This window comes from Algibacter sp., from assembly GCF_029245835.1.
GTDB lineage: Bacteria > Bacteroidota > Bacteroidia > Flavobacteriales > Flavobacteriaceae > Algibacter_B.
The window spans coordinates 1-57,671 of the sequence record NZ_JAQWOO010000001.1; the positions used below are offsets into that span (position 1 = coordinate 1).

The 57,671-nt window shown below is 32.2% G+C and carries 46 protein-coding genes, 1 tRNA gene and 2 pseudogenes; 19 read left to right on the forward strand and 30 right to left on the reverse strand.

What is annotated here, in order from left to right:
* Positions 1–224 precede the first annotated feature (224 nt).
* Positions 225–1,709: an ATP-binding protein gene (locus P8K68_RS00005; RefSeq protein WP_300246954.1), complete on the forward strand. Its 1,485-nt coding sequence runs from the start codon at positions 225–227 to the stop codon at positions 1,707–1,709.
* 47 nt (positions 1,710–1,756) lie between these two features.
* Positions 1,757–2,539 carry an enoyl-CoA hydratase-related protein gene (locus tag P8K68_RS00010; RefSeq protein WP_300246956.1) on the forward strand — a complete coding sequence of 261 codons (783 nt, stop codon included), beginning with the start codon at positions 1,757–1,759 and terminating at the stop codon, positions 2,537–2,539.
* A 128-nt stretch (positions 2,540–2,667) separates the two neighbouring features.
* Here P8K68_RS00010 and P8K68_RS00015 read toward each other — a convergent pair whose 3' ends face one another.
* Positions 2,668–3,279: a hypothetical protein gene (locus tag P8K68_RS00015; protein WP_300246958.1), complete on the reverse strand. Its 612-nt coding sequence runs from the start codon at positions 3,277–3,279 to the stop codon at positions 2,668–2,670.
* A gap of 293 nt (positions 3,280–3,572) precedes the next feature.
* Complete coding sequence (locus tag P8K68_RS00020) at positions 3,573–4,166, reverse strand: hypothetical protein (RefSeq protein WP_300246959.1); 594 nt, start codon at positions 4,164–4,166, stop codon at positions 3,573–3,575.
* 204 nt (positions 4,167–4,370) lie between these two features.
* On the opposite strand from P8K68_RS00020, the gene P8K68_RS00025 reads away from it, so the two are divergent.
* Positions 4,371–5,246 carry an AraC family transcriptional regulator gene (locus P8K68_RS00025; protein WP_300246961.1) on the forward strand — a complete coding sequence of 292 codons (876 nt, stop codon included), beginning with the start codon at positions 4,371–4,373 and terminating at the stop codon, positions 5,244–5,246.
* A 12-nt stretch (positions 5,247–5,258) separates the two neighbouring features.
* A complete protein-coding gene (locus tag P8K68_RS00030) occupies positions 5,259–5,432 on the forward strand; it encodes a hypothetical protein (protein ID WP_300246962.1) in 174 nt (57 codons plus the stop codon).
* A gap of 2 nt (positions 5,433–5,434) precedes the next feature.
* Here the strand turns inward: P8K68_RS00030 and P8K68_RS00035 are convergent, their stop codons facing one another.
* The 5 genes from P8K68_RS00035 to P8K68_RS00055 form a co-directional block, all read right to left on the reverse strand.
* Positions 5,435–6,094, reverse strand: a complete 660-nt coding sequence (locus tag P8K68_RS00035) for an HD domain-containing protein (RefSeq protein WP_300246964.1) — start codon at positions 6,092–6,094, stop codon at positions 5,435–5,437.
* Between the two features lie 48 nt (positions 6,095–6,142).
* A complete protein-coding gene (locus tag P8K68_RS00040) occupies positions 6,143–7,141 on the reverse strand; it encodes an acyl-ACP desaturase (protein ID WP_300246966.1) in 999 nt (332 codons plus the stop codon).
* 12 nt (positions 7,142–7,153) lie between these two features.
* A complete protein-coding gene (locus tag P8K68_RS00045) occupies positions 7,154–7,891 on the reverse strand; it encodes a lysophospholipid acyltransferase family protein (RefSeq protein WP_300246967.1) in 738 nt (245 codons plus the stop codon).
* Between the two features lie 24 nt (positions 7,892–7,915).
* The gene (locus tag P8K68_RS00050) at positions 7,916–8,314 is read right to left on the reverse strand and encodes a hypothetical protein (protein WP_300246969.1); all 399 of its coding nucleotides are present in this window, start codon (positions 8,312–8,314) and stop codon (positions 7,916–7,918) included.
* A gap of 184 nt (positions 8,315–8,498) precedes the next feature.
* Positions 8,499–8,909, reverse strand: coding sequence for a BrxA/BrxB family bacilliredoxin (locus P8K68_RS00055; RefSeq protein ID WP_300246971.1), 411 nt, complete (start codon positions 8,907–8,909; stop codon positions 8,499–8,501).
* Between the two features lie 241 nt (positions 8,910–9,150).
* Between P8K68_RS00055 and P8K68_RS00060 the strand changes: the two genes are divergently transcribed.
* Both P8K68_RS00060 and P8K68_RS00065 read left to right on the forward strand, forming a co-directional pair.
* Complete coding sequence (locus P8K68_RS00060) at positions 9,151–9,927, forward strand: TerB family tellurite resistance protein (protein ID WP_300246973.1); 777 nt, start codon at positions 9,151–9,153, stop codon at positions 9,925–9,927.
* A 33-nt stretch (positions 9,928–9,960) separates the two neighbouring features.
* Positions 9,961–10,413 carry a DUF1569 domain-containing protein gene (locus P8K68_RS00065; RefSeq protein ID WP_300246974.1) on the forward strand — a complete coding sequence of 151 codons (453 nt, stop codon included), beginning with the start codon at positions 9,961–9,963 and terminating at the stop codon, positions 10,411–10,413.
* Positions 10,414–10,463: 50 nt separating this feature from the next.
* On the opposite strand, the gene P8K68_RS00070 is transcribed toward P8K68_RS00065, so the two are convergent.
* Positions 10,464–10,706 carry a hypothetical protein gene (locus P8K68_RS00070; RefSeq protein WP_300246976.1) on the reverse strand — a complete coding sequence of 81 codons (243 nt, stop codon included), beginning with the start codon at positions 10,704–10,706 and terminating at the stop codon, positions 10,464–10,466.
* A 181-nt stretch (positions 10,707–10,887) separates the two neighbouring features.
* Positions 10,888–11,904 carry an LD-carboxypeptidase gene (locus P8K68_RS00075; RefSeq protein ID WP_300247048.1) on the reverse strand — a complete coding sequence of 339 codons (1,017 nt, stop codon included), beginning with the start codon at positions 11,902–11,904 and terminating at the stop codon, positions 10,888–10,890.
* A 359-nt stretch (positions 11,905–12,263) separates the two neighbouring features.
* Here P8K68_RS00075 and metG point away from each other — a divergent pair, with 359 nt between their 5' ends.
* The 4 genes from metG (at position 12,264) to P8K68_RS00095 (ending at position 18,397) form a co-directional block, all read left to right on the forward strand.
* The gene (metG, locus tag P8K68_RS00080) at positions 12,264–14,399 is read left to right on the forward strand and encodes a methionine--tRNA ligase (protein ID WP_300246978.1); all 2,136 of its coding nucleotides are present in this window, start codon (positions 12,264–12,266) and stop codon (positions 14,397–14,399) included.
* 41 nt (positions 14,400–14,440) lie between these two features.
* On the forward strand, positions 14,441–14,959 hold the full coding sequence (locus P8K68_RS00085; protein ID WP_300246979.1) for a ferritin: 519 nt from the start codon (positions 14,441–14,443) through the stop codon (positions 14,957–14,959).
* 352 nt (positions 14,960–15,311) lie between these two features.
* Complete coding sequence (locus P8K68_RS00090; protein WP_300246981.1) at positions 15,312–17,429, forward strand: Tex family protein; 2,118 nt, start codon at positions 15,312–15,314, stop codon at positions 17,427–17,429.
* A 65-nt stretch (positions 17,430–17,494) separates the two neighbouring features.
* On the forward strand, positions 17,495–18,397 hold the full coding sequence (locus P8K68_RS00095; RefSeq protein ID WP_300246983.1) for a histone deacetylase: 903 nt from the start codon (positions 17,495–17,497) through the stop codon (positions 18,395–18,397).
* A 120-nt stretch (positions 18,398–18,517) separates the two neighbouring features.
* Here P8K68_RS00095 and P8K68_RS00100 read toward each other — a convergent pair whose 3' ends face one another.
* Positions 18,518–19,876: an outer membrane protein transport protein gene (locus P8K68_RS00100; protein WP_300246985.1), complete on the reverse strand. Its 1,359-nt coding sequence runs from the start codon at positions 19,874–19,876 to the stop codon at positions 18,518–18,520.
* A 333-nt stretch (positions 19,877–20,209) separates the two neighbouring features.
* Positions 20,210–20,641, reverse strand: coding sequence for a TerB family tellurite resistance protein (locus P8K68_RS00105; RefSeq protein ID WP_300246986.1), 432 nt, complete (start codon positions 20,639–20,641; stop codon positions 20,210–20,212).
* A 290-nt stretch (positions 20,642–20,931) separates the two neighbouring features.
* Here P8K68_RS00105 and mfd point away from each other — a divergent pair, with 290 nt between their 5' ends.
* Positions 20,932–24,309 (forward strand): transcription-repair coupling factor, encoded by a 3,378-nt coding sequence (gene mfd, locus P8K68_RS00110; protein ID WP_300246988.1) that lies wholly within the window; start codon positions 20,932–20,934, stop codon positions 24,307–24,309.
* Between the two features lie 35 nt (positions 24,310–24,344).
* Complete coding sequence (locus P8K68_RS00115) at positions 24,345–25,679, forward strand: TlpA disulfide reductase family protein (RefSeq protein WP_300246990.1); 1,335 nt, start codon at positions 24,345–24,347, stop codon at positions 25,677–25,679.
* Between the two features lie 3 nt (positions 25,680–25,682).
* Here the strand turns inward: P8K68_RS00115 and P8K68_RS00120 are convergent, their stop codons facing one another.
* From P8K68_RS00120 to P8K68_RS00175, 12 genes are all read right to left on the reverse strand, one after another.
* Positions 25,683–26,042 (reverse strand): YraN family protein, encoded by a 360-nt coding sequence (locus tag P8K68_RS00120; RefSeq protein WP_300246991.1) that lies wholly within the window; start codon positions 26,040–26,042, stop codon positions 25,683–25,685.
* A 157-nt stretch (positions 26,043–26,199) separates the two neighbouring features.
* Entirely contained in the window at positions 26,200–27,360 is a 1,161-nt protein-coding gene (locus P8K68_RS00125) for a metal ABC transporter permease (RefSeq protein WP_300246993.1), read from the reverse strand.
* Positions 27,353–28,480, reverse strand: coding sequence for a metal ABC transporter permease (locus tag P8K68_RS00130; RefSeq protein ID WP_300247050.1), 1,128 nt, complete (start codon positions 28,478–28,480; stop codon positions 27,353–27,355). Before P8K68_RS00130 ends, P8K68_RS00125 begins: the two co-directional genes overlap by 8 nt.
* Positions 28,481–28,482: 2 nt before the next feature.
* Positions 28,483–30,105, reverse strand: a complete 1,623-nt coding sequence (locus P8K68_RS00135; RefSeq protein WP_300246995.1) for a DUF3843 family protein — start codon at positions 30,103–30,105, stop codon at positions 28,483–28,485.
* 80 nt (positions 30,106–30,185) lie between these two features.
* Positions 30,186–30,923 (reverse strand): metal ABC transporter ATP-binding protein, encoded by a 738-nt coding sequence (locus P8K68_RS00140; RefSeq protein ID WP_300246997.1) that lies wholly within the window; start codon positions 30,921–30,923, stop codon positions 30,186–30,188.
* A 491-nt stretch (positions 30,924–31,414) separates the two neighbouring features.
* Positions 31,415–32,320, reverse strand: a complete 906-nt coding sequence (locus tag P8K68_RS00145; protein WP_300246999.1) for a zinc ABC transporter substrate-binding protein — start codon at positions 32,318–32,320, stop codon at positions 31,415–31,417.
* Between the two features lies 1 nt (position 32,321).
* Positions 32,322–33,113, reverse strand: a complete 792-nt coding sequence (locus tag P8K68_RS00150) for a transporter (RefSeq protein WP_300247001.1) — start codon at positions 33,111–33,113, stop codon at positions 32,322–32,324.
* On the reverse strand, positions 33,100–33,759 hold the full coding sequence (locus P8K68_RS00155) for a metal-dependent transcriptional regulator (protein ID WP_300247003.1): 660 nt from the start codon (positions 33,757–33,759) through the stop codon (positions 33,100–33,102). Before P8K68_RS00155 ends, P8K68_RS00150 begins: the two co-directional genes overlap by 14 nt.
* A gap of 299 nt (positions 33,760–34,058) precedes the next feature.
* Complete coding sequence (locus tag P8K68_RS00160) at positions 34,059–34,196, reverse strand: FeoB-associated Cys-rich membrane protein (protein WP_300247005.1); 138 nt, start codon at positions 34,194–34,196, stop codon at positions 34,059–34,061.
* Positions 34,197–34,283: 87 nt separating this feature from the next.
* Positions 34,284–36,383: a ferrous iron transport protein B gene (gene feoB / locus P8K68_RS00165; protein WP_300247007.1), complete on the reverse strand. Its 2,100-nt coding sequence runs from the start codon at positions 36,381–36,383 to the stop codon at positions 34,284–34,286.
* Complete coding sequence (locus tag P8K68_RS00170; RefSeq protein WP_300247008.1) at positions 36,376–36,612, reverse strand: FeoA family protein; 237 nt, start codon at positions 36,610–36,612, stop codon at positions 36,376–36,378. The genes feoB and P8K68_RS00170 overlap by 8 nt, the downstream gene beginning before the upstream one ends.
* Positions 36,613–36,848: 236 nt before the next feature.
* Positions 36,849–37,514 (reverse strand): SCO family protein, encoded by a 666-nt coding sequence (locus P8K68_RS00175; protein ID WP_300247010.1) that lies wholly within the window; start codon positions 37,512–37,514, stop codon positions 36,849–36,851.
* A gap of 170 nt (positions 37,515–37,684) precedes the next feature.
* Here P8K68_RS00175 and rseP point away from each other — a divergent pair, with 170 nt between their 5' ends.
* The 6 genes from rseP (at position 37,685) to P8K68_RS00205 (ending at position 41,776) form a co-directional block, all read left to right on the forward strand.
* Positions 37,685–39,031 carry an RIP metalloprotease RseP gene (gene rseP, locus P8K68_RS00180; RefSeq protein WP_300247052.1) on the forward strand — a complete coding sequence of 449 codons (1,347 nt, stop codon included), beginning with the start codon at positions 37,685–37,687 and terminating at the stop codon, positions 39,029–39,031.
* Between the two features lie 73 nt (positions 39,032–39,104).
* Positions 39,105–39,178: transfer RNA gene (locus P8K68_RS00185), tRNA-Asn, on the forward strand.
* Between the two features lie 233 nt (positions 39,179–39,411).
* A complete protein-coding gene (locus tag P8K68_RS00190) occupies positions 39,412–40,596 on the forward strand; it encodes a site-specific integrase (protein ID WP_366143715.1) in 1,185 nt (394 codons plus the stop codon).
* Positions 40,593–40,946, forward strand: coding sequence for a hypothetical protein (locus P8K68_RS00195; protein ID WP_300247014.1), 354 nt, complete (start codon positions 40,593–40,595; stop codon positions 40,944–40,946). Before P8K68_RS00190 ends, P8K68_RS00195 begins: the two co-directional genes overlap by 4 nt.
* A 216-nt stretch (positions 40,947–41,162) precedes the next feature.
* Positions 41,163–41,423, forward strand: a complete 261-nt coding sequence (locus P8K68_RS00200; RefSeq protein ID WP_300247016.1) for a hypothetical protein — start codon at positions 41,163–41,165, stop codon at positions 41,421–41,423.
* 224 nt (positions 41,424–41,647) lie between these two features.
* Positions 41,648–41,776, forward strand: a complete 129-nt coding sequence (locus tag P8K68_RS00205; RefSeq protein WP_300247018.1) for a hypothetical protein — start codon at positions 41,648–41,650, stop codon at positions 41,774–41,776.
* A 1,019-nt stretch (positions 41,777–42,795) separates the two neighbouring features.
* Here the strand turns inward: P8K68_RS00205 and P8K68_RS00210 are convergent.
* The 4 genes and pseudogenes from P8K68_RS00210 to P8K68_RS00225 form a co-directional block, all read right to left on the reverse strand.
* Positions 42,796–43,425 (reverse strand): hypothetical protein, encoded by a 630-nt coding sequence (locus tag P8K68_RS00210; protein ID WP_300247020.1) that lies wholly within the window; start codon positions 43,423–43,425, stop codon positions 42,796–42,798.
* Between the two features lie 1,656 nt (positions 43,426–45,081).
* Positions 45,082–45,426, reverse strand: a pseudogene (locus P8K68_RS14865) (helicase-related protein); the annotation flags it as partial.
* 348 nt (positions 45,427–45,774) lie between these two features.
* A pseudogene (locus P8K68_RS14870) lies at positions 45,775–47,178 on the reverse strand (DEAD/DEAH box helicase); the annotation flags it as partial.
* A 414-nt stretch (positions 47,179–47,592) separates the two neighbouring features.
* Positions 47,593–48,069, reverse strand: a complete 477-nt coding sequence (locus tag P8K68_RS00225; protein WP_300247022.1) for a hypothetical protein — start codon at positions 48,067–48,069, stop codon at positions 47,593–47,595.
* A 574-nt stretch (positions 48,070–48,643) separates the two neighbouring features.
* Between P8K68_RS00225 and P8K68_RS00230 the strand changes: the two genes are divergently transcribed.
* Complete coding sequence (locus tag P8K68_RS00230) at positions 48,644–49,138, forward strand: Lrp/AsnC family transcriptional regulator (protein WP_300247023.1); 495 nt, start codon at positions 48,644–48,646, stop codon at positions 49,136–49,138.
* A gap of 88 nt (positions 49,139–49,226) precedes the next feature.
* Here the strand turns inward: P8K68_RS00230 and P8K68_RS00235 are convergent, their stop codons facing one another.
* From P8K68_RS00235 to P8K68_RS00245, 3 genes are read right to left on the reverse strand one after another with little or no spacing between them, the layout of a single operon-like run.
* Positions 49,227–49,931, reverse strand: coding sequence for a SprT family zinc-dependent metalloprotease (locus P8K68_RS00235; protein ID WP_300247025.1), 705 nt, complete (start codon positions 49,929–49,931; stop codon positions 49,227–49,229).
* 3 nt (positions 49,932–49,934) lie between these two features.
* Positions 49,935–53,195 (reverse strand): HsdR family type I site-specific deoxyribonuclease, encoded by a 3,261-nt coding sequence (locus P8K68_RS00240; protein WP_300247027.1) that lies wholly within the window; start codon positions 53,193–53,195, stop codon positions 49,935–49,937.
* Positions 53,196–57,566: an RNA-binding domain-containing protein gene (locus tag P8K68_RS00245; RefSeq protein WP_300247029.1), complete on the reverse strand. Its 4,371-nt coding sequence runs from the start codon at positions 57,564–57,566 to the stop codon at positions 53,196–53,198.
* Between the last annotated feature and the right edge of the window lie 105 nt (positions 57,567–57,671).

Consider the following 57,671-nt stretch of genomic DNA (forward strand, 5'->3'; position numbering starts at 1 on the left):
TGCTGGTATTAAACAATGTGAGATGTAAAATTATAGGTCGAATCTTTGCTGTTATTAATAGAGATTCCCCTTTTGTAGATACTTATAAATTTGTAGCCTGATTTTTTATGGAAATTACTTGTTTTCTATCATAGAATACGCTTATCTGCTAATACCAGTTTTTTAAATCATCCTTATGTTGTTTGGTTTGATTATTGCTATATTTATTGAATCTTTATGTACCGATGAAACTAAAAAAATTGTCCTTACGTACCCGTATATTTCTAGCGATGATATTGCTGGTGTTATTAGCATCCATGCTTATTTCGGCAGTAGCCATAATTCAATATAAAGAACAAAGTGAAGATTATCACAAAGGGCGATTAGAGCGTAAGGAAGGTAGTATTCAAACACATCTTAAACGCGTTTTAAATGGCCGACAAAATACTTGGGAGGTTAAAACAGAAAACGTTCCGTTAATTTTCAAAGAAGAAATCTATAATATCGCCGATATTCATAAACTTCAAATAAATTTATACGATTTAGAGGGCGGACTTCTAATTTCTTCAAAAGCAGGTTTGCAAAATAATAATGCAGAAAAATGCCTCGATGCAGTCATTATGAATGCCATAAGCCATAATGTAGAATTTAATAATGACTCTGAGATTGCACAACATAGGTATGTAGATAAACATAAAGAAAACGGAGAAACCTTCCAATCCTCATACACTTATATTACAGATAATAAGTCAAAAGCCATAGCCATATTAAACATTCCGTATTTAGAAAAAGACGACTTTTTAGCCAAAGAGCTTCTAGAATTTTTAAAACGGATAGGTTTCGCTTTTATATTAATATTGCTAACCGCAATCGGGATTGCTTTTTTACTCTCAAAATACATCACAAAATCGTTAAAAACCATTAGCGATAAAATAAATACCACTAGGCTTGAAAAACGTAATAAAAAAATTGATGTAGATGAAACGAGTGAGGAGATTTCAACTCTTGTAAACTCCTATAATAGCATGATTGACGAGCTTGAGGAAAGTGCTGTTCAATTAGCAAAAAGTGAGCGCGAGCAAGCTTGGAGAGAAATGGCAAAACAAGTAGCTCACGAAATTAAAAACCCATTAACACCCATGCGTTTAACGGTCCAGAATTTCCAACGAAAGTTTAATCCAGAAGACGAAAAAATCCATGATAAAGTTGATGAATACAGTAAAACTTTAATTCAGCAAATAGATACGATGAGTTCTATAGCCTCTGCATTTTCAAACTTTGCGAAAATGCCAGCACAACAAAACGAAACGCTAAATGTGGTAAAAATTGTAAAATTAGCGCTGGATATTTTCAATGAAGATTATATATTTTTTACGGCTGAAAAAGAAGAAATTATAGCAAAGTTTGATAGAACACAGCTAATTCGAGTGGTAACAAACTTAGTTAAAAATGCTATTCAAGCCATGCCAGAACACCAAACTCCAAAAATTGTAATTAATGTTGGCGACAACAATGGGAACGTGATTATAACAGTGTCAGACAATGGTTCAGGAGTTTCAGAAGCAAATAAAGATAAAGTGTTTGAGCCAAAATTTACCACAAAAACCAGTGGTATGGGGTTAGGTTTAGCCATGGTTAAAAACATAGTAGAAACCTACAAAGGCCATATTTCCTTTGTGTCAGAAAAGGATAAAGGCACTACATTTAAAGTTATATTTCCAAAAGAGTAAATGTCATTCCTGCACAGGCAGGAATCTTATTAATTGAAACTAGAATTATGAAATACAACAATATCATTTCCGAAAAAAACAAAGGGATTACAATAATAACTATAAACCGTCCCAAAAAACTAAATGCGTTAAACAGAGAAACTATTGAAGAGTTACACCTAGCGTTTGATGCAGCTAATAAAGATAAAAACACCAAAGTTATTATAGTAACGGGTAGTGGAGAAAAAGCCTTTGTAGCTGGTGCAGATATTAGTGAATTTGCTGATTATGATGTTAGCGAGGGCACAAAATTAGCCGCCAAAGGACAAGAACTATTATTCGATTTCATCGAAAACCTATCCACACCAGTTATTGCAGCAGTAAATGGTTTTGCACTTGGAGGCGGGTTAGAATTAGCCATGGCAGCTCATTTTAGAGTGGCTAGCGATAACGCCAAATTAGGCTTGCCAGAGGTATCCTTAGGTGTTATTCCTGGTTATGGTGGCACGCAACGTTTACCGCAATTGGTAGGTAAAGGACGTGCTATGGAAATGATTATGACGGCAGGAATGATTGACGCTAACCAAGCCTTAAATTACGGTTTAGTTAACCATGTAATCATCCAAGACGAATTACTGCCACTTTGCGAAAAAATAGCAACTAAAATAGCTCGTAATTCTATAGTGGCTATAGGTGCTGCTATAAAAGCTATAAATGCTAATTTTAAAGATGGTGTAAATGGTTTTAATGTGGAAGTTCAAGAATTTGGAAACTGTTTTGGAACTGAAGATTTTGAAGAAGGGACTACCGCTTTTTTAGAAAAGCGTAAGGCTGATTTTCCGGGGAGGTAGAACAGTTGAATAAATAAATAATTTTCTAAAACTAGCTAGATAAAAGTATTTTGATACTATGCTGGTATATAAAAAAAGTGAGCTATTACAGCCCACTTTTAACAACTAAACTAAATAAGGTAAGATCATTAGTTTTTAATTGATTTAACAAATTGTCTGCCTTCAGAATGAAATTCTATTTTATAAGAACCTAAATCTAGACCTTCTAGTTTATAGATTCTTCCAATAGACTTCGTGTTTTTAATGGTTTCAGATAACACAAGTTCAGAATAAGAAGAATCAAACCCTGAAAAATACACCTTAATTTTCAGAGGCTCTTTATTTAATGAAAGTTTGTTAACATAAACTAGATTACCTTTAGTTCTAACCAAAGGTTTGTAGATTGTTTTTTCGTTTTCCTTATCAAAAACAACAACGTTAGATATTACCTTAAAAGGTATTGTACTTATTTCTAAATCTTTGTCAAGTTCAAAAACATATCCACCATTTGGTAATGTAGTTAAGTCAAATCCTTTTGTGTATTTTCCTGTTTCTTGTATAAATTCTTTATATAAAATTACGCCGTTAATATCTTTTACAGATAATAGGTTTCCTTGCTTTACATTTTCTAAAGAAAGATAGGTTCTTTTCGCTTCATTTTTAATGTTAAATAATGAAGCATCATTTGCGAAACTTAACAAGGTAAAAGACATAGTTACCATTAAGATTCCTTTTTTTGAGTTTTTAATTAAATTTTTCATAATCTGGGTTTTTATAACGTTCAACACTACAAATATATGGCAGATTATAATTGTGTAAAACATTGATATTGACTAATTTATGTGCTAAATTATCTGTTAATTTTACATCATTTTTAGGTAAAATAAATGTATTATTTAGTAGCTAAATAATAAGGAATAGTAGGAAACAAAAAAATGCTTTATATAAAAGCATTATAAGTTATACTAATTAAAAAATGTGGTAATTATAAAAAATAAAAGTGGGCCACCACAGCCCACTTTTCCAACTAAACTAAACTAAATAAGACATTAAACTAATTATTAATGAATGTTGTATACTCCTTGTTATTAGAGTTTATTACTATTTTATAATTTCCTTTTTCTAATTTGAAAGCTTTTTCAATAACTTTTTCGTTTTCAATTTTTTCTGAATAACGAAGTTTAACTTCATTATCATAAATGGCGAATATTTCAATTAAAGTTTTATCCAACATAGGAGCAAGCTTAGTTACTAAAACTAAGTTTCCTTTTTGTTTTATGTAAGGCTTAAAATATGTGGCCTCATCTTCTTTTTTAAAAATAACGTTGTTTGATTCAACAGAAAAAGGGATTTTGTTAACCTCTAAATATTTTTCTAATTCAAAGAAATAATGACCATCTGGTAATTCAGTTAAATTAAATCCTTTTTTATAAAGCCCATTATCTTCAATGGTTTCTTTGTAAAGTACTAAATCGTAGCTGTCTTTAATATATAGTAAATTACCTTCCTTTACATGTTCTAATACTAATGCTACTTTTTTAGAGTCTCTTTTAGAAAGCATGTTACCATCATTAGCGAACCCTGAAACCGTAGCCAATAGCGCTAAGATTAAAATTCCTTTTTTTGTGTTTATAAATACGTTGTTCATAATCTGGGTTTTTCATAACGTTCAACGGTACAAAGGTATATAGGAAGAAGACCTCTAAAAACATCAATTTTGACTAATTTATATGCTAAATTATCTGTTAATGCAATGTTAAGTTAATGTTAAGGTAATTTAACATATATTTAGGGTAATAGTATATATAATGTGTGCACAATAAGTATTAAATTTGCAATTAAATCCGCTCTCATGATTAATAAAAAACCTACTTTAGAGAAACTTACCCCAAGTTTTGGAAGCTCTATACTAGTTAAACGGCATTCAGAAAAGGCAGATAGACTCAATGCCTACTGGCATTTCCATCCTGAGTTAGAACTTGTGTATGTAAATAAAGGACAGGGAAAAACACATATTGGTAATCACTTATCTTATTTTAACAATAGTCAACTTATCTTAATTGGATCCAACTTGCCTCATAATGGTTTTGCAGATAGATTAACAGCTAATGGTTCTGAAACAACAATCCAGTTTAAATCTAACTTTTTAGGTAATGATTTTGTCAAGATTCCTGAAATGGCTGGTATTAATGCGTTATTTGAAAGAGCAAAAAAAGGGATTCGTTTTCAAGTTGAAACCAAAGCCTATATTGGTCCAAAGATTGATGAACTTTTAGAGAGTGAGGGTTTAGAGCGTATTTTAAAACTTTTAAATATTCTTGATTATCTGGCAAAAACGGAAGATTACGGACTCTTAAATGCTGATGGTTTTGCGTTTGAAGCCGAAGCGCAAGATAGTGCTAAGATTGGAGCCATATTTAAATATGTGAATAAAAATTTCCAACAACACATTGCATTAGATGAAATTGCAGATGTGGTAAGTATGACGATACCTGCGTTTTGTAGATATTTTAAAAAAGCTACTGGAAAAACATTTACTCAAATAGTGAATGAATATCGTGTGGTTCATGCCACAAAATTACTCTCCGAAGAAAGTAATATGAGTATTGCTGATGTATGTTTTGAGTGTGGATTTAATAATTTCTCGCATTTTAATAAAGTGTTTAACGATATTACTGGCAAGAGTGCATCAAGTTACAGGAAAGAAATTAAGTTAATTATTCAGTAAAAAAATAAGTTTATGGTAGATAAAATCAATGAAGCTTTAAATTACTATTCTTATAAGAAAAAAGGAATCATGAATTTTGTTAATGGTAAAGACGATTTAACTGTTGAAGAAATTATAGAAAACGCTGAGGAATTATCCATATTAGAATATAAAATTACAGCTTTACAAGTCGCTCTAGAGAACTAATATTACATCTCTCCTTGCCATTCAGCGTAAAACTGATTTAAAAATCCTAACATGTAGTTGTGACGTTTTAAAGCAAGTTCTTTACCTGTTTTAGTGTTCATTTTATCTTTTAACAGCAATAGCTTTTCATAAAAATGATTGATTGTTGGAGAAGTTGAAGCTTTGTATTCGGCCTTAGACATATTAAGATTAGGTGTAACCTCAGGGTTATAAAGTGCCCTATTTTTAAACCCACCATAATTAAAACAACGTGCAATACCAATAGCACCAATGGCATCAAGCCTATCTGCATCCTGAACGACATCTAACTCTGGTGATTTGAATTTTTGAGCCTCATTACCGCCTTTAAAAGATATATGCTCTATAATATTTATAACATGTTCTATTATTTTTGAATCTACATTCAATTTAAATAGAAATTCTCGTGCTATTTTAGGGCCTATAGTTTCATCACCATTATGAAATTTACTATCTGCAATGTCGTGTAATAAAGCACCTAGCGAGACTATAAACTCATTAACAGGTTCTGATTTTGCAATTAAAAGGCTGTTTTTGTAAACACGTTCTATATGAAACCAATCATGACCACCTTCAGCGTTAGCTAAAGTAACTTTAACAAATTCAATGGTTTTGTTAATGATGTTGTCTGTTGAGGTTTGCATTGGATAAAAATAAAAATCCCTTTTATTAAGAAAGGAATTTTTTAAGTTTTATTTTATGATAGCAGGCTCTACCCATTTAAATTGAAACGAATTTTCTGGAACCTTCATACGCTCAGACAGACGATACATTCTTGAAGGAAGTTTCATGAGATAGTCTCTAGCTTTTTCAGCTTCATCATTAAGTCCAGTAATTTTATCAATTTCCCAACGTTCAATCAGTTTTTGTAAAATATCAACATAATCTGTTGAGGTATAGACGCCAATACGCTGAGCTGTATTAGAGAATTCTTCAAAAGCACTACTAGCTTCACCTCCAGATTCTCTCAAAAAATGTGCTGGCATAGTAATTTTTTGTTTCATCATATAATGAAAAGCCATCATCATTTGGTTAGGGTCTACAGCAAAAATACGCTCTACAAACTCGGAGTAAGCATGGTGGTGTCGCATTTCATCTCCAGCAATAATTTTACACATTTTAGAGAGACGTTTATTGCCTTTATCCTTAGCAATTTTTGCAACACGATTATGAGAAACATAAGTAGCTAACTCTTGAAAGCTAGTGTATACAAAGTTTTTATAAGGATCTCTATCTGTGCCAATATCAAAACCATCCGTAATAAGGTGCTGTGTGGTTTTTTCAATTTCTTTCATGTTTACTCTTCCAGAAAGATATAAGTATTTATTTAGTACATCTCCATGTCTATTTTCTTCACCGGTCCATTGGCGCACCCATTTTCCCCAGCCATTTTCCCCATTTACTTGGTCTACACCTTCAACATCCATTAACCAAGATTCGTAAGTAGGTAAAGCCTCTTCAGTAATCATATCACCAACTAAAACAACCCAAAAATCATAAGGTAAATCTTTAGCAAGCTCTCTAATTTCTCTAACTTCTTCAAAAAAAGCATCATCTGTAGTTTCAGAATTAGGCAAAAAATCGGTAGGCTGCCAGATGCTATCAATTGGAATTAAGTATTTTTTCATTAATGCATCAACATCTTTTTCCAAAAACTGCATCACTTCTAATCTCTTATTCTTTAAAGACATGTATTCACTTTTTTAGTGTTGTATATGGTTTTTAATAGTAGATTCAATACTATTTATAAGCTCCTGCTTATTAACAAAGGTAGCTAATTCTATGGGTTTATGTACAGTAAATTTTAGATGATTGCCTAATCCCATTGGGAATTTCCCGTAGCGTAAGATTTTCCAAGAATTATTTATTGTAATAGGAACGACTAATGCAGAAGGCACTTTTTTAAACAAAATTTCTAAGCCTTTTGTTTGAAATGACTTAGGTGTTCCATCTTTACTTCGTGTCCCTTCAGGAAAAATAACAGCAGCATATTTATTTTTTTCAATATACTCGCCAAATTTTATGAGTGCTGGTAAAGATTGCCGTGGGTTCTTCCGGTCAATTAAAGCGGCGCCTCCATGTCGTAAATTATAGGATACACTTGGAATACCTTTTCCTAATTCTATTTTACTAATAAATTTAGGACTATGCTTGCGCATATACCAGGTAATAGGATAAATATCATGTAAGCTTTGATGATTTGCAACAATGATTAAAGGACGATTTGTACTAATGTTATGCGGATTATTAAAAGTAAAACGCGTGCCTAAAATATTGGCACATCGCATTAAGCATAATTGTAAAGCGTATACACTTCTTTGATGAGCTTGGTACCCAAAAATATTAAAACATAACCATTGTATTGGATGAAATACAATTAATGTTAATCCAAAAAACAAATAATAAATAAACGATATTGGATAGGACAAGAGTTTTATCATGCCCCAAAAATAATAAACTATGTTTTAGTATACGGCAACGCAAGCGTTATTTTCGCAATTTACGCTAACGGGCGGGTTGGCAACGGCACAATCAGAAACAATATCCCATCTAGTATTGAAACTAGCTTCTTTGCTATTATAAGTATCAACCTTTTTTTTAAGTGCTTCGGTATCAATAGAAGTTGAATAGACTAAATAACCCCATGGACCACCACAAGGTTTACTGCCAAAGGCAATAAATTTACACTCAAAAGTATCTCCACAAATAGAAGCACGCGCTAAATTTTCAATTTCAGCCTTTAAAACAGATAATTCCTGTTGTTCATTTTCTTGGGTAATTGGAGGTATATCCTCTTCACATTGTGTAGAAAACAATAATAAGCAAACAGGTATTAAAATAAATTTAGACAATGATGATTTCATCTTTTTACAGTTTTTTAATAAGATGTAATAGATTTAAAAAGGTTGCGTCAAAATAAAAAACCACGAATTAATTCGTGGTTTAAATTTCATATGTCATTCCGAGCGAAGCGTGGGCATCTGTTTTTAAATTTGTTCTTTATTTAAAGAGATTGCCGCAGTTGTTCCTCCTTCGCAATAACAAATACTAACAATGGTCGTTGTAAGCATCAACAAGGTTTTCTGCAATTAATTCTGCAGGACGCCCTTCAATATGGTGACGCTCTAACATGTGAACCAATTCGCCATCTTTAAAAAGTGCCATACAAGGTGAGCTTGGAGGAAACGGAACCATGTGTCCGCGAGCAGCATCAACAGCTTCTCTGTCAACACCTGCAAAAACCGTCACAATATGGTCTGGTTTTTTTACATTCTGTAAACTCATTCTCGCCCCTGGTCTTGCATTTGCTGCTGCACAACCACAAACTGAATTTACTACAACAAGCGTAGTCCCCTCTTTTGCTAAAGCCAAATCAACCGCCTCGGCAGTGTGTAATTCTTCAAAACCAACTTTCGTTAAATCTTCTCGCATTGGTTTTACTAATTCTGCTGGATACATATCTTTAAATTTTAATTTTTCATATTAATAATTATGCAAAGTTAATCAAAACCTTCGTAATAATTATTTTGGCGTTCCCTTAAAACGCTTATGGCGTTATAAGGTCAGGCTATCCGTTATATCTTTTGCTAAAAAGCAAAAGGATGCCACTGCTATCCTTAACGCAGTACAATTGTAACAAAATCGTATAAAATTCAACTAACAATAGTATATTTGGGCGTATTAAAAACAAAAAAATTACATGAGTTTTTCAAAATGGATAGGTGGTGCTTTAGGTTGGTCGTTTGGTGGCCCTATAGGTGCAATAATTGGTTTAGCAATAGGTAGTGTTATAGACGCCATGGCAGATGGTAACAATAACCCGCTTTTAGGAGAAAGACAATCTACAGGTCAACGAAGAACAACCTATAGAACACAGCCCAGACAGAGACCACAAACCCAATCTGGAGATTTTGAATTAAGCTTGTTAATTTTAGCGTCTATAGTTATAAAAGCGGATGGCAAGCAAAACCAAAAAGAACTCGATTTTGTACGTCAGCAGTTTTTAAATATGTACGGCAAAGAACGTGCAAACCATGCTTTTAAATTATTTAAAAATATAAATAAACAAAATGTTTCGGTAAGACCAGTGTGTTTGCAAATACGTCAAATGATGGACCATCCATCGCGTTTGCAACTTATGCATTTTTTGTTTGGAATAGCTAAAGCAGATGGTACGGTAACTAACGATGAAGAACGCCAAATCTATACCATTTCAGGCTATTTAGGCATTAGCTCTAGAGATTACGAAAGTATTAAAGCGATGTTTTATAACAGTAGCGATAATGCTTATAAAGTTTTAGAAATAGATAAAAGTGCTACCGACGATGAGGTGAAAAAAGCATACCGAAAAATGGCTAAAAAATACCATCCAGATAAAGTAATTCATCTAGGAAAAGAGCATCAACAAGGCGCCGAAGAAAAGTTTAGACAAGTTCAAGCGGCTTATGAGCAGTTGCAGAAGGAGCGTGGATTTTAATACAAAAGGAGTTTAATTTGAAAAAGTTAGATAATGAAAAACATATTTGAAACAAAAGAAACCGAAGCAGTCATCGATAGAATTAATAAACTATCACCTACAACTAGACCACTATGGGGAAAAATGAGTGCAGACCAGATGTTAGCACATTGTAGCGTGACTTACGAAATGGCTTTTGAAGACAAACATCCAAAACCAAATGGGTTAACAAAATTTATGCTAAAACTATTTGTAAAAAAGACAGTTGTTAGGGATAAGCCTTATAGAAAGAATAGCAGAACTGCACCACAATTCTTAATAACAAACGCTAGAAATTTTGTAGAAGAAAAAGCGAGATTAATAGACTATTTAATAAAAACACAAAAATTAGGTGAAAATCATTTTGATGGTATGGAATCGCATTCTTTTGGCAATTTAACAAAAGAAGAATGGAATATTATGTTTTACAAACATTTAGACCATCATTTAAGTCAGTTTGGCGTATAAAAAAACCAACTAAAAGGATTAGTTGGTTTTTAAATTTTAAGCTAAAATAATTATTTAGTCTTGTAAATTCTTGAGTTTTTGTCTTTGTCAAAAATCATTACCAATTCATCATTAGCATTAAGGTAAACAGATTTTAATTCCCAGCCTTCTTTCTCCGAAGCCTCTAGTAGACATTTCCTTACATCAGGATTGTATAAATTTAAATTTGAATTGACAATAACGTCATCAGCTTTCATATCAATAGATAATAAAAGCATCATTGTAACAAACAATAATTGTAATTTTTTCATCATGTTGGGGTTTTTAAAAATGATTAATATTTACACAAGATTATAGCATATATTGATAATTCTTAAAAATATTAGCTGATTGCCCATTATCTGCTGTTCAATGACCAAAAGACACTATGAAAAGCCTTTTTTTTTTCGATAAAAAACATGAGTATTTTGTGGTTATTTTAGAGTATTGATTTTTTTACTTAAAAATAACTTTAGATTCATTGGAATTTACAGTTAAATTAACCATTCTACCTAAAATTAAAGCCCGATTATCCTTTTCATGACCCGTAGGCATATTAAATGCTATTGGAAAATCATAAACTGATAAAGCATCAAGAATAAGTTGCTCGATGGAGGTGCCCCAAAGTGTTGTGTTTTTTCTAAGTTTTGTCATATCTCCTATAATAACACCTTTGCAATTATCAAAATAACCAGCACGCTTTAAGCTTTGAAGCATCCGGTCAATATGGTATTTGTATTCACCAATTTCCTCAATAAATAAGATTTTTCCAGAAGTATTAATGCTAGTTTTAGAGCCTAACATGGTGTGAAGGATAGTTAAATTACCGCCAACTAACTGCCCTGAAGCGCTTCCTGTTTTGTTGTATTTAGAACCTTCTAACGTGTAGTTTAAAGGCTTGCCAAAAATGGTATTTTTAAATGTAGAAAGACTTTCTTTAATTTCAGATTCATCTTTTGGTAAACTTACACACATAATGGCATGTAAACTTTCAACACCTTCATTATGTATTTGATTATGAAGCGCCGTAATATCAGAATAGCCAATTACCCATTTTGGATTTTCTTTAAATTTTGAAAAGTCTAATTTGTCTAAAAGTCTAACGATGCCGTAACCACCACGCGCACACCAAATAGCACTAATTTTTGGATTGTCCAACGCTTTTTGGAGATCTTCACAACGTTCATCATCAGTTCCTGCAAAGTGGTCTGCTTTACTAAATACATGCTCCCCAACTACTGAATGTAAGCCCCAACGTTTTAGAAGCGCTTGAGCTTGTTGTACTTCGTCTGTTCTGTTTTTTAAAATTCCTGATGGTGCAACAATAGCAACCGTATCGCCTGCTTTTAAGTATGGTGGCTGTTTCAAAGTATTGTTTTGTTTTTCAATAGCCATACTTTGTGTGGATGCCTTTTCTATTTTAAAGAAAAACGCAACACAAAATAAGCTTAAAATTAGTAGGTTTTTTGACATCATGTAAATGTACATTTTTTTAGTGAAACTCGATTTTGAAAATCCTGAAAGGCACATTCAAAATTTCAAGTTTAACTAATCCCGATTAAGATCGGGATCTTATAAATTGTATTTAGAATTCAAAAAAAAATATGAAAAGCAAATTAAAATAACTTGAAGTAAAGCATTGCACTATGGACTATTCTTTTTGTTTAGTACTTTTTTCTAAATAGGCTTCAAAATGTGTACTTTTACGGCTTCAAAAATGAAGTGTCATTCCGAGCGAAGCGCGGGAATCTGTTGAATTACAACTCCAATTCATGAGATTGCCACTGTCGTACCTCCTTAGCAATGACAATCAAATTTAATTTTTTAGATTAATGAACAAACCAAAAAGATATACAATTACCACAGCGCTTCCTTATACTAACGGCCCAATTCACATTGGGCATTTAGCTGGGGTTTACGTTCCAGCAGATATTTATGCACGCTATTTACGTTTAACAGGAAATGATGTTGCGTTTATTGGTGGTAGTGACGAACACGGTGTGCCAATTACCATTAAGGCAAAAAACGAAGGTGTTTCTCCTCAAGATATAGTTGATAAATACCATGCGATTATTAAAAAATCGTTTGTAGATTTCGGAATTACTTTTGATAATTATTCGCGGACATCAGCACCAATTCATCATGAAACAGCTTCGGAATTCTTTAAGACTTTAAATGACAAAGGAGCGTTTATTGAAGAAACTTCAGAGCAGTTGTATGATGCTGAAGCCAACCAGTTTTTAGCAGATCGGTTTGTAGTAGGAACATGTCCAAAATGTGGAAATGAAGAGGCTTATGGCGACCAATGTGAAAAATGCGGAACTAGTTTAAATGCAACTGATTTAATTAATCCAAAATCGGCAATTACAGGAAATGTACCGACTTTAAAACAAACAAAACATTGGTTTTTACCGTTAGATAAACATGAAGCCTTTTTAAAAGAATGGATTTTAGAAGGTCATAAAAAAGACTGGAAACCTAATGTTTATGGGCAAGTAAAATCTTGGATAGATGATGGTTTACGTCCGCGTGCAGTAACCAGAGATTTAGATTGGGGTATCCCAGTACCCGCAGAAGGTGGCGAAGGCAAAGTGCTATATGTATGGTTCGATGCGCCTATTGGGTATATTTCATCTACTAAAGAATGGGCAGCACGCGAAGGAAAAGACTGGGAACTATATTGGAAAGATAAAGATACCAAACTAGTACACTTTATAGGAAAAGACAACATTGTATTTCATTGTATTATTTTTCCAGCAATGTTAAAAGCGGAAGGCAGCTATATTCTACCAGATAACGTGCCAGCAAACGAGTTTTTAAATTTAGAGGGCAATAAACTGTCTACCTCTAAAAATTGGGCGGTTTGGTTACCAGAATATTTAGAAGATTTTCCAGGACAACAAGATGTATTGCGCTATGCCTTAAATGCTAATGCGCCAGAAACTAAGGATAACGATTTTACTTGGAAAGATTTTCAGGCTAGAAATAATAACGAGTTAGTAGCTATTTTTGGGAACTTTATAAACCGCGTAGTCGTGTTAACTAACAAGTATTATGAGGGTATTGTTCCAGCTCCAAGTGATTTTACCCAAGTAGATGCCGAAACTTTGGCAGCCATAAAAGCTTATCCAGATGTTATTGCGAGTTCTATTGAGCGTTACCGTTTTAGAGAAGCAGGACAGGAATTGATGAATTTAGCCCGATTAGGAAATAAATATTTGGCAGATGAAGAGCCTTGGAAAACCATTAAAGTTGATGAATCGCGGACTAAAACCATCATGTATGTGGCGCTTCAAATAGCTTCCGCATTAGCAACTCTATGTGAACCATTTTTACCGTTTACTTCTGAAAAACTGAAAAACATATTAAAGTTACGTCATAACGAGGAGCAAAACGACGAAGTTATCTCAAACAAAAAAGAGATTGCCACGACTCATAAAAATGAGTCTCGCAATGACGCTGTAAGTTGGAACGACGTTTCAACTAAAAAAGAATTACTCCCTGCAAACCATAAAATAGGAAAAGCTGAATTATTATTTTCTAAAATTGAAGATGACACCATCCAAAAACAGTTGGATAAATTAGAAGCTAGTAAAAAAGCCAACGAAATAGCAAATACTGCTGTAGAGGCTCAAAAGGAAACTATTACGTTTGAAGATTTTACCAAATTGGACATTCGAGTTGGGACTATTCTTGAAGCTGAAAAAATGCCAAAAACTAAAAAACTTTTAAAACTAAAAGTAGATACAGGAATTGATACAAGAACAATAGTTTCAGGTATTGCTGAAAGTTTTTCTGCGGAAGAAGTTATTGGAAAACGGGTTACTGTTTTAGTAAATCTCGCCCCAAGAGCGTTAAGAGGTGTTGAAAGTCAAGGTATGATTTTGATGACGGAGACGGCTGATGGTAAGTTGGTGTTTGTTAATCCTGATGATGCTGAGGTTGGTAATGGCTTACAGGTGAGTTAAAAAACAAACGTTTTTAGTAACTTTACAAAAAACCCAATATTATGTTATCAAAAACCATACAAGACGCATTAAATAATCAAATACGAATTGAAGCAGAGTCTTCTCAAATCTATTTAGCCATGGCATGTTGGGCTGAGGTTAAAGGTTTAGAAGGCGTTTCTAATTTTATGTATGCACAATCGGATGAAGAACGCGAGCATATGTTGAAGTTAGTAAAATTTGTAAACGAACGCGGAGGTCATGCAAAAATTTCACAATTAAAAGCACCAAACGTTACATTTAAATCGATTAAAGAAATGTTCGAAAAGTTATTTGAACATGAGGTATATGTATCGCAAAGTATCAACGAATTGGTGCATATTAGTCTTCAAGAAAAAGACTATGCCACCCATAACTTTTTACAATGGTATGTAGCAGAGCAAATAGAGGAAGAAGCTGTTGCAAGAACCATCTTAGATAAAATAAATATGATTGGCGATGATAAAGGTGGTTTGTATTTATTTGATAGGGATATTGAAAATTTAACAGTAACTACTGCAGCCGCAAATACACCCGAATAATTTTAACATTTAAGCTTATTTAGATTTAATAAAAATAACTTATTTTTGCTTGTAGATTCGAGTATTATATTCTACTGTGGGCAAAAAAAAGAAAAAAAAGGCAATAAAAGAATTACAAAAATTAGGTGTAGAGTTGCCTAAAAAAGTAAAAGATAGTTGCTGTAAAAAGTTTAAAAAAGGAGCGAACAAGCGCTGTAAAAAATGCCCTTGTTTTGATTTGATTAAAAAAGTGGCATAGTATCATAAAAAATATAATCCAGACCTGTCAGGTTTCTAAAACCTGACAGGTCTTTTTAGTTAAATTGAATAGAATTTTTTTAGTTTCGTTGTACGTTAGCTCAAAACAATTAGAATGATACCATATATAATCCTACAAACAAAACTTCCAGAGCAATCAGTAAAAAATACGATTGAATTACTTAATGAAGATTGCACCATTCCTTTTATATCGCGTTATAGAAAAGAACGTACAGGGAATCTAGATGAAGTTCAAATAGGCAATATCGTAAAATATAAAGAACAATTTGAAGCTTTAGATAAACGAAAAAAAGCCATTTTAAAAGCTTTAGAAGAACTAGACGTTTTAACTTCAGAATTAAAACAAAAGGTATTAATTACTCAAGATATAACAGCACTTGAAGATTTATACTTGCCGTATAAGAAAAGTAGAAAAACCAAAGCTGAAAAAGCGAGACAAAATGGATTAGAACCATTGGCAAAAATAATCATGTCTCAAAACGCTAACGATGTTGAATCTATTGCCTTTAAATATGTAAAAGGTAATCTAGACTCAGTAGAGGACGCTTTACAAGGTGCTAGACATATTATCGCAGAATGGATTAATGAACGTGCTGATATTCGAAACAATATCCGTTGTCAATTAGAGCGTTTTGCTATGATTTCCACGACAGTGATAAAAACAAAAACTGAAGACGAAAAAGCTCAAAAGTTTAGAGATTATTTTAATTGGGAAGAAAGTTTAAGCCGAATTCCGTCGCACCGATTATTGGCTATTTTACGTGCAGAAAAGGAGGGCTTTATTCGTGTAAAAATTCAAATTGATGATGATCGTGCTTTGGATACTATTGAAAGACGCATTATTAAAAGTAATAGTGCTTGCGCAAGCGAGATAAAAGCAGCCATTAAAGATGCATACAAACGCTTATTATTACCATCTTTAAGTAATGAAGCCTTACAAATAGCTAAAGATAAAGCTGATGAATCTGCAACTACAGTTTTTGCTAAAAACCTAAAACAATTATTATTAGGTTCGCCATTAGGAGAAAAACGTGTTTTAGCCATCGACCCTGGTTTTAGAACAGGTTGTAAAGTGGTGTGTTTAGATGCGCAAGGGCAATTAAAATATAACGAAACTATTTATCCGCATCCACCAAAAAGCGATAGTTTGGGTGCTATGAAAAAGATAAGTTCGCTTTGTGAGGCGCATAAAATTGAAGCGATTGCCATAGGAAACGGAACAGCGTCTAGAGAAACTGAAGCCTTGATTAGAAAGGTGCATTTTAAGAATAATATTCAAGTGTTTGTGGTAAGTGAAGCCGGAGCAAGTATTTATTCAGCATCAAAAATAGCACGAGAAGAATTTCCAAATTATGATGTCACTGTTCGTGGATCAGTTTCAATTGGAAGACGCCTGCAAGACCCATTAGCAGAATTGGTTAAAATTGACGCCAAATCTATTGGCGTTGGCCAATACCAGCATGATGTTGACCAAACGAAACTTCAAAAACAGTTAGATGTAGTTGTAGAAAATTGCGTTAACTCAGTTGGAGTAAATATTAATACAGCAAGTAAGTCTTTGTTGAGTTACGTTTCAGGTATTGGTCCAAAACTAGCCGAAAATATTTTTAATTACAGAAAGGAAAATGGCGTATTTGCATCTAGGGTAGCTATTAAAAATGTACCACGATTAGGAGGAAAAGCGTTTGAACAAGGCGCTGCTTTTTTAAGAATTAAAGACGCTAAAAACCCGTTAGATGATTCTGCTGTTCATCCTGAAAGCTATGGGATAGTTACAAAAATGGCTAAAGATTTAGGGAAATCTGTTGAAGATTTAATTGGGAATAAAGAGTTACTTCAAAAAATAGATTTAAAAAAATATTGTTCAGAATATGTTGGTTTACTAACACTAGAAGATATCATTAAAGAACTAGAGAAACCAGGACTAGACATCAGGGAACAAGCCAAAGTATTCACATTCAATCAAAATATAAAAACCATTAACGATTTAAAAGAAGGGCAATTACTTCCTGGAATCGTCAACAATATTACTAATTTTGGTTGCTTTGTAGATGTTGGTATTAAAGAAAGCGGATTAATCCATGTATCAAATCTATCCGATAGTTTTGTAAAAGATGTGAATGAACACGTGAGTCTGCATCAGCAAATTATAGTAAAAGTATTGGAGGTTGATGTACCGCGAAAACGAATTCAATTGAAATTGCATAAATAGATGCTTTATCAAATCTAAATGAGGTGTGTTGAGATTTTAAATAACACAGATAACCTATATGTAATATGTTAAAAATTGCTTATCACGATATTTATAAACATCCATTACCAGAAGGCCATCGTTTCCCGATGCTTAAATACGAGTTGTTGCCACAGCAATTATTGCACGAAGGTACCTGTGCTCCAGATAATTTTTTCGAACCACATATTCCAGAAGACACCCATATTTTAAGAGTACATACTGAAGCGTATTATAAAGATTTAAAAAATATAACACTAGATGCTAGAGCAGCCAGAAAAATAGGTTTTCCACTAAGTGAGAAATTAGTAAAGCGTGAAGTTATAATAGCAGATGGAACTATAAAAGCTAGCGAATTTGCATTAAAATATGGGGTTGCTATGAATATTGCTGGAGGGACACACCACGCCTATTCTAATAGAGGTGAAGCCTTTTGTTTATTAAACGATCAAGCTATTGGTGCGCGTTACCTTTTCAATAAAGGATTATCTAAAAAAGTATTGATTGTAGACTTAGACGTCCATCAAGGAAACGGAACCGCAGAAATTTTTAAAAACGATAATAAAGTCTTTACATTTTCCATGCACGGAAAAGGAAATTATCCATTTAAAAAAGAGCAAAGTGATTTGGATATTGCTTTAGAAAATAACACCGATGATGATGCGTATTTATGTATTTTAAAAGAAACACTCACTAAACTTATTGAAGCGCAAAACCCCGATTTTATATATTATTTATGCGGTGTAGATGTTTTAGCTTCTGATAAACTTGGAAAGCTAGGAATGACTCTTGAAGGTTGTAAAGCGCGCGATCGTTTTGTGTTACAAACCTGTAAAAACAAGCAGTTGCCTGTTATGTGTTCTATGGGTGGTGGGTATTCTCCAGATATTAAAATTATTATAGAAGCGCATGCCAATACGTTTCGTTTGGCTCAGGAGATATTTTTTTAAGACAATCAAAAAGTGGGTAAATAAAATATTTACCCTCTTTTTGATTTCTAGAAATTAAGTTATTTAGACCTCTAAGATTTTATATTTAACTTAAAGTATGTCAAATAGAAGTCGCACTAATTATTCTTTTGTTTTTTTATTAAATGTATAGCTTACACCAAATTGAATCATTGATGTTGTCATTTCATAAGATACACTAGATCCAGGAATAGCTCCTAAAGTATTACTTGCGGAAATTTGTCTTGGATCTAATATTTGACCTTCTGTCGCACCATTACTATCACCATAATGATAAACAGCATCGATGTTCCAAGTATCGTTTATTTCATAACTTAAACCAAATTGGTAAGCATTTTTAATGACTGCTGTAGCAGGAATATTGAAAAATGTCAGGTTTTCTGGAATTGGGTTAGAACTATAAGTATAACCAAAACGTAATGGTAATTTATTAATTCCTTTATACTGAATACCTGCAGATAAAATAGAGATATTTTCCCAACCAAATCCAGCAACTGATGCTGTTGGCGTCCATCCAGTTTCAGAGAAACCGTCTGTATTTTCATAATCTACTCTTCTAAAATCAAACGCTAAATCAACATCTCCTTCGGAATACCCTAACCCAACAGAAAAAATTGCTGGATAATCCATTTGGAATTTGTTTTTAGCCGAAGAACCGTCAGGATACGTATTATCAAATTCAAATTCACTAAACTTTTGAGCCGTTTTGTACGAAGCTCCAAGTTTTAAACCAAAGCCTGAATCATAAAACAACCCAAATTGGGCACCAAAACCTATAGCTGTAGCTTTATCTGTTGTTGGGTAGCCAGAGGCATTTGGATTAGCCGTTGGATTAGGAGCTAACTCTAAAGCGGCATAGTTTACATTTGGTTGTATCCCGATAGAGAATTTATCTGAAACCTCATAAGCATAAGATAAACCAATTTGTAACAACATATAATCTGATTCTATACGTCCAAAACCACCAGCATTTTGTGGAAAGTTAATGGGGTTGGAATTTTCAGCAGGGTTGTAATTAGGGTTAAAATTAACCATTAAATCTTGTGGATAATTTGTGTTTTCTGGAAACGTTACACCGAATCCACTAATACCAAAAGCAGATACACCAAAAGTATGTTTGCTGCCTTCTTTACCCCAAACCATGGCTAAAGCAGGCAAAGGTGATATCCCTCTATCATCTTCAGTATTCCCACCAAAAGGACCCATTGGTGTTGGAACTGTAGAAAATAATTCAGGTGATGAAAAGAATAAACCAACATCCAGTTTGATAATTTTACTATCAAAAGTTGAGAGTGTAGCAGGATTCCATTGCATAGCTCCAGAAATATCAAGAGGTTGCGCCGTTGCAGCTCCACCCATAGACATGTTTACGGCGCCAACGCCTTGCATAATATGACCTGCCTGGGATAAAACTGATACGGAGAATAGTAAAAATAACGAACGTAAAATGGTAGTTTTCATAACTAAGTTATTTAGAAGAATTCAGAAAATATTTTTAGAGTTGAATTCTTATAGTTAATAATTGATTGGTAAAATTACTTTGAGAATATGCTCTTATCTATGACTTTTGTCACGTATTGATTCTTTTTTTTAAAAGCAACCCCTTGTGTAACAAAGGTTACACAAGGGGTTTGTGATGCATTTTGTCATAATTTGATGATTGCCTCGTAATTAATTTTACAAAGTAATTATAATAAAAAATAAATAGGATTGTAATTACATTCTAAAGCAAAAAACAATGCGAACTAGTTCAATTAGTTCGCATTTTTAATATCATAATATTTGATAGAAAACCTATCTATTCATGTTTCTTATTTGATCCACAAAAAGATCTAAATCAGCACCATTATGTACTAATGTCATCGCCTTATCAATAATGTATTTTACATTAACCGCATGGAAACCAAGTCCTACAGCAATCTTTTTCAAAAGCGAATGTTCAGGGTCTCCTTTAATCGTATCCACATGCACCATACGCACTAAATCGTACAAACGCTCTAAACGCAAATCGTAAGATACTGGCGGATTAATCGGGTGCGAATTATAACTCTTCAAAATAGCCTTATAATCATCCTCACCTATCTCTAAACGCTGTGCCAAACGGTCTAAAAAGGCTTGCTCTTCAGATGTAATTATACCATCATCCATAGCCACACGAACAATTGCAGCAAAATGGCTCTCATTACGCTTTTTAAACCCACTATCAAATAAATTCGAAAACGACATATACTTTTTTTTAGTGCTGCAAACCTACATATTTTTTTTAAGATTTTAAATTGAAATTTTAATTTTTTGGGCGTTACCCAAGGGTCGGGCTTTCACTACTCGCTCCCTCCTGCGTCGGGGAGCTCAAACATGCCGTTCAATCCCTAACGCGAGCGCAGAACACCTTTCAAAAATCAGAACAAACAATTGTGAATTTTCTAGAAAAAACAAGACAAGCCCTAGCTAAACTATAAAATAAGAAATGGTATAATAATCCGAAACCGTATATTTGCAAATCAAAACAAAATTAGGTGAGTAAAAACAGTATCTCTCAAACCTATTTACAGACTTTGCAAACGCAGAATCTGCAAAATGCTATTACCCAAACTCAAAGTAAAACACATTTAAAAGGACTTGTAGGGTCTTCGTTTTCCTTTGTTATTTCAAGTGTTTTTAAAGCAACCGAAAAGCCTTTTTTGTTAGTTTTTAACGATAAAGAAGAAGCTGCACATTATCTAAACGATTTAGAACAATTATTAAATGATAAAGATGTGCTCTTCTATCCAGGAAGTTACAGACGGCCATACGAAATTGAAGAAACAGATAATGCCAATGTGCTCTTACGTGCCGAGGTTTTAAACCGCATCAACTCGCAAAAAAAACCAGCCATAATTGTTACCTATCCAGATGCGCTTTTTGAGCAGGTAGTTACTAGAAAAGAGTTAGAGCGCCATACACTTAAAGTTGGTGTAAATGATAAACTGTCTATTGATTTTGTAAACGAAATGTTATTTGAATACAAATTTAAACGTGTCGATTTTGTTACCGAACCTGGAGAGTTTTCAGTACGTGGTGGAATTGTAGATGTCTTTTCATTTTCGCATGATGAGCCTTATCGTATCGAATTCTTTGGTGATGAAGTCGACAGCATCAGAACGTTTGATGTGGAAACCCAATTATCCATCGAACAAATAAAAAAAATCAACATTATTCCCAATGTTGCGAATAAACTTTTAGAAGAAAGCCGACAAAGTTTCCTGAAATATATTGCACAAAAAACAGTAATCTGTTTAAAAAATGCAGACTTAATATTTTCTCGAATAGACGATTTTTATGGCAAATCAGAAGAAGCTTTTAAAACACTTTCACAAGATATAAAGCACGCCGAACCTCACGAATTATTTTGTGATTCAGCATTGCTAAAAAAACAACTACTAGATCTTACCATTATTGAATTTGGTAGTACGTCTGTTTTTAATGCTAACGACATTGCGGGTAAAACGTCGCAGTCTGTTTCATTGGAAGAAGTCACATTCAACACCACACCACAACCCGCTTTCAATAAACAATTCAATCTGTTAATAGAAGATTTAAATACCAATCACGAAAACGGATATAAAAATTATATTGCTTGTGTTAGCGAGCAGCAAGCCAAACGGTTTCATGATATTTTTGACGACTCTCATCTTGATGTAAAAGGATATCAAACTATTATTTTATCCTTGCATCAAGGTTTTATAGATCACGACGCCAAAATAGTATGTTATACAGATCATCAAATATTTGAGCGTTATCATAAATTTCATCTTAAAAATGGCTACGCAAAAAAGCAGGCCATTACACTAAAAGAGCTCACCAATTTAGATATTGGCGATTACGTCACACACATCGATCATGGTATTGGGCGTTTCGGCGGACTCCAAAAAATAGATGTTGAAGGCAAAAAACAAGAGGCTATTAAATTGGTTTATGGCGAGCGCGATGTGTTATATTTAAGCATTCATTCGTTACATAAAATCACAAAGTTTAATGGTAAAGACGGCAAACCACCCAAAATTTACAAATTGGGTAGTAATGCTTGGAAAACCCTAAAACAAAAAACGAAAGCACGTGTAAAACATGTAGCTTTTAACTTAATAAAATTGTACGCCAAACGTAAAACCAAAAAAGGCTATCAGTACAATCCAGATAGTTACATGCAACACGAGTTAGAAGCGTCTTTTATTTACGAAGATACCCCAGACCAAAGTACGGCAACTGCGGATATTAAAGTGGATATGGAAAGCGAACGCCCTATGGATCGATTGATTTGTGGCGATGTTGGGTTTGGTAAAACCGAAGTTGCTATTCGTGCCGCGTTTAAGGCGGTAGATAACGGCAAACAAGTTGCAGTTTTAGTACCAACTACTATTTTGGCTTATCAACACTCTAGAACCTTTAGAGCGCGTTTAAAAGACTTCCCGGTTACTGTAGATTATGTTAACCGATTTAGAACTGCTAAAGAAAAACGAGAAACTTTAGAGGCCTTAGAACAGGGTAAAGTCGATATCATAATTGGAACACATCAATTAGTAAATAAAAATGTAAAGTTTAAAGATTTAGGATTATTAATTGTTGATGAAGAGCAAAAATTCGGTGTCGCTGTAAAAGAAAAATTAAAGACTTTAAAGGATAATGTAGATGTATTAACCTTAACCGCAACGCCAATTCCAAGAACGCTTCAGTTTAGTTTAATGGCAGCACGAGATATGTCTGTAATTACTACGCCACCTCCAAATCGTTATCCAATTGAAAGCAATGTAATCCGTTTTAATGAAGAAACTATTCGTGATGCTGTGAGTTATGAAATTCAGCGTGGCGGTCAAATATTCTTCATTCATAATCGCATTGAAAATATTAAAGAAGTAGCAGGCATGTTACAACGTTTAGTCCCCGATGCTAAAATAGGTATTGGTCACGGACAAATGGATGGAAAAAAATTAGAACAACTTATGCTGGCGTTTATGGATGGTGCTTTTGATGTTTTGGTGAGCACTACTATTGTGGAAAGCGGACTCGATGTTCCAAACGCCAACACTATTTTTATAAATAATGCCAATAATTTTGGGTTAAGTGATTTGCACCAAATGCGAGGACGCGTAGGGCGAAGCAATAAGAAAGCATTTTGTTATTTCATCACACCAGAATATTCAGCCATGACAGATGATGCTCGAAAACGTATTACAGCGTTAGAGCAATTTACAGAGTTAGGAAGTGGTTTTAACATAGCCATGAAAGATTTAGAAATACGAGGTGCGGGCGATTTATTAGGTGGCGAGCAAAGTGGATTCATCAACGAAATCGGGTTTGATACCTATCAAAAAATCCTAAATGAAGCCATAGAAGAACTTAAAGAAAATGAGTTTAAAGATTTGTATGATGAGGATGAAGCCGATAAGGTTTTTGTTAAAGACGTCACGATTGATACCGATTTTGAGTTGTTGTTCCCAGACAGTTATGTAAATAATATTGCAGAACGCCTAAAGTTATACACAGCACTAAACAATATAAAAACGGAAGAAGAATTGCATACCTTTGAAAAGGCACTAACTGACCGTTTTGGAGAATTGCCAGAACAAGTGACCGATTTATTAAATAGTGTCCAAATAAAGTGGTTAGCTACCAAAATTGGATTCGAAAAAATAATTATGAAAAAGGGTAAACTGATTGGCTATTTTATAAATGACCAACAAAGTAGATTTTATAAAAGTGCTCATTTTACTAAGGTTTTACAATTTGTTCAAACACATCCTCAATCTTGTAAAATGAAAGAGAAACAAACACGAACAGGTTTACGTTTAATGCTAAGCTTTGAACACATAAAAACCGTTAAACAAGCTCTAGAAGCTTTAAAACCTATTGTGGCTTGATTATTGATTTTTAATTTGAAAATGATTTTATATAAATGAAACGTTTATTTGTTATAACACTTTTACTTCCTACCATACTTTTAGCACAACATACTATTAAGGGTGTATTTTCGCCGGCAGAAGAATATAATTTTGCCTTATTGTATAAAGTAAATCCTACCATCTCTGATTATGTTACAAATGCGGAAATACAAGAAGATGGAAGTTTTGAGTTTAAGCTGGACTCCACAAACACCAAAGGCATGTATCGTTTAGTTTATGCAGTACCTCAAGAAGATTATAATTTTGATATTATTTATAATGGAAAAGAAGATATTGAACTCGCTTTTAATTCTGAAACAGGTGTAGCGTTTCAGAAATCGACTGAAAATAAATTGATAACGTCTTACACGAATAGTATGTCTATGGTTACCCAAAGTATTGGTAACTATTTTAGTCAGGAGAGTAAGGATACCATAGCTTTGAAAGCTATTTTTAAAACACAAAGAGAAACCCAAGCAAATTTTGAAAAGGCAGCAAAAAACACAAGAGCATTAGCTTTCATTAAGGCCAATAAACCCTACATACCAAAACATATTGAAGGCGTAAATAAGTATATCAACAATTTAAGAAATCATTATTTTGATCATGTTGATTTTAATAATCAGACACTTCAGAGTTCTAATTTTCTAGAAGAGCGCATGCTGAATTATGTTTTTGGAATGTCTTCTGAGACTAAAGATGAACAATCAAGCTACATAGAGAATATTAATGTGGTTTATGGTCATATGCAATCTGCTCCAAAAGAAGTTAAGCGCATATTATTATTTGATTTATGGCAACAAATGTCTGATTTAGGACATGAATCTGTAGCAAATTACATTGCTGAAACCTATTTAATGGATATTGCCGTAGCACTTAACGATCAAGAGCTTTTGCAATCATTAATATTGTATCAAAACCTTTCAAAAGGAACTGTTGCTCCAGATTTTGAAGTTGAAATTAAAGAGAAAGATAAGCTAGTTACAAAAAAAATGAGCGCTTTAAAAGGTGCTGAAAATTATGTTATTGTTTTTTGGAGTAGCACATGTCCACATTGTTTAGATGAAGTGCCACAACTACAAACATTCGTAAAGTTGTTAGGAGAAGATAAAGTACAAGTGGTCGCTATTGGTTTAGAAGACGAACCTTATGGATGGAAAAACTTAACCTATGATTACCCTAATTTTATACATGTTTATGGCGAAGGAAAATGGGATAATGAGATTGGTAATGCTTATGGCGTCAGTTCAACACCAGCGTATTTTATTTTAGATAAGGATAAAAAAATCGTTTCAAAACCTATAAACTTTGATGTTTTGAAACAGTATTTTAAAACAGAAGAGGAATAGTTTTTAGAAATGATAAAAAGCGTTCTCTAAATGCTCAATATTAAAGCCTTTACCTTCTTTAACAATCGCTATAATATCAAAACGGACTTCAACATCTAAATCATTTACCGTTACATATTCATCCACTGCTTTTACTAAACGTTGAATCTGTTTGGGTTTTACAAAATCTTGTGGATCTCCAAAATCTGTAGTCGAACGTGTTTTTACTTCAACAATAGCTAGAATCTTATCTTTTTGGGCAATAATATCTACTTCTGCCTTATCAAATCGGTAATTGCGTTCAATGATTTTATAGTTATGTTTCAGAAGAAAATCAACTGCGAGTTGCTCACCTTTTTTACCGAGTTCGTTGTGTTTTGCCATAATGCTAAAATAAAAAAGTTTATTGTTATTCAGAAGGAGGCACGATTGAAGAATCTTAAAGTGTCATCATTTAAAAAAGATATATACTTTTTTTTTGTACTCAAAATTTAATACTTTTTTTATAAAGTAGATTCTTCGCTATACTCTGAATGACACATTACCCTCTAAACAAAAAGAAATCATCTTTCATATGTTCAATTTGAGCATCTTCATTCGTAATAATATAATCTATAGCTTGAGACGTGAAATCTTCACCCTTTTCAGTTAAAGACACAATATTTTTATCAAACTGAATCATATTGTTTTTTAAGGCTAAATCTAAAACAGTTTTGGAGCGTACTTTTTGCCAATTGATATGTTCGTTGAGGTGATTGACATGGCGCTCACGTTCTTCTGTATGATTTTTTAAATGCAATAAAAAGGTTAATAAAGAAACTTCTGTACGTTGTTGTTTTTCGCGATACATGACAGCGATAATGCCTTTGCTTGGGGCAAATAAGTAAACTGCTAAAAATAGTAAACCCAACATGGTGGTTATAGATCCGGCTATTGAAGCATCTAGCCAGTGAGCCAACCAATAGCCCGAAATAGCACTAAAAACACCAAAACAAATGGCGTAAATAAGCATACGCTTTAGTTCGTTGGTCAATAAATAAGCTGTAGCTGCTGGCGCAATCATAAGCGCAACAACTAAAATAGCACCTACGGCATCAAAAGCGCCAACAGTGGTTATAGATGAAACCGTCATCAATCCATAATGTATTATGGCTGGTGAGAATCCTAGTGAAGCTGCTAAACCAGCATCGAATGTGCTTATTTTTAATTCTTTGAAGAATGCAAATAATAAACCTAAAGTAATAATTAAAATACTTCCAATAATCCATAGTGATTTTGGACCTAAATCAACTCCAGAAATGATAAGTCTATCAAAAGGAGCAAAAGCCAATTCGCCTAATAATACCGCATCTACATCTAAATGGACATCATTCGCATTTTTAGCAATCATGATCACACCAATACTAAACAAAATAGGGAATACTAATCCAATAGCGGTATCTTCTTTAACTAAGCCTGTTTTTTGAATGTACTCAACTAAAACAACGGTAATAATTCCTGTAAGGGCTGCAAGTAGTATAAGTAGCGGCGAGTTTAAATCTTGTGTGATAAAAAATCCAATAACAATACCCGGTAAAATAGAATGACTAATAGCATCGCTAATCATGGCCATTTTTCTGAGTACTAAGAATGTCCCAGGAATAGCGCAGGCTATAGCAACTAAGCTTGCAATTAATTGTATTTCAATTTGTGCGCTACTCATTGTTATCGCTTTGTTGGTTGTATAAATTGGAAGCTATTTCAAAGCCTTCTTCTGTTAAACTCCACATCGTACCATCTAAATTCACATAATTTTTTCTAACTAATTTTTGAAGGGTGCCTTTGGTGAATCCCTGAAAGTTGTTTAAGATTTTTATGGCGTGAGGGTGTGAGATATCTTCGTGAGTTTCTGCAATATTATACATAAACGCTAGTGTTTTATGCCATTGTAAATCACGACGATTTTTTATAAAACGGATTTGTTTAAATAATAAACCGCGACTTGGAGAAAATATAAAAGACACTAAAACAAAAACTCCAGCAACAATAACAATAACAGGGCCAGTAGATAAATTATTTTGACTTGCACTAATTGCTGTACCAAAAACACCTGAAAAAGCACCAAAAATAGCGGCTAGGAACACCATGACACCTAGGCTGTTAGTCCATTGTCTTGCAGCAGCGGCAGGGGCTAATAGCATGGCGCTCATTAATACGACGCCTACGGTTTGTAAACCAAGTACAATGGCTAATACAATAAATGTAGTAATTAAAATATCGATAAATTTAGTGTTAAAGCCTAATGTTTTGGTATAATCTGCGTCAAATAATAAGATTTTGAATTCTTTCCAAAAGAGTAATAATACGAATAGGCAAAGACCAGTAACCATGGCCATCATCCAGACATCACTTTCTACTAAAGTTGCTGCTTGTCCAAATAAATATTTATCTAACCCTGCTTGGTTTGCGTTGGGTTGTTTTTGAATAAACGTGAGTAGCAACATTCCAAACCCAAAAAATAATGATAAAATTAACCCTAAGGCGGTATCTGATTTTAAATGCGTCTTACTAATAATGCCCCGAATCCAAAAGGTTCCTATGAGTCCGCTAACTAATGCACCTAATAATAATACATTGCTATCTTTTGCACCTGTTATTAAAAAGGCAATGGCTATACCTGGCAATGCGGCATGGGAAATGGCATCGCCTAAAAGACTTTGTTTTCTGAGTACAGCGAAGCTTCCAAGCATCCCAGTAACTGCGCCTAGTATTGCAGTACCAAGTGTTATCGTTCTTAGCGTGTAGTCTGTAAAAACTAAAGAAAAGTATTCGGTTAAATCGATGGCTAGTAGTTTTTTCCTGTTAGTACAATTGATGATTTGGTATGATACTGCTCTTTTTTCCAAAATCTAAGTAGAAAATCTATATCATTTAGATAACTCTTGTAGGGTTCTTTTTTGAAAAATGAAAGTTTATCTTTAAAGTTGTTTATAAAGTAGTAAACCAATTCTGTTGAATAATTTTGAGAAATTAATAAATGCATAATATCATCTTCACTTTCTTGATTAAAAAACGAATTCTTTTTATCAGGAAAAGCATTTATAATATCAAAATAAATTTCTACTCCGTTTTTTGGATTGAAAAAAACAATAGCTTGTGCATCTTCTGAATTGAAATTTTCAAAAGAATCATCTGGTCCAAAATAACCATCACTTTTTGTGTGTTGTTTTGCTTCTTTTTTTTCTTTTGTTGATAGCTTCAGTGAATGGTTGTAATAATCCATAAAGCGATTTACAAAATCTTTCACTTTTTCTGAATTCATATAAGCAATTGGTGTACCTCCGTTATATTCTAAAAACGCTTTTTCTTGTTTGTTAAGAATGTCTTGGACTTCTTTATAATCATTTAAAAAATTAACTTTTGATCTTTCATCTGCCGAATTTTTTTGATCTAAAATAATATCTGCGTTAAATTCTGAAATACTAAAATTTCCTGAAAACCACCATTCGTCTTTATATTTTACCAATCCAATAAAGAGTATATCATCTTCTTCTAATTCGCTGCAATGATCAAATGATTTTTTTGTCATTTCAAATAACATACCTGATGCAATATATTCTATATAAACAGAGTGAGTATCTTGTTTTTTATATAAAAATAGCCCTGTTATTTTTTCAGAGATACTGGCTATATCTTTCTGGTTAGTATGAGAGTTATCTAATAAATTCTCTACCCAATTTTTAGCATTTAACCCTAAAAGCGCACTGTTTGCGTTAAAAGTAAAATACTCAGTAGATTCTCGAATAAAGCTCATAACCGTTTCGGGGCTTTCATTTTCTTGCTTATTATTTTCTATGATTTCTAAAATTTCAAGATCCATTCTATATTTAATATCTGTATAAAATAAATAAGACTCGAAGAAAACAAACTGTAATAATGCTCTAGATATATAAAAATCCCCATCCTTGTTTTCGAACTCATATAATTTTTTTAAAGTTTTATTTTCTGGCGCATATTCATATTCTTCTTCAAGAATTTGCATGGTTAACTTAGCAGTTATTAGGATGAAATCGTTATGTGGTGAAAAAAAATGATTGTCTTGAATGGTGTTTAGAAAATACCAAGTTAAAAAAGCAACATCTTCAAAATTAATTTCATCGTCTATGTATGTTTCGTTTGTATTGTAAAATGGTAAGTTTTTATTATAAAATTTTTTGTAACAAGACTTAAATGTTTTCCATAGATTAATTCCAGATATGATATCTTCAAAATAACATGTTAAAAAGCAACTAAATACCAATTGATCATCTTTCGATAAAAATTCATTAAGAAATGAATATGTATTTGGATTTGTATTAATGTTGGAATTAATTTTATTTGCTACTTTAAGATAATAAAAGTCTGTATTACTACTATAATGCTGTGGTTTTAAAGCTAACCAATGTTTTATATAAATTTTGTTTTTCATCAAATTTTATTAATTAGGTTTTGAATTTATTTATCCATTCGAGTAAGCACTGTTTACTGTGACTGCGACTGTCAACTCATTTATTCCTGTATGCTTACTTTATAATTAATGCCATAAGTTTTAGTTAAGTTGTCATCATTGAAGATGTCTTTAACAGGACCTGTAGCAATCTTTTTCACGTTTAAAAAAGTTACCCAATCGAAATACTCAGGAACAGTTTGTAAATCGTGATGTACTACAATAACCGTTTTTCCTGCTTTTCTTAATTCTTTTAAAATATTGATAATGGCTATTTCAGTTGTAGCATCTACACCTTGAAAGGGTTCGTCCATAAAATATATAGATGCATTTTGCACTAAAGCTCTAGCCAAAAATATGCGTTGTTGTTGACCTCCAGAGAGCTGACTAATCTGTCGGTTTTTAAAAGCTAACATACCCACTTTTTCAAGAGCTTCTAAAGCCGCCTTTTTTTCTTTTTGTTTTGGGCGTTTTATCCAGCCTAAACTACCATAAGTTCCCATCATTACAACATCTAATGCGGTAGTTGGAAAATCCCAATCTACACTTCCTTTTTGTGGCACATAAGCAACAAGAGAACGTTGTTTTTCGTAGGGTTTATTATAAATACTTACACTTCCAGCAATAGGTTTTAGAATCCCTAAAATAGATTTTATAAGTGTTGATTTTCCAGCGCCATTAGGACCAACAATAGCCATTAGAACGCCTTCTGGGATTTCTAAATCGATATCCCATAGTACGGGTTTGTAGTTGTAGGCTACTGTTAAATCGTCTATTTTTACTGCGATTTTTTGTTCCATTTTCTTTTTTTAATGTTCATTTTGCCTTAGTGCACTATGTATCTTTAAATATCTAGTAGACATTTAAAGATACATACTAAAACCAAAAAATCAAGTTCAAGCCGAGGAATTTTCCAGTTTTTTAAGAAAACTGGAAACCGATTTGAAAACTCTGCGTCGAACCGCGTTCTCCTGTTATTGGAGCTTTTCTTCATCTATTCTTCGCCTTTACGTTCAATTGTGCGAATTGATTTGGGAGTTGACTTTTTATTTTTTTTTCTTTTATTATCAAATAGTTTTTTTAACTTCTCTATTTGCAGATTTATCACTTAATTTCTGCTTTAGGCCTGACCTTGGCTGATAATCTAGCCCTGATAGAAGCGGCATCCTTTTTTGTGTTACTAGATTTTATTGATGGCTAATGCCTTTATGATTGCTATACTTTTAATGTGATACTTAAGCATTGACACAAAAAAGATATAGCGGATAGCAGGAAATAGCTTCAAATCATGTTATTTTAAAGCATTAATAATAGTATTTACGTTATACTCAAACATACCAATATAAGTGCCTTCAATAGTTTCTGCATCTCCCAATGCATCGGAATATAATGTGCCACCAATTTCAACTTGATGCCCTTTAGACACTACAGCAGCTTTTAGGGCTTCAATGGTGCGTTTTGGCACTGAGCTTTCTACAAAAACAGCTTTTACTTTATGTTCTATTATGAACGCCGATAATTTCTGCACATCTTTAACACCAGCTTCTGTTGCTGTTGAAAGCCCTTGTAGGCCTACAACTTCAAAATCAAATGCTTTACCAAAATAGTTAAAAGCATCGTGAGCAGTAACCAAAATACGCTGCTCTTTTGGAAGGGTGTTAATTGTAGCTTCTATTTTGGTTTTTAGTGTATTTAGTTGCTCAATATATTTAGCACCATTAGCTTCAAATGCTTTTTTTTGTTCTGGAATAGCTTCCGAAAGTTTTTCAACTATAAACTGTGTGGCTTGTTTCCAATAGGTAACATCAAACCAAATATGTGGGTCGTAATTTGATGCAAAATAATCTGAACTTATTAAAGTATTTTTGTCTAAAGTATCTGCTATGGCAATAGTTTTCTTGTTTTTCATTTTTTCAAAAACTTCAACCAATTTACCTTCTAAATGTAAGCCGTTATAAAAAATAATATCGGCGTTTGATAGTTTGGTTACATCGCCTTCACTAGCTTTATACAAATGCGGATCTACGCCACTTCCCATCAAACCTTGTAAATTGATATGGTCGCCACCAATGTTTTTAACCAAATCGGTTATCATTGTAGTGGTGGTAATAACGTTTAATTTTCCGTTTTTTTGTTTTTCGTTTTTACAACTGAAAAAGGATAAGGTTATAACAAAGATTAATATTGATTTTTTCATTTTAATTCTTTTTGGTAGGTAATCTGAAGCTAATGCCTCCACTTAATAAAATATCTTGTCCTTTTGTGATGCTTGAACCCACAGTGGCATCTAGTTGGAAATTATTAGAAAGCAAGTAAGTAAAACCTGTATTCCAAAGGTGATTTGCTTTGTTGTTTTCTGGTAAATCGCCATATAATTCGGCATAGGCTCCTAGTTTATCTGTGATGCTATATCCGTATGATAAAGAATAAATATATGCAGCTTCGGGAGAATCGTCGCCCCACTGCGCACCCAAATTATAGGATAAACTCGATTTTTCGTTTAATGTATGTGCAAATGCAAAACGAAAATCGACACCGGTAGTTTCTGGTTTGTAGTCGTTCCCTGCAGTGAATGGGAGGTAAAGATGACTTAAAAAACCAATTTCGGGCATGCCTCCTTTTTCCTCTGAAATGGCAATTTTAGCACCAAGTAAAAGTGGATTGAAACCGCTCATTACATGATCTAATCCTTTTATCTTGCTTTCTACAAAATCCCAGCCTACGCGCAGTTCTAAGTTATCTAAAAGCCCTAACCTTACTAAGGTTGTATTCAATGTGTAGCTTTCGTTTTTAATAGCATCGTCTTTAAAACTTTCGTAAAAAGTACCAGTTTCCACTTGAACATAACCTGCTGGAATTGTTGATGGAGACTCGGTTGCGTCTGGTCTATCTGTTATTAATGCATTTAAGGCGTTGTTATCTTGTTGCGAAAAGCTTAACAGCGACTTTATGAAAAACAATGCTGTTGTTATGTTTTTAATCTTGTTCATTAACATATATAATTGAGGTGAAATCTTCATTTAGAAGAATAGTGTTATTATGAATTAAAATCTGAGTCATTTTATTTTTACTGAACTGTTTCGAAACTAAAATTGAGTTGCCGTATTTTAAACCATGTTGTGCACAGAAATCGAAAAACTCTTTATCATCACTCATTAATCGAGAAATGATATAGCTTTTACCTTCTTCAGTATTTGCTAGTGAAATGGAAGTATCGGTTGTTGTTATTTCTCCACGAGCATTTGGAATTGGATCACCATGAGGATCAAATTTTGGATTGCCTAAATAGTCACTTATTTTATTAGCTAATAGATCTGAAGTTTGATGCTCTAATAATTCCGCTTCTCTGTGGATATCGTGTAATGATAAATCAAAAAGTTTAAATAAAAGGGCTTCCCAAAGGCGGTGTTTTCTAACCACGTTCAAAGCCATTTTAGTGCCTTTATCAGTAAGTTTTAGCTCTTGGTATTTTTCGTAATCGATAAGGTCTTTAATAGCTAATTTCTTAGCCATATCCGTCGCAGCTGCATTTGATATTCCTAATTCTTTAGCGATATTTCCAGGTTTGGTATCGTTATTATCACGTTTTCCGTTTTTGTAAATGGCTTTTACAAAATTTTCAATAGCTACTGACATTCGTTAGGCTTTAAAATATTTTTAAGTAAGCTTAAAAATTTTTCAAATGTAACTAAAAAAAGTTAAAACAGAAAACCTTAAGAAAAGAAAGCAAATTTTTTTTTGGAATCGTTTTTACTATAGGAAGTAAAAAAGCTCTCAACTACTTGATAAGATATCCTATATCGTTTAGATGATAATTAAAAACCAATGTTTAAGAGTAGGAAAATAAAAATTACACGAATTAAATCTGTGATAAAGAAACTAGAGTTTTATTTTTAGATAATATAAAAAACTAATTAAAATGCTAACCGTAAGGATTAATGACAGCCGCAACCATCATCGCCACCACAAGCTTTTTTAGGTTTTGATTTTTTCCAGAAGAATTTTTTAATCAAGAAAGTCATAGCCAAAACCATGGCGGTAAAAACTAATATATTTTGAATGATGTCGTTCATAATTTTTAAGTCGATTAAAACCCTTCCGACTTTCAATTTCTTAGGGAATTGAAAGCCAGCTTCCATCAAAAGGGACGGAATTAGCTGTTATTTCAAAAACTGAAAAGCAATTAAAGCAACAATATACGCAAAAGCGGTCATAATAACCAGTTGTAATATAGGCCATTTCCAAGAGTTCGTTTCTTTTTTTACAATAGCTAAGGTACTCATGCATTGCATCGCAAAGGCATAAAATAGTAATAACGAAATTCCTGATGCAAATGTAAATAATGGCCCCCCTAAAATGGGGTTGACTTCTGCGGCCATTCGGTTTTTTATAGTGGCTTCATCATCGTTTCCAACACTATAAATAGTTGCTAGTGTACCCACAAAAACTTCACGAGCAGCAAAAGAACTTACTATGGCTATACCAATTTTCCAATCATAACCTAAAGGGCGAATAGCAGGCTCAATAGCATGACCAGCAATACCAATAAATGAATGTTCTAACTTATGCGAGGCTATTTTTTGTTGCAGTTCTTCGATGCTTAAATTTTCTGAGGCAAATTGAGTTTTTACGATATTTTCGGCATCATTAAATTCTTTTCCTGGACCATAAGATGCTAAAAACCATAATACGATGGAGATGGCTAAAATAATTTTACCTGCACCAAAAATAAAGGCCTTCGTTTTTTCAATTACGGTTAGCAAAACATTTTTAAAAAGGGGTAATTTATAATTAGGCATTTCAATTACAAAGAACGTTTTACTTTTTATTTTTAAAATCTTATTTAAAATGTATGCTGATACGATTGCGGTTCCAAAACCAATAAGATAAAGTAGCATTAAGGTTAGTGCTTGGTAACTTAAACCAAAAATGCGTCCTTCAGGAATAACCAAAGCAATAATAATAAGATATACTGGCAATCGTGCAGAACAGGTTGTGAAAGGCGTAACTAAAATAGTGATTAAGCGTTCTTTCCAACTTTCAATATTACGCGTTGCCATAATAGCAGGAATAGCACAAGCAGTTCCAGAAATAAGGGGTACAATACTTTTACCGCTAAGCCCAAAACGACGCATAATTCTATCCATTAAAAATACCACACGACTCATGTATCCACTTTCTTCAAGCACCGCTATAAATAAAAATAGAAAAGCAATTTGTGGAATAAAAATAACAATGCCTCCAAGTCCGGGAATAATACCTTCAGCCAATAAACTAGTAAAAGCCCCCTGTGGTAATTGATTTTTTGTCCATTCGCTTAATGACGCAAATAAGCTATCAATAAAATCCATGGGCACGCTAGACCAATCATAAATAGCTTGAAATATGGTGAGTAAAATGATACCAAAAACAACATATCCCCAAACTTTGTGTGTTAAAATTCTATCGAGTTTTATGCGTAAATCTTTAGCTTGACTTAAGTCTATTGATTGCCCTTTATCTAAAGCGTTATTTATAAATTGGTAGCGTTTTATGGTTTCCTTTTGCTGTAAACGTTTTAAATCGCCTTTACTTTTTGTTTTAAAATCGGCAACAGCATCAATTACATTTCTATCTGTTTTTCCAAAGTTTACATCTTGAGTGATGACTAACCAAAGTTTGTAAAGTAATTGGTTTGGAAACGCCTTTTTCAAATTCCCAAAATAATCGGGGTCAATTTGTGTGGTATCAATACAAGGTGTAATAGAAACTTCTTTATAGTTCGAAATTAGTAGTTTAAGCTTCTCAATACCTTTGTTTTTCCGGGTACTAACCAGCGCAATTTTCGTATTCAGCTTCTCTTCTAAATAATCAATATCTAAAGAAATACCCTTGTAACTCATTCGATCTGCCATATTAATAACTAACAGCGTCGGGATTTCTAAGTCTTTAATTTGAGTAAAAAGTAAAAGGTTTCGTTTTAAATTTTCAACATCGGTAACTACAACAGCAATATCCGGAAAATCTTTATCGTTTTTATTAAGTAATAGTTCGATAACTACATTTTCATCAAGAGAAGAAGCGTTTAAACTATACGTTCCTGGTAAATCAATAATATGCGCTTTTACGCCACGCGGAAGTTTACAAATCCCCTGTTTTTTTTCAACAGTAATACCCGGATAATTTCCAACCTTTTGGTTTAAGCCTGTTAAAGCATTAAACACAGAGGTTTTTCCGGTATTCGGATTACCAATTAGCGCCACGTTAATTTGTTTACTCATGCGCCTTTTTTTCAATTAAAATAAGAGAAGCCGTTTCTTTTCTTATAGCCAAATGCGATCCATTAATATTTAAATACATGGGGTCTTGAAAAGGCGCAACCTGAACAAGTTCAACCGAATTACCAGGTAAACATCCCATTTCTAATAATTTTAAAGGGATGTAAATAGATGAAACATCAGTAATAATGGCTCTTTCCCCACGTTTTAATTGTGCTAAAGTATCTTGCAAGCTTATTTAGATTGATTTTAAAGAAGCAAAAATAAGGTAAAATTTTAGAAGGGAAAAGTTTAGAAGTTTAAAAATAGAAAATAATTATTTAGGCGTCTGCCTGCCGGTTGTTAGGTTGCTATAAGAGTAGAGCTTTATGATGTAAGTTCTCGTTAGTAACTCAATCTGGGCTTTTCTTTTCAATCCTTAACGCAATCTACAATCAACATCTCATATCTTAGCAATAAACCAACTTATTATTCCTGCTTTAAAATTTGAATATCCTCAAGAAGTCTGTCAATGTCATCAGTATTAGTGCCATCATAAAACCCGCGAATCTGTTTCTTTTTATCAATCAACATAAAATTTTCGGTATGTACCATGTCAAAAGGACCGCCATCGCCATTATCTTTAACAGCTAAGTAGCTTTTACGAGCCATTTTATAAATGGCTTTTTTATCACCAGTTACTAAGTTCCATTTTTTATCATTCACGCCCTTTTTAATAGCATAACGTTTTAATTGTGCTACGCTATCAATTTCTGGAGTAACAGAGTGTGAAAGCAGCATGACTTGGTCATCATCTAAAATTTCTTTTTGAATATCTGCCATGTGGCTTGTCATAATCGGGCAAATCGTTCTACATGTTGTGAAAAAGAAATCGGCAACATATATTTTATCTTTATAATCGTTTTGAGTAATGGTTTTGCCATTTTGATTTGTGAAACTAAAATCGGCAATTTTATGATATTTTTTTTGATGTTGAATAGTGCTATCAACCAACTCTGTACTAACCATAGTAGGTTGATAAATAGGAAGCGGTTGGTAAACATTTAATGTATTATAAATAATAGCAATTATTATAATCGAGATAAGGCCGAACACTATTGCGAATATCTTATAATCCTTAAAAAATGAAAGCATTTTTAGAACTTTAAAATTAAAACTCCTGTAAAAATACGATGATTTTTACTTTGAATCCATGTATGGCAAGCTTAAATTATTGTTAAATCAGATTCCATTAGACGAATGACTTTTTAAACTTGGTTTAAAAGCTTACTTTTGCACGATTATAAAAAATGGTTAATCTATATATGGAATTTGTTATAAAAATTTCTCAGTTTTTACTAAGTCTTTCGTTGCTTATTATTTTACACGAATTAGGGCATTTTATCCCAGCAAAGGCGTTTAAAACTAGAGTAGAAAAGTTTTACTTATTTTTTGATGTAAAGTTTTCATTATTTAAAAAGAAAATTGGTGATACTGTTTATGGTATTGGTTGGTTGCCCTTAGGCGGTTATGTGAAGATTGCTGGTATGATTGATGAAAGCATGGATACTGAGCAAATGGCACAAGAACCACAACCCTGGGAGTTTCGTTCTAAACCCGCATGGCAACGTTTAATTATTATGTTAGGTGGTGTTACGGTTAATTTTTTATTAGCCATTTTCATCTACATTGGTATGAGTTATTTTTATGGAGATACTTTTCTGCCAAATGAAAACATAAAAGACGGATTAGAAATTGAAAACACGGTTGCTATTAAAGCAGGTTTACAAACAGGTGATAAAATATTAGCTGTAGATGGCGATGAGATAGAGACATTTTCTGAGATTCCAGAGAAAGTATTATTTGGGAAAGAAATTCTTATCGAAAGAGATGGGGTTCAGTCAACCATAAAAATGCCAGAAGATTTCTTAGCACAATTATTAGATTCCAAAGAAAAAGGACTCATAAAATTAAGACAACCCTTTATTGTGGTTCAAGTTCCAGATACATCTTTTAATAAAGTAAGTGGTTTAAAAAAAGGCGATATAATTGTTGGTTTAAATGATTACCCAACTAAATATACTGATGAGGTTAAAATAGCATTAGAAAAGTTTAAAGGTCAAACAGTTTCTGCCACGGTTAAAAGAGAGGAACAAAAAATCATATTGCCTCTTAAGGTTAGTGAAGATGCTTTGTTAGGATTAGTAGTTGCTGGACAATCAACATCAAAAACATTGGAAGCTTTAGGATATTATGATTATGATGTTAAAGATTACGGCTTTTTTGAGTCTATTCCTGTTGGTTTAAATAAGGCTAAAGATAAATTAGTATCCTATTGGGATCAATTAGGCGCTATTTTCACACCAAGCACAGGGGCTTATAAAGGAGTAGGGGGCTTTAAAGCTATTTACGATATCTTTCCAAGCTTTTGGAGCTGGCAAGTATTTTGGAGTATTACAGCATTTTTATCCATTATGTTAGGGGTTTTAAATTTACTGCCTATTCCTGCCTTAGATGGGGGTCATGTAGCATTTTTACTTTATGAAATGGTGTCTGGAAGAAAGCCTGGAGACAAATTTATGGAGTATGCGCAAATGGTTGGTTTCTTTCTTTTAATAGCTTTAGTTTTATTTGCAAATGGGAATGATATTTATAAAGCGATTTTTGGATAAAATTTATTTAAAAAATATTTGCAGTAATTAAAAAACAACATATATTTGCACTCGCTTAGTAAAAAAAGCACACTCCTTCTTAGCTCAGTTGGTTAGAGCATCTGACTGTTAATCAGAGGGTCCTTGGTTCGAGCCCAAGAGAAGGAGCAAAATTAAAGTCCAGCTTATGAAAATAGGTTGGATTTTTTTGTTTACACCATGCTGTGGCTGTATTTATTGCACTAACTGCATTTTCCAATAAAACTTAATTTATCAACTTTATTAGAAGAAAAAGGTATCCTTTTAGGTATCCCACTTAAAAAGCTAGGTATCCCATTCTAAAATCCGACTTGTATGCCAATTGTTTAACTTAAAATCAATTGGTAATGAAACATCTAACCATGTCCGTTTTGTTCTATCTGAACAAGGCTAAAACTAATCAAAAAGGAGTCTGTCCTCTTTATTGTAGAATCACATTCCTTAAAAAAAGACAACAATTCTCAACGGGACATTTTGTGAACCCAATTCATTGGAATTCTAAGACTCAAAAGGTATCGGTAAAAGATGTAAACAGTAATTTCATTAACACTCAATTATCCTTAATTACACAAAACATTCAGAAGACTTATCTAAAACTGCAATTACAAGAATTTGAATTTAGAGTTAATGATATTGTTAACTTATATTTTGGTAGAGCTAGCAATAAGGAAGATAACGTCTTGAGTTATTTTAAAAAATACCTTGTTAATATTAAAAACCTAATTGGGAAAAGTATTAAGGAATCAACGTATAAAAAATCATATTATGTATACGGTAATGTAGCCTCATTTATAAAACATAAATATAAGGTTGGAGATATCGAGCTACGTAAGCTTAACCTCCAGTTTCTTTCTGATTTCGAGTATTACCTCAAGACCGAATTAAACCATAAACAAATAACAATTAATAAGGCTATTCAGCGCTTCAGAAAACCTATTAGGATTGCTGTAGCTGAAGGGTATCTTGATAAAGATCCGTTTGCACTACATAAACCAGGGCGCGTTTTTAAAGAGGTTCTTTTTCTATCCTATGAGGAATTATTGGTATTAGAAAAGCATTCATTTTCCCAAGTGAGATTGGCAATAGTGAGAGATTTGTTTGTCTTTTGTTGTTACACAGGACTTGCTTACAATGAGATGTCAAATCTTAACGCTACGCATATAATAAAAGGGTTTGATGAAGCTCAATGGATTCGTATGACGCGAGCAAAGACATCTCGAGTAATCAATGTTCCCTTGCTTCCCAAAGCCCAGAAAATCTTATTAAAATATAAAGGTGAGGATGCTATATTACCTAAAATAAGTAACCAAAAAATGAATTCTTATTTAAAGGAAATAGGGGATATAGTAGGCATTCATATACCATTAACTCATCATATCGCTAGAAAAACATTTGCTTCTTCAGTATTACTTTATCACGAGGTACCCATGGAGATAGTAAGTGAATTACTTGGGCACTCATCTCTTAAAATAACCCAATCCTATTATGGAAAAATAGTAAATAAGTCTATAAGTCAAGCTATTAACACACTAAAACAAAAATTATGAAAATTAAACACTTTGAAGAACAACTAAACCATTTTGTAAAAAACATTAATAAGCACTATTCAAGCGATAGGATTCAAGGCATGTTTTTTATTGTTCAAACCTACGAGAAGGATAAGATAGATCTTTATAATAGGCATACGTTTTATGAACACTATTACCTTAAATCATTAAGAGATTATTGTCAAAATAAGCTAATAAGCGACTGGAAGTTTGAATATGGGTCTAGCGAGAGCCGCCTATTCTCTAAAATTTACATGTGCTGTCTTTGTTCTGATGCTTCAGATGTTAAGTACCGAGAATTTGCTGAAGGGTATTTTGAAGGTAAAAGGTTTATATATAAAGAGATTTAAAAAATGAAATGAAAGCAAGAGTAATGTTAGTATTTTTGTAGCCTTCTTTCTTTGTAAGTTTGAAAAGTGCCAGTACGGTATTCCGTAAAATTCTTTCGGATATAATTTATAGCTATGTACCATTGAAACTATAATTAAAACTAGTCACTTTTGTAATATTCTCTTTCAATTTTAAACCTGATTAAAAACTTCATTGATAATAAAACTAATAGAATTATGAAAAAAAATATTGTTTTTACACTTTTGGTTATCTGCTTAATCATTTCTTGTTCAACAGAGGATAGCAATAACGATGAAAATAATATTCCGGAAAATGGTAAAAACCTTGTAAAAAGACAGTATTACGATCTTCTTGAAGATGATCAGGGTTATCAAAGGAATAATATAGATTATAGTTATAATCAAAACAATCTACTGATAAGGGTTTATGACTCTTTAACAAAGAGAAGGATGGTGTTATATATGCTGAATTTATAAGAAAGCATGATTTCCGTTATGATTCAAATAATAACATCTTAGAATGGGTTTATGAACGTGATCGTCCCCAGGATTATGAAAAACATATCCGTAATTATGAATATGATTCAGAGAATAGATTAATTGCTGCTACGGGATATTTATTTTCTTATAATGGCAATATTGTAACCGTAAATGATGGGTATGAAACATTAATTTTAAACGATTATGGGTTGGTAAGTAAAATGATTAGGTCTGATTATTACATTGTATTTAGTTATGATGAAAACCAAAATATATTAGAAATAAATACATTTGATAATAATGAAAATATTCTAGCGGCTTACAGATATACTTACGACCAAAAAGCCTAATCCATTTTATGGGCAGTTAAATTCAATCTACCTTTATCACTTTTTAACTGTAATGGGTGGCGTTTGGACTTATAGTCCTGGTGGTCCCGAATTTCATTTTCAAGCAAATATAAATTCCGGAGTGGATTTTCCGTTCTTAAAAAATAATTTAAAATCTAGTATGGAGGATAAATTTGAATATGGTATATTTAAATTTAGCAGTGAGTATACATATAATGAAGAGAACTATCCCAAAAGTGCTCTAGTCCATTATCACAATTCGAGTAACACAATTAATTATGAGTATTTTGACTAAGTACCATTACTTTAAGAGCTGCTAAGAAGAATATTATAGCGACCTTAATTCAAAAATAATTCAAATGGATACCGTTAACACTAAGATAATAAGGGATGCTCTTTGGTTACTTTACTTAATCTTCTCCTCTGAATAAAATATAGTAGAAGAAGTCCGAAAGTCAATAGGGGATAGATTAAACAAAATATCAGGAAGTTAATCTCATAATATGAAAGATTGAATATGTTAGCGATATTGATTATAAAATCAGTACAATACGCATATAGCTCTTTGCTAATTTCGATAAGTTTAAACATTGGTCCGTCTCAATTTATTTATTTTATCCTGAATATTAAGTGATTTGATTAACAAAAGCCACATTATTAGTGGTGCTAAAATCACAAGAAAAATAATATTAGCTAAGCCGTAATTCCCTGTTGAAAACAAGAGGCTTATTGCCCCGAAATATATGGTGTCGGTAAACCCAAAATACTTCTTAAGGTATCGTACATGATTTACTTTACAAAAGCTTGTGTTGTTATGACAAATCCAGGTACATTTATGTGCAACCTTATCAGCGGAATTTATTGCCATAATATTATTTATTGAATATGGATTCTCATTTATGGTATTTCGAGCACGTTCATTTACTATAACCATAAGTAAGAAAGGAGCAATTAAAATACTAATATTTCTAATACGCTTTTTCATTTTTGTTCCTCTTCCAATAAGGGTGTATATACAATTAACTATATTTATATAACAAAAAGCTAAAACACAATGCAGCTAACACAATACAAGAAATAATAATAAAAGTCAGTTTTTTCACCTGTGTTTTATTTGTTTCTATTTTGGTATTTAGTAATTGAAATTGCTTTAAAACCTCATTGTGATTATTGATTATTAATTTATTTATTTTTATTGATTGGTCTTCTATTTCTTTAGACGTCACTTTTGTAAACTCTGTAATATCTGTTTCTAATTTTTCTTTAAGTGCATTTATCTCGGATGCAAAATCTTTAATTTTTACTTCCAATTTTTCTTTTACCGATTCTAGAGTCTTATTAGATTCAATAGTATAGTTATTTGCCAAATTTTCAAACTTTTTAGTTTGTTTTTCAACATTGCTATTTAAAGTAGTTAAAGTCTCATTTAATGAGTTTTCAATGACCTCGAAATCTTTCTTTTTAGATGTGTAGTCTTCTGTTATACTCTTTTTAAAAAGGGTCACCGACTGAACAAAAGATTCTATCGCATCAATCGTTTTTTTTGCATTATTGCTATTTTCAGAAGTGATTTCGTTAATTGACTTTAATCGCTCAAGTTCATTAATAAGTGCTTCAAATTCTTCTTGTAATTCTATATTTTTTGACATTATGATGTTTTAATTTTAAAATTAATTATTTTGTTATTTATCAGATTCCTCCTCCTCGAGAGCGGATATTTTATCTATAAGTTCTTTCAATTTAAAATGTGTTCTATTCACTAATAATTCAGAAGAAAGCTCATTCATTAGCGGTTCTATTTCAGAATTAAAATCAAGCGTTTTTGTATTAAATAAGGTTATTAAGTATTTTACCTCTTGCCATGGGTCAATTCTCAACATTCGTTTAAACCCAGATCTATATAACTCAATAGCCTTTTCTACTAAAGGTTTTTCATTGGCACTCTCAATGGTGTCCTCCTCTTTTAATTCCAAAGCTAAAAGACTAAATGCAGTTAATAAATCTATACTAGCATTTTCAACCATGTTAATACGTAAATTATCGCAAGCACCACGTAAATGTTTTGCATTATCAATTTGACCACCTAAACCGTCGGGTGGATTATCGATAAACCCTATATATTTTTTTACAATAGCACAATTTTCTTTTGTACCTTTCTCTGTGTCTGCTGGTAAGTAATCTTGTCGAGCATACTTAGAAGTAAAGTAGCGCACCATTCTATCACGAAACTCATCTTCACCTTCATTCAAATGCACTTCACATAACTCTTTCATGTAATCTATAGATCGTTTTCTTTTATCAGAAATCTCACTTTCTATAAATTCAATCAAAACATATAAAACCTGGGTTAGTATAGAATTTTCTCTTACTTTTTTTATTTTATTAAGCCATGCTTTTGTAGTTTCAATTCCCAGATAACGTCTTAAATAAGCTTTAAAATTACTCTTGTATTCCTTGTTGCTTTTTGAAGTAAAACGTACTTCAATAAGATGCCCAACATAATCAATGACATAATCATCAATAATTCCTAAAATATTTAACCTATAAACAGCACGCTGGGTATCTTGAGTATTTCTTATTCTTGAGAAATTATCTTTTAAGAACTGCAATGTATCTGGATTGGGGTCAAATTCATTTTTGGCAAAGCCATATGTATTCATTTGAAAATCATAATAATGGTGTCTTATACTTTCAGGAAAATCATTTTCATCTGTACTAAAATTATACGCTGCTCTTATGATTCGTTCTTCAAAATCATCGTATCCAATACTTTTTATTACCTCGTTCATTTTGGAAACAATCCCATTTGTAAACCCGATTTTTAGGCTGTATCGTTCATTAGCACCGCTTTCAATAAGCGTTCTAATACCATCTGCAGATTTCGTTTTAAACCAAGCTAAGTAGTCTTGACCTTCGCAGGCTTCATTTAATCTTTGTCTACTAAACTCTAATATTTCTTTTGCTTTATTAAAGTCAAAGTTTTGTGTTGCATTGTCATAACTGCGCAGGTTTCTTTGTAAATCTAATAATCCAATTTTTATGCGTTGTGCAGGATTGTCATGCCATGGTCCATTTATATAAATATATCTGTCCTTATATAGATTTACAGATTTAACTTCAGGGAATTTATCCCTTATCTGTTGCTTTAATACATTGACATAAAAACCATCTTCATATTGAATCTCTTCCAGTAGTTCGTCTATAATGAGACGTTCTCTTTTGATGCCTCTAAAAGCATTTTTATAAAAATCATAATTTGTCTCAATATCTATAGGATGATATATTATAGAACATAGTGAAGGGTTACCATCTCTACCTGCACGACCAGCTTCTTGGTAAAAACTCTCAACAGAATTTGGAAAAGAATAATGAATGGAATATCGAATATTGGGTTTGTCAATTCCCATACCAAATGCTTTGGTTGCAATCATCAGGTTAGCTTTATTCTTAATAAAATCATCTTGATTTTTAAAAGATTCTTCTGCTTGGGATTTTATCGCGTTATTCTTAATAGTATTATCATTTCCTCCTCCAAAAAACGTTCTTACCTCTAAAAATGGGATTTCGTTTAATCCATTCCCAGCATAGTTTGGAACTAGTTTATTTCCTATTTTTTTCTTGCTCAGTTCCCTACCATAGGTTAAATGCATTACACCATTTGGTAATTTAGTTGATTTAGTTGGGCAGAAAATAACTCCAGCATTTTTGTACTCATCATTTGTTTGACCATAAAAATCGGGTACCTCATTAATATAACCATATTTCCGCTCTAGAGTACTGATTTGAGCTGGTATATCTCTAAGAAACTGTTTAATAACCGGATATTTACTATCGCCAAGTCTACGCTCTCTATCATAATATTCCAATCCCTCGGGAACCTCAATAGAAATTGGAATGATATTAAAATTCAACTCTTCACGATCAATCGCTTCAGCAGGTAAACTAATAATCGCTTCTTCTTTCAAATCTAGCTCTCTTTGTACATCTGCCAATACATCAAAGGATGCGGTAGCCGTTAATCCAAAAATGGTAAGTTTACCTGTTTTTGATGAGCAATGTCGTTTTAAATTTTCAGCCAGATTTAAGTACACATGCCTAAAGTCATGTCCCCATTCAGATACGCAATGCGCCTCATCAATAACCGCATAACTGAAATAAACATTCAAATCTTTACAACTAGACAGCGATTGTCTAAAATTCTCCATTTGGAATCTTTCGGGCGAAACAAATAATATTAAATAATTACTTTCTACTAGTTTCTGCATACGATTTTCTCGCTCTTCTTGCGAATTAAACGAGTTAATATAGCTTGCATTGCTAATACCATTATCAATCAATTTATCATATTGATCCTTCATTAAGGAATTAATAGGATCAACTACAATAGTAACCCCTGGATGCAATAAAGCACATGTTTGAAAGGTTAACGATTTACCACCCCCAGTTGGCAATAACCCTATAACATCTTGACCAATTAAAGCTCTATTGATGATGGCTTCTTGACCTGGTCTGAACTTAACTTTCCTGAAAATATTTTGTAATAGGTATTCTAATCCCTCTTCCTGTTTTTTAGTGCTATATTCAAAATTATGGACTTCACTACGCTCGCCATTAGACATCTTCTTTTCTGTGATAACTACCTTTCCTAATTTTCGATACTTAATTTGACGGTCTGTTAATATTTTAAAATTTAATGTCGAATTTTCACCTTTTGATAGTGGCACTATTTGTATGGCATCAGTATTCTCTTTGTTAAGAGAGATTGTTACCATATTGTTTTGCTCGTTTGTTTTAAGTAAGGGTATTTTAATTTCATCTTTTTCACTTAAATCATTCAGCGCTGTAAATAATTCATTTAAATCGTCTTGTAATAAGCTCGACTCTTCTTCTGATAATCCTATAATTTTAAAATTGGTTTCTACTGGATTCGCCATTAACACCAACAACATGGTTTTTTGAAATTGATTAAATACGATTCCTTTTCTTATACATTTAAAAATATTGTAAGTAGAGTGTCCTAAATCGCTAACCTGGTTATCATCCAGAAAAGCAAATCCTTCCAAAACAAGAGCCAAATCAGATGGATAAAAGTTGTCGCCAATACTTAATTGCGCCTTAATTTCTGACTTTGAAAAATTAAATGGCTCATGATTGGGAAAATATGTATCTAATAAATATGAACTTAATTTTAATGAAGCTCGTGTAGCATCACCACGATTTAAAATATTCCAAGCTGTTTTTAGTAAAGGCGGCACTTCACTTTGATTAATATACTCTGGTGCATTTGTAATAGAACAAGAGCTATTATCATTATAAAATTTCAATAAAACATTATAACCAAAACTATGACGAAGCAATTGATTTAATTCGTCTATATAATATGCGCCTTTTAAAATAATCATAGATGCTTCTAGGTTTTCATAATTTGTGTAATATCATATTTTAAATATTAATTTTGTTTATTCTGCAACGCCCTTTGATTAAGCACTAAACCGCAATTATTTTTATACGGTGTGCCTGTTGCACAACGCCTTGCTAAATATACAGAAATTTCGTATATTTAGTAATGCAAGGCAACAAAATATTTCAAGAAAAGTTGTTCAACAATTTCCAGTTGAGCGCACGAGTTCCGAGAGACAATTTTTACCGCAGATTATCAGAGGTTCTAGATTTAGAATTTTTACATAAAGAGACGCAAATCTATTATGGTTCCTGTGGGCAAAAGAGCATCGACCCTATCGTTTTTTTTTTTTAAATTTTGTTTGGTAGGTTATTTAGAGAATATTGTAAGTTATGTATTCTACAATTAAAAGACTTTAGGAAGCGTGACAAGTTGAACAAAAAAATTTATAAAGCTCAAAAAGAAGAACTAATGTTGAAAGTATTACAGCAAAAATAGAAGCGTTCTTAATTATCCTGTCGTTCCTTTGCGATGTTTTTAAGTCTTGTTTTGTCTTTTTTAGTTCTAATTTTCTGTTTGAAAACTCCTTTGTGTAACCACCTTTTTGAAGAAAAACTTCTCCATTAAAATTTATTGAATAATGAGCAACATCTACGTTCTGAGAAACACTTTCTGTTCCCTGCATTTTTAAATTTAGATATCCGTCAGCGTAAAGTTTATTCAGTATATTAGTCACTTCCCTTCTTGTTAAAGTCATTTCTTTTGGCTTGGAATAAGTCCTTGTCAATCCATATCCATAAAAACAATCCAAATTATCTTTATTGTCAAAGAGCCACGTCAGAACTGCGTCTAATTTTTCAGTCGGTTTTATCTTTTCCTCTCTATCTTTCATCTATGTTTGTTTCAAATTAAACACAACTCGTAATATGTGTAACAAAAACTAACATTATCCATTAATTATTACGGGATAATAGGAATATTTGTTCATTTTATTCTATAAATCATAAAACTCAATTTTAGAATTTTACGACAATATTTATGTTATTGAAACTTAATTCATTAATAATCAATTCAATAAATAAAGAGGGAGAGAGTACAGCGATATACCTCCGTCTGATATTAAACCAAATGTAGTAAAATATTTATTTAATGTAGTTTTTTATTACAAATTTATATGTGAATATTTACAAAGTTTTATTTGGAATTAAACAGCATGTTCTGCATTCTGAATAACCTCAACACGGGACTTAGTTAAAAACAAAATTAGTTAGCATATAATAAGTTGACAACTTTTATTCTAACTTTAAATGATTTAGTATTCTTAACTATTATTCTGAGAAAAAATTCTAAAAAAATTTTTTCAGCACTCAATTCTGTTTTCTCCCACCTGCCCATAAATCACTCCCCCACCTAAAGTTGGTAGTCGATAGTCGGGTGCCTTATTACTAACATTAAAATTATTTAACATGCCAAGAAAACGAAATTTGGATAGGTTCGATTACAAGATTATCGAGATACTCCAGGTCAACGCACTAATCACTAACAAGGAGCTTTCAAAACTAATTGAACTAAGTCCTCCAGCAACACTAGAAAGAGTCAGGAAGCTCGTTAAAAAGGACTATTTGTTACAGCCAGGTTATCCTTTAAATTGGGAAAAGCTTCACTTTAATTTTAAAATTCTCTTAGTGGCTAATATTGCTCCTAACGACCGGTTTTCATACTTAAAGGCTATTGCGGACTGTCCTCAAATACTTCAAACGAATCAAATCAAGCAAGAAGAGATCCTAGGGCTGTTTCAAGAGAAACTTAGATTTATGTCTATTGCTATATTTAGAGACCAAGAAGAGTTTAGAGAGGCTTGGATAGATATTACATCTAAAACAAAAGCTCCTATCAAGTTTCATATTTGGGAGCTTGGAGAGGAGTATAATTCAAAAAAGCCAATATCATTGATTGGTTAAAGTTAATTTGGGGGCAGCTTCGGCTGCCCTAAATTAAATAAACCGGTTTTATTAAAACATTTATTTTCTATCTGAAAATATTAAACTCTTAAACCATCAACCGCTCTAGTCTATCTTTAGTAGCTTTCCAATCTGGATACACTTGTTCTAAAAGTGTATAAAAGGCATTGCTGTGATTCAAATATTTTAAATGGCAAAGCTCATGAATAATAACATATTCAATACACTTTTTAGGTGTTTTGATAAGTTCTAGGTTTAGATGTATTTTACCGTGTTTATCACAGCTTCCCCAACGTTTTTTCATCCATCTATAAGTTAGTACAGGTTCTTCATTATAGAAGCTTTTAGAAATAGGTTTAAGTTCATTAAACAACTGGTTGAAATGTTGTTCTGCCCTGTCCTTGTACCATTGTTTTAAACTATTTTGAATCACATTTTTGTCTTCAATGTTCTTAGAATAGATTTGGATATAACCTCCTGCCAATTTTACTTTTTCATCTTCAGCTAAATGAAGCTTTAATCTGTATTGTCTTCCTAAATATAAATGAGTTTCTCCACTTATAAATTTACGTTCGGGTGTATACGGATGAAAGGATAAAAAGAAGTCTTGTTGTTTAATTATCCAAGGTGCTTTCTTTTTAATCTTTTCCTTGATCCTCTCAATAGAACTCTCTTTAGGTGCCACAACATTAACCGACTTGTCAGGGTACACTTTTATTCCTAATGTTTTGCGCTCTGCAAATTCTAAATCGAAGTCTATTATGGTATTTCCGTATTGAATCTGGTCTCTCATAAATTACTTATATTTCAATATGGCTACTTTCATACATTCTTCTATCAAATGGTCAATCTTTTTCCAGTTAGTATCTAAATCAAATTTTCTTAAAAGTTCGTATAGGGCATCTCCCAATTCAATATTTATTTTTCCTGTAATATCATTGTTCTTATGCCATTCTATAATCTTATTTCCATTTAAATAGATATAAGCTTTAACTGTGTTATCTATAGCTAAACTGACTTCAATATGAAATGGTGTTTTTAATAAACTAGAATCCTCATAAACCGATTTACTAAAATTATAAAACGCTAATGCTGCATCATTGTTTGCTAATTCTTCAGGAGCATCATCAGACCGACCATGTAAAAATCTATCTTCATGCTCTTTTGCTCTTTTCAAGAATTCAGCTTCAGTAATTCGTTTTAAGTAGTACTCTTCAATGGTCTCTTTTATTAAATCTGCCAGTTTTTTATAGTATACTGGGTCTTCTTGCATCTTCACATTTATAGCCTTAATGGTTCGGCTTGATATGTGGTCTGCCTGAGCAGCTTTGCCAGTAATCTTTTCAATCTCTGCCTCTCGTTCTTCCTTATCAAAAATATTAACCAGCTCAGTAACTTTCATGATTTCTCCCTCTGTAGAAATATGCTTATTAATAAGCTTCTGTATTTGTGGCTCATACTCCTTATAAGATAAGTCATCGTTATATCGCCTTTTTACATCAACTCGTAATTTTAAAAAGAATAACGCATCCTTCTTATACATGTTTATTTTCTTCTCAGGGGTATTATTCACAAAGTCTACCGAAGATAAAGCCATCTTTAAAAGTCTAGCAAAATGACTTAGTTTTTCATAAAAATTATTCCTAATATCTTCTGGAGATAGTAATTCTTCATAAGCTGTAGGTTCTAAATTCTTGTCTTTTAGAGTCTTGAATATATCCCAAAGTTCAGAATGTGCTTGAGGCAGTTTTTTAACCTCCTCATTAAGATTGGTCAATGTACCTTCTAACTCAGATTCATCAAAGTCCGCTAATCCAGAGTAGGTACTTAAAGCACTATCTAAATTTTCTAAATTCCCGTAGTAATCAATGATATAGCCATAATCTTTCCCGGGGAATACACGATTTACTCTGGCGACTGCTTGCAGCAAAGTATGTTCCTTTAAAGACCTACATAAATATAAAACAGTATTGTTTGGTGCATCAAAACCTGTCAATAGTTTGGCGACAACAATTAATATTTCTGGATGCTCTCTTTTTTTGAACTGAGTAATAACACTTTTCTCAAATCGTTTCAAGTCACCATATTTATCAATCATAGCATTGAAATAAGTATCCTCTCTTTCCTTTTCTTCATTTACATTATAAAAACCATCTTCGGTGCCTTCTCGCTGGTCAGATTGGGTAACAATGACTTCGGAAGAAACCATGCCAATATCTTTCAGAATTTCATGGTATAATAATGCGGTCTTAATACTCGGTGCTACTAACTGAGCTTTAGGCTTATACTTATCACTTTCTGTTTGAAAGAAGCTTCTATAGTGTTCTGAAATATCCCATGCTCTAGCATAAATAACCTTCTCTGTTTTATTCAGCTCATTAATGGTATTGAATTTCCTTTTCAAATTAGCTTTACCGTAATCTGAAAGAGGTTCTGAAAGCTTATCAAAATACCTGTTTATAGGGTCTTCATCAACCGTTATTAAGTTGTGTCTTCCCTCATAAAGTAAAGGCACAACCGCTCCATCTTCAACAGCATCTTTAACGGTATAAGGAAGCCCTATATAGCCTCCAAACTTGTTGGCGGTACTTCTTTCCTTTTTCATTAAAGGAGTTCCTGTAAAAGCTAAAAAACAAGCATTAGGAAATACTCGCTGCATGCTCACATTAAAAGTTCCATACTGGGTTCGATGCCCTTCGTCAATCATCACAAATATATTTGGAGATAAGAAAGGTTGTTTGCATTGTTTTACAGCTGCTTCAAACTTATTTATAATGGTTGTTATTATAGCATCACTTTTATCTAATAAAAGCTCTGATAGGTGAGAACCTGTTTTCGCTTGCTTAACTTCTTTTTGACATTTTTTAAAGGTGTCTGAAATCTGGTCATCTAAATCAATCCTATCTGTAACCAATAAAATTTTTGGATTTGAAATTTCTGGACTCGAAGCAATCATTTGAGCAAGCATAACCATTGTAAGTGATTTTCCACTTCCTTGCGTGTGCCAAATAACACCGCCTTGTCGCTTCCCTGTATTATCAAAATGCGTAACTCGTTTTAAGGTGTCTTTTACCGCAAAATATTGCTGGTATCTTGCTACCTTTTTTATACCCTCATCATATAATGTATAGTTTCTAATAATGTCTATTATGCGGTCTGGTCTGCATAAGCTATATAGTAGCTCATCTTGTTTGGTTAGAGGTCGTTCTTCTTGCTCCAATCCATCAAAATAACGTCTCACATAATTGAATCCAAAAGTCCGTTCCGCAAAAAATACATCCTTAACAGCTTCTTTTAAGGGTTCGTTTTTTAAAACTTTTAATTCATTCCAATAATTAGACTCAGCATCTTTATTGGCAAATTGTTCTTTCCATTTTGCCCAAAATTCTTTGCTGGTTCCTGTGGTTGCATAACCACCATCATTTGTGGCAATACTCATTAATAAATTAGAATAGATATATAGTGACCTAATCCCTTTTTTACTGAAATTTCTAATGTGTTGCTCTATTGCTAATTCTGTTGGTGATTTTGTGCCTTTCAAAGAAGGGCTTTTACATTCAATAATTACAGTAGGAATTCCGTTAATAAATAAAACTATATCTGGTCTATATGTGTCTGTTCTTCCTGTTCGTAATACACTGTATTCTTCGGTTACATGGAAAACATTATTGCTTGGGTTTTGCCAATCAATATATTGCAACGTATGGCTTTTTTTGTCACCATCAATACTTTGCTCCATGGCTTTGCCTAATGTGATTAGGTCATAAAAAGCTGCATTTGCATTTAAAAAACCTTCTTCTATTGGCAGTTCTTTTAAGCTTCTTATAGCAATAGTAATATTTGATTCTGAAAACTCATAGGCTTTCCCTTTTCTTTGTATGCTATTAATCTTTTTGAGCTGTGTTTTAAGAACATTTTCAAATAGTACTTGAGATTTTTTACCTCCTCGCCATTCTAAAGCTTGCTCTGGAGACACATAGTTGTATCCCATGTTTATTAGCAACTGAATTGCTGGAATTTGCGAAATATGGTCTTCTAAAAATGATGGAGTGTTCATTTATTTGATTGTATTTAAGTAATTAAACTCATTCTTAAAACTCAAGTTGCTCTCTTCTTTTCCAATTCTTTGACGAGACTTATAAATTAGTCGCTCTAGAGGGTCTCGATGGCTAGAGTTTAATATTCTTACTGAATCTAAACTATCTATCGTTTCTTGAATAATTTTATTTCCTTTCAAATGCATTTGGTCATGAACAGAAATGTTCTTTACGTCATAAAGCTTTACATATCTTTTCTTGTCTTTTGAAATGTTAAGCTGAATAATATCAACATCTTTAGCTAATGTTAACAAAATTAACTTTGCATCCAAAAACTTACTATTGCTATATTGATAATCAAATCTATGGTCTAATAATGTTCTGATTTTAATTTTATTTACACATGTATTATCATATGCCTGAATTAGAAATTTTTTCTTATCCTCTTCAAATATTGAAATACTATTTTCAATAATATTACTATTGAAATATTGTTTTGATAACATATATTTTCCACCTACTAAAAAATACAGAAATGCAATTTCTTTAGTTTTTCCATTAGAATTTAAAAACTGAATGTTTTTAGATTCCGACTTTTGGTTATTATAAAAATCAAATTTAATAGCCTGTTGACCGTAAGAAACACTTGGTTCTTCAACTACTTGATTACTTAGTATATTTTCTTTTCTTTTAAAAAATAAGAACAAGTCATTACCTTTTAGAATCCTCGTTTCATTTCCTTGCCTTTGATAAAACTCTTCTCGCAAAGCTACAGGTATGTCATACTCAGGAATACTAATTTCTAGGTATTCTGTGTCATTTAATTTTGAAAAATTGAATTCAATTTGACCATTTACATCCTTGTTAAAGTTTTCTACAATTAATTTTCTTATATATCTTTCATAAGTGTCATGATTACCATCTTTTAGAATTTTAAATTCTTCTTCTAATCCAATAGGGAAACCATAATCATTTACTCCCAAAAACAAACTTCCTCCATCCGCATTTAAAAAACCTGCAATTGTTTTCATAATAATAAATCCTTGTTCCTTTTTATTAATTTTGCTCGTCTCAGCAAAGAAAAAGACAGATGTTTTAAATTCTATTGTATTGGTTTCTCTTCCAAGTGATGCTTCTTCAGAAAGAATATCATCTTCATTTACTTCAGAACTGCTGTCCGTGATATCTATAATTGGCTCACTCATATCATCAGACACTGTTTGATATATTATTTTTTTTGTTGAAGAAAGAATAGTGCTATCTGTTATACCGCTTTTTACAAGAAGGTTATGAGCTAAGATTAAATCATTGAGTTTTTTATTTAGGGGGCTATAGTCTTCATTTGAAACTGAGATTAGTTGAGAAATCGAATCTACATCATTGAAGCAACTAAGTAACTTATAGCTTTCATTTATTTGAGATAAAGATTGAAACTTTTCTAACGTTAAATCTGTTATGAAATCAAATTGGCTAAATGTATTTTTATAGTCTAGATTTTTAAAGTCATCTATAGCCTCAATGTTTTTTATTAACGAATCGAAATAATAAGACCTCGAACTTTTTATAATTGAACAAATAAGCTTTATAACATAGTATAATTCAAGTTTTGATTCCTTTTTATCTTCAAGAAAGGCTAAACTTTCCAAGCTCATTATTAAATCTTCAATTAGCTTCTTATTTCCATCTAAGCCATCACTTGAATCCGTTTCTAAATTACTATTTTGCTCTATTATTGATGATTCGAGAAGGTTTCTAAACAGAGTCTTCGAATTAAGAATTATATTTTTTTGAGTATTTAGTTCAACATTGTACGTGTTATATTCATCAGAATAGTTTATTATTTTGGCATTATAAACATCTCCGATTTTATAATCTTCACTGTGATTATCAAATAAATGACCAGAGCAGCCTTTTTCAGTTAAAACAAAAATAGAATTTCTTGTAATCTCTACAATTAGAACGTTTACGTCATCACCGTCTTCATGTAAATTCTTAGATATCTCGTTTACTTGGTTAATCAATTGAAACTGGAGTCCTTTTTTATCAATGTCTTTTACTTCCGCAACAAAAATATCGCCAGGATTTATAATGCCTTTTAATCCATCAAGAAAATTTTTTGTTAAACTACTTTTTGCTAGAATGCCCTCACCTTTTGAGGTGTTTTCTATGATTCTAACAAAAATTACCGAATCATTATCTTTATAGTAATTTTTAGCCTCTACCCTTACTAAATCACCAACATGAACATTAGAAATTGTTTTTGAATGTTTAACACTAACATCGGAGTAATATTCTGCCCAATTATAAGCATACTCCTTGATATTGTTTACATTTGATAATCTTATATCGAGGTTTAATGTAGATGATATGTTAATATTGTTGTTTACGTAACTCGAAATATTAGTTATACCGTATAAGTTGCTATTCACTTTAAAGTGTTTATAGTTAATAAGATGTAAACCATTTTTTGATTGACATATTAAACCTTCATTGACATACACTTTTTTATAATTTTTAGAGTCTTTTGGAGGGCATATAATTTTAATATCATCCCTTCCTAGATATTTTTCTATTTTAAACTCATCTATTTCATCAGTATCTAATTTTAAGTAATTAGATTTAGTTATACACTCAATTGCCTTAACTATTAAGGCTCTTTTATGGTTTACATTTGAATCTAGGTAGCTATAGTATCTAAACAAAGCTGATGAGTTTAATATACTTCCTTGAATATTTTCAGTCTTGTTATCAAGAGTAATTTGAAGAAGAATAAATTGAATAATTTGGACTATTCCATTTCTATCAACCTCATTCATTTGATAATTTCTTTGCTTGAGTCTTAGGTTTATCTCTTTCTTTACTTTTTTAATTTTGAAGCTAAGAAGGTTATTAAAGAATTTATAGTCATAAATTTCAAGACTACCTTTCTTTATTAGAAAATTAACAATAGAAATAATTTCGTCTGTTGATTTATTTATTAAGTCGTCTGAAAACAATAGTAATTCTCTAAAAATATTAATCGAATTAGTTCTTAGGTTTTGACTTATCTTAATTTTTTTTGAAATATTTTCTATATAATCTATGTGAGTGTTTGAAGTTATTTTGTTCAATGCTTCAATCTTATACTCAATTCTTTTTAATTCGCCTTCAGCCATTGTTATAATGCGTTCTTGCTTATCTGAACCAAAGTTTGTTAAATAATCTGAGCCTTCAAGAATCCATTCCTCTAACTTTTTTGTTAGCTTTAAAACATCTACAGCCGTATGATATTCTTTTTCATATATTAAATTTTTTAAATGACTTTGGGTTATGAAGTTCAAATATGAAAATATCCAAGTGTTTTCGTTAGAATGATATAAATCGAACAGGTTATTAAAAGCTGATGATTCATATTTTTCTAGTTTAAGTTCTTCTTCTAAATCATAGAAGTAAGGTTCGATTTTTTCAAAATATCCTATTGACTTAAATACGTTTTCTACATTATAAAATTTGCCTAGTGGGTCTGACGTAGACTTTAGAATCAAATTGCCATAATCATCAAATTTTCTTAAAAAATATTCCTGTTCTGTTTCAATTATGTTATTGTTAGAACCTTCTAAAAAGTAATTTAAGTATATACGGTGAGTAAAACCATATTTGTCTTCAAGACGATAATAATCTGTATGTTCGTCTTTCTCTAATGATTTAACGGTAAATTTATAATTATTACCAACATTATAAAACTTACTAAGGAGTGCCTTTTTATCTTGTCGGAGATATAATTTGTAGCCCACAATTTTAAAAACGATACAACGAAGGGTAGAACCAATCATTTCTTTACTTTGAAAATCGTAAGTTCTTACAGTTGTTTTATAACCATCGTAATCTAAATTGAAAATAGAAAATTCTTCATCAATTGCTTCAAGAGCGGTAATTTTGAAATCATATGATTTGTTGATTTCGAATAAATTTTTTGGGTCTATTTTTGTTGATAAATCAGGTTTCGTATCCGACTCGAAAAAAACATGATTTTTATCTAAATCGAAATTTTTAACAGTTATTTCAATCTTATTATTTACAATACTATTTTCATAAAATAAAGGAATAAACAATTGGATATTCTCGTTATTTTCTATAACAAATCCTTTTTCTTTTTTTTCAATAATATCAAAGAGATAGGCTTCAGATTCCTTATAATCATTCAAAACACTATATTGAAAAATAACTGAGCCATCCATTCTAAATGAACTTAAAAATAAAATCACATATTCCCCTTCTGGTATATAAGCTTTTTTAAATGGATACTCTTGATTGTTAATTTCATCCCTGACAATTGTTGATTTTTCATTTTGTCTTACCACTAAATATTTTCTGTGTTGTTTGGCAACAGGGTTTCTAGTTTGTGATATCATTTTATTTGATGTTTTTATAAGGCATTGAATTATATTTTTCTATCGGACATTTTTGAACAAATAACCATTAAATGTCCAATAGAATGTCTGATAGGGTGTCCGATA

Coding starts and splice junctions, on each gene's coding strand:
- P8K68_RS00010 (WP_300246956.1), top strand. CDS start 1,757: ATGAAATACAACAATATCATTTCCGAAAAAAACAAAGGGATTACAATA.
- P8K68_RS00100 (WP_300246985.1), bottom strand. CDS start 19,876: ATGAAAACTACCATTTTACGTTCGTTATTTTTACTATTCTCCGTATCA.
- P8K68_RS00125 (WP_300246993.1), bottom strand. CDS start 27,360: ATGAGTAGCGCACAAATTGAAATACAATTAATTGCAAGCTTAGTTGCT.
- P8K68_RS00035 (WP_300246964.1), bottom strand. CDS start 6,094: ATGCAAACCTCAACAGACAACATCATTAACAAAACCATTGAATTTGTT.
- P8K68_RS00140 (WP_300246997.1), bottom strand. CDS start 30,923: ATGGAACAAAAAATCGCAGTAAAAATAGACGATTTAACAGTAGCCTAC.
- P8K68_RS00005 (WP_300246954.1), top strand. CDS start 225: ATGAAACTAAAAAAATTGTCCTTACGTACCCGTATATTTCTAGCGATG.
- P8K68_RS00075 (WP_300247048.1), bottom strand. CDS start 11,904: ATGTCAAAAAACCTACTAATTTTAAGCTTATTTTGTGTTGCGTTTTTC.
- P8K68_RS00105 (WP_300246986.1), bottom strand. CDS start 20,641: ATGTCGTTTTCGAATTTATTTGATAGTGGGTTTAAAAAGCGTAATGAG.
- P8K68_RS00205 (WP_300247018.1), top strand. CDS start 41,648: ATGATTAGGTCTGATTATTACATTGTATTTAGTTATGATGAAAACCAA.
- P8K68_RS00020 (WP_300246959.1), bottom strand. CDS start 4,166: ATGAACAACGTATTTATAAACACAAAAAAAGGAATTTTAATCTTAGCG.
- P8K68_RS00245 (WP_300247029.1), bottom strand. CDS start 57,566: ATGATATCACAAACTAGAAACCCTGTTGCCAAACAACACAGAAAATAT.
- P8K68_RS00025 (WP_300246961.1), top strand. CDS start 4,371: ATGATTAATAAAAAACCTACTTTAGAGAAACTTACCCCAAGTTTTGGA.
- P8K68_RS00040 (WP_300246966.1), bottom strand. CDS start 7,141: ATGTCTTTAAAGAATAAGAGATTAGAAGTGATGCAGTTTTTGGAAAAA.
- P8K68_RS00240 (WP_300247027.1), bottom strand. CDS start 53,195: ATGAACACTCCATCATTTTTAGAAGACCATATTTCGCAAATTCCAGCA.
- P8K68_RS00145 (WP_300246999.1), bottom strand. CDS start 32,320: ATGAAAAAATCAATATTAATCTTTGTTATAACCTTATCCTTTTTCAGT.
- P8K68_RS00135 (WP_300246995.1), bottom strand. CDS start 30,105: ATGAAAAACAAAATTTATATAAAACATTGGTTAGCTTTAAAACCACAG.
- P8K68_RS00235 (WP_300247025.1), bottom strand. CDS start 49,931: ATGAGAGACCAGATTCAATACGGAAATACCATAATAGACTTCGATTTA.
- P8K68_RS00200 (WP_300247016.1), top strand. CDS start 41,163: ATGAAAAAAAATATTGTTTTTACACTTTTGGTTATCTGCTTAATCATT.
- P8K68_RS00030 (WP_300246962.1), top strand. CDS start 5,259: ATGGTAGATAAAATCAATGAAGCTTTAAATTACTATTCTTATAAGAAA.
- P8K68_RS00065 (WP_300246974.1), top strand. CDS start 9,961: ATGAAAAACATATTTGAAACAAAAGAAACCGAAGCAGTCATCGATAGA.
- P8K68_RS00225 (WP_300247022.1), bottom strand. CDS start 48,069: ATGAAAGATAGAGAGGAAAAGATAAAACCGACTGAAAAATTAGACGCA.
- P8K68_RS00120 (WP_300246991.1), bottom strand. CDS start 26,042: ATGGCAAAACACAACGAACTCGGTAAAAAAGGTGAGCAACTCGCAGTT.
- P8K68_RS00090 (WP_300246981.1), top strand. CDS start 15,312: ATGATACCATATATAATCCTACAAACAAAACTTCCAGAGCAATCAGTA.
- P8K68_RS00045 (WP_300246967.1), bottom strand. CDS start 7,891: ATGATAAAACTCTTGTCCTATCCAATATCGTTTATTTATTATTTGTTT.
- P8K68_RS00055 (WP_300246971.1), bottom strand. CDS start 8,909: ATGTATCCAGCAGAATTAGTAAAACCAATGCGAGAAGATTTAACGAAA.
- P8K68_RS00155 (WP_300247003.1), bottom strand. CDS start 33,759: ATGTCAGTAGCTATTGAAAATTTTGTAAAAGCCATTTACAAAAACGGA.
- P8K68_RS00015 (WP_300246958.1), bottom strand. CDS start 3,279: ATGAAAAATTTAATTAAAAACTCAAAAAAAGGAATCTTAATGGTAACT.
- P8K68_RS00175 (WP_300247010.1), bottom strand. CDS start 37,514: ATGCTTTCATTTTTTAAGGATTATAAGATATTCGCAATAGTGTTCGGC.
- P8K68_RS00195 (WP_300247014.1), top strand. CDS start 40,593: ATGAAAATTAAACACTTTGAAGAACAACTAAACCATTTTGTAAAAAAC.
- metG (WP_300246978.1), top strand. CDS start 12,264: ATGAACAAACCAAAAAGATATACAATTACCACAGCGCTTCCTTATACT.
- P8K68_RS00160 (WP_300247005.1), bottom strand. CDS start 34,196: ATGAACGACATCATTCAAAATATATTAGTTTTTACCGCCATGGTTTTG.
- P8K68_RS00070 (WP_300246976.1), bottom strand. CDS start 10,706: ATGATGAAAAAATTACAATTATTGTTTGTTACAATGATGCTTTTATTA.
- P8K68_RS00085 (WP_300246979.1), top strand. CDS start 14,441: ATGTTATCAAAAACCATACAAGACGCATTAAATAATCAAATACGAATT.
- P8K68_RS00210 (WP_300247020.1), bottom strand. CDS start 43,425: ATGTCAAAAAATATAGAATTACAAGAAGAATTTGAAGCACTTATTAAT.
- P8K68_RS00115 (WP_300246990.1), top strand. CDS start 24,345: ATGAAACGTTTATTTGTTATAACACTTTTACTTCCTACCATACTTTTA.
- P8K68_RS00050 (WP_300246969.1), bottom strand. CDS start 8,314: ATGAAATCATCATTGTCTAAATTTATTTTAATACCTGTTTGCTTATTA.
- rseP (WP_300247052.1), top strand. CDS start 37,685: ATGGAATTTGTTATAAAAATTTCTCAGTTTTTACTAAGTCTTTCGTTG.
- P8K68_RS00095 (WP_300246983.1), top strand. CDS start 17,495: ATGTTAAAAATTGCTTATCACGATATTTATAAACATCCATTACCAGAA.
- P8K68_RS00150 (WP_300247001.1), bottom strand. CDS start 33,113: ATGAACAAGATTAAAAACATAACAACAGCATTGTTTTTCATAAAGTCG.
- P8K68_RS00190 (WP_366143715.1), top strand. CDS start 39,412: ATGTCCGTTTTGTTCTATCTGAACAAGGCTAAAACTAATCAAAAAGGA.
- feoB (WP_300247007.1), bottom strand. CDS start 36,383: ATGAGTAAACAAATTAACGTGGCGCTAATTGGTAATCCGAATACCGGA.
- P8K68_RS00060 (WP_300246973.1), top strand. CDS start 9,151: ATGAGTTTTTCAAAATGGATAGGTGGTGCTTTAGGTTGGTCGTTTGGT.
- P8K68_RS00230 (WP_300247023.1), top strand. CDS start 48,644: ATGCCAAGAAAACGAAATTTGGATAGGTTCGATTACAAGATTATCGAG.